Source organism: Streptomyces mayteni (genome assembly GCF_054783955.1).
Genome location: NZ_BAAGPR010000035.1, coordinates 1 through 56,473, shown reverse-complemented (window position 1 = coordinate 56,473; position 56,473 = coordinate 1). Strand labels below are relative to the sequence as shown.

48 protein-coding genes and 1 pseudogene are annotated in these 56,473 nt (G+C 73.2%); 25 read left to right on the top strand and 24 right to left on the bottom strand.

Features of this window, described 5'->3' with window-relative positions:
• Window positions 1-10: 10 nt before the first annotated feature.
• The gene (locus ACYVPE_RS17655; protein WP_461034572.1) at window positions 11-313 is read left to right on the top strand and encodes an SCO5918 family protein; all 303 of its coding nucleotides are present in this window, start codon (window positions 11-13) and stop codon (window positions 311-313) included.
• Window positions 314-379: 66 nt separating this feature from the next.
• On the opposite strand, the gene ACYVPE_RS17650 is transcribed toward ACYVPE_RS17655, so the two are convergent.
• From ACYVPE_RS17650 to ACYVPE_RS17640, 3 genes are read right to left on the bottom strand one after another with little or no spacing between them, the layout of a single operon-like run.
• Window positions 380-1,216, bottom strand: coding sequence for a carbohydrate ABC transporter permease (locus tag ACYVPE_RS17650; RefSeq protein WP_461034571.1), 837 nt, complete (start codon window positions 1,214-1,216; stop codon window positions 380-382).
• The gene (locus tag ACYVPE_RS17645) at window positions 1,213-2,178 is read right to left on the bottom strand and encodes a carbohydrate ABC transporter permease (protein ID WP_461034570.1); all 966 of its coding nucleotides are present in this window, start codon (window positions 2,176-2,178) and stop codon (window positions 1,213-1,215) included. The genes ACYVPE_RS17650 and ACYVPE_RS17645 overlap by 4 nt, the downstream gene beginning before the upstream one ends.
• Entirely contained in the window at window positions 2,175-3,512 is a 1,338-nt protein-coding gene (locus ACYVPE_RS17640) for an ABC transporter substrate-binding protein (protein WP_461034569.1), read from the bottom strand. The genes ACYVPE_RS17645 and ACYVPE_RS17640 overlap by 4 nt, the downstream gene beginning before the upstream one ends.
• A 152-nt stretch (window positions 3,513-3,664) precedes the next feature.
• On the opposite strand from ACYVPE_RS17640, the gene ACYVPE_RS17635 reads away from it, so the two are divergent.
• The 8 genes from ACYVPE_RS17635 to ACYVPE_RS17600 all read left to right on the top strand — a co-directional run bounded on the left by ACYVPE_RS17635 (window position 3,665) and on the right by ACYVPE_RS17600 (window position 9,442).
• The gene (locus ACYVPE_RS17635) at window positions 3,665-4,693 is read left to right on the top strand and encodes a LacI family DNA-binding transcriptional regulator (RefSeq protein WP_461034568.1); all 1,029 of its coding nucleotides are present in this window, start codon (window positions 3,665-3,667) and stop codon (window positions 4,691-4,693) included.
• 69 nt (window positions 4,694-4,762) lie between these two features.
• Window positions 4,763-5,011, top strand: a complete 249-nt coding sequence (locus tag ACYVPE_RS17630; protein ID WP_461034567.1) for a DUF6186 family protein — start codon at window positions 4,763-4,765, stop codon at window positions 5,009-5,011.
• A gap of 9 nt (window positions 5,012-5,020) precedes the next feature.
• Entirely contained in the window at window positions 5,021-5,419 is a 399-nt protein-coding gene (locus ACYVPE_RS17625) for a DUF6256 family protein (protein ID WP_461034566.1), read from the top strand.
• Between the two features lie 131 nt (window positions 5,420-5,550).
• The gene (locus ACYVPE_RS17620) at window positions 5,551-5,991 is read left to right on the top strand and encodes a hypothetical protein (protein ID WP_461034565.1); all 441 of its coding nucleotides are present in this window, start codon (window positions 5,551-5,553) and stop codon (window positions 5,989-5,991) included.
• A gap of 5 nt (window positions 5,992-5,996) precedes the next feature.
• Complete coding sequence (locus ACYVPE_RS17615) at window positions 5,997-6,266, top strand: DUF3817 domain-containing protein (protein WP_461034584.1); 270 nt, start codon at window positions 5,997-5,999, stop codon at window positions 6,264-6,266.
• A 136-nt stretch (window positions 6,267-6,402) separates the two neighbouring features.
• Window positions 6,403-7,158: a class I SAM-dependent methyltransferase gene (locus ACYVPE_RS17610; protein WP_461034564.1), complete on the top strand. Its 756-nt coding sequence runs from the start codon at window positions 6,403-6,405 to the stop codon at window positions 7,156-7,158.
• Window positions 7,155-8,222: a pyridoxal-phosphate dependent enzyme gene (locus ACYVPE_RS17605; RefSeq protein ID WP_461034563.1), complete on the top strand. Its 1,068-nt coding sequence runs from the start codon at window positions 7,155-7,157 to the stop codon at window positions 8,220-8,222. Before ACYVPE_RS17610 ends, ACYVPE_RS17605 begins: the two co-directional genes overlap by 4 nt.
• Window positions 8,219-9,442, top strand: a complete 1,224-nt coding sequence (locus ACYVPE_RS17600; protein ID WP_461034562.1) for an ATP-grasp domain-containing protein — start codon at window positions 8,219-8,221, stop codon at window positions 9,440-9,442. The genes ACYVPE_RS17605 and ACYVPE_RS17600 overlap by 4 nt, the downstream gene beginning before the upstream one ends.
• Here the strand turns inward: ACYVPE_RS17600 and ACYVPE_RS17595 are convergent.
• Together ACYVPE_RS17595 and ACYVPE_RS17590 are read right to left on the bottom strand one after the other, a co-directional pair.
• A complete protein-coding gene (locus ACYVPE_RS17595) occupies window positions 9,391-9,879 on the bottom strand; it encodes a sigma factor-like helix-turn-helix DNA-binding protein (protein WP_461034583.1) in 489 nt (162 codons plus the stop codon). The two genes, ACYVPE_RS17600 and ACYVPE_RS17595, sit on opposite strands and share 52 nt — an antisense overlap.
• A gap of 161 nt (window positions 9,880-10,040) precedes the next feature.
• Window positions 10,041-10,133, bottom strand: a pseudogene (locus ACYVPE_RS17590) (RNA polymerase subunit sigma-24); the annotation flags it as partial.
• Between the two features lie 314 nt (window positions 10,134-10,447).
• Here ACYVPE_RS17590 and ACYVPE_RS17585 point away from each other — a divergent pair.
• A complete protein-coding gene (locus tag ACYVPE_RS17585; protein WP_461034561.1) occupies window positions 10,448-12,061 on the top strand; it encodes a Na+/H+ antiporter in 1,614 nt (537 codons plus the stop codon).
• On the opposite strand, the gene ACYVPE_RS17580 is transcribed toward ACYVPE_RS17585, so the two are convergent.
• From ACYVPE_RS17580 to glgX, 4 genes are all read right to left on the bottom strand, one after another.
• A complete protein-coding gene (locus tag ACYVPE_RS17580; protein ID WP_461034560.1) occupies window positions 12,048-13,010 on the bottom strand; it encodes an NADP-dependent oxidoreductase in 963 nt (320 codons plus the stop codon). The genes ACYVPE_RS17585 and ACYVPE_RS17580 overlap by 14 nt on opposite strands.
• 73 nt (window positions 13,011-13,083) lie before the next feature.
• Window positions 13,084-14,928, bottom strand: a complete 1,845-nt coding sequence (locus ACYVPE_RS17575) for a TerD family protein (protein WP_461034559.1) — start codon at window positions 14,926-14,928, stop codon at window positions 13,084-13,086.
• Window positions 14,929-15,064: 136 nt separating this feature from the next.
• Window positions 15,065-15,643, bottom strand: coding sequence for a TerD family protein (locus ACYVPE_RS17570; protein WP_461034558.1), 579 nt, complete (start codon window positions 15,641-15,643; stop codon window positions 15,065-15,067).
• Window positions 15,644-15,809: 166 nt separating this feature from the next.
• The gene (gene glgX, locus ACYVPE_RS17565) at window positions 15,810-18,050 is read right to left on the bottom strand and encodes a glycogen debranching protein GlgX (RefSeq protein WP_461034557.1); all 2,241 of its coding nucleotides are present in this window, start codon (window positions 18,048-18,050) and stop codon (window positions 15,810-15,812) included.
• Between the two features lie 245 nt (window positions 18,051-18,295).
• Between glgX and ACYVPE_RS17560 the strand changes: the two genes are divergently transcribed.
• The 3 genes from ACYVPE_RS17560 to ACYVPE_RS17550 all read left to right on the top strand — a co-directional run bounded on the left by ACYVPE_RS17560 (window position 18,296) and on the right by ACYVPE_RS17550 (window position 20,806).
• A complete protein-coding gene (locus ACYVPE_RS17560; protein WP_461034582.1) occupies window positions 18,296-19,450 on the top strand; it encodes a L,D-transpeptidase in 1,155 nt (384 codons plus the stop codon).
• Window positions 19,451-19,477: 27 nt separating this feature from the next.
• Complete coding sequence (locus tag ACYVPE_RS17555) at window positions 19,478-20,254, top strand: enoyl-CoA hydratase/isomerase family protein (RefSeq protein ID WP_461034556.1); 777 nt, start codon at window positions 19,478-19,480, stop codon at window positions 20,252-20,254.
• Window positions 20,255-20,329: 75 nt separating this feature from the next.
• Entirely contained in the window at window positions 20,330-20,806 is a 477-nt protein-coding gene (locus tag ACYVPE_RS17550) for an ATP-binding protein (RefSeq protein ID WP_461034555.1), read from the top strand.
• Window positions 20,807-21,397: 591 nt separating this feature from the next.
• On the opposite strand, the gene ACYVPE_RS17545 is transcribed toward ACYVPE_RS17550, so the two are convergent.
• Window positions 21,398-21,712: a hypothetical protein gene (locus ACYVPE_RS17545; protein ID WP_461034554.1), complete on the bottom strand. Its 315-nt coding sequence runs from the start codon at window positions 21,710-21,712 to the stop codon at window positions 21,398-21,400.
• A gap of 125 nt (window positions 21,713-21,837) precedes the next feature.
• Between ACYVPE_RS17545 and ACYVPE_RS17540 the strand changes: the two genes are divergently transcribed.
• Entirely contained in the window at window positions 21,838-23,673 is a 1,836-nt protein-coding gene (locus ACYVPE_RS17540) for an ABC transporter ATP-binding protein (protein WP_461034553.1), read from the top strand.
• Window positions 23,670-25,529, top strand: a complete 1,860-nt coding sequence (locus ACYVPE_RS17535; RefSeq protein WP_461034552.1) for an ABC transporter ATP-binding protein — start codon at window positions 23,670-23,672, stop codon at window positions 25,527-25,529. The genes ACYVPE_RS17540 and ACYVPE_RS17535 overlap by 4 nt, the downstream gene beginning before the upstream one ends.
• A 673-nt stretch (window positions 25,530-26,202) precedes the next feature.
• On the opposite strand, the gene glgP is transcribed toward ACYVPE_RS17535, so the two are convergent.
• The 6 genes from glgP to ACYVPE_RS17505 form a co-directional block, all read right to left on the bottom strand.
• Window positions 26,203-28,818 carry an alpha-glucan family phosphorylase gene (gene glgP / locus ACYVPE_RS17530; RefSeq protein WP_461034551.1) on the bottom strand — a complete coding sequence of 872 codons (2,616 nt, stop codon included), beginning with the start codon at window positions 28,816-28,818 and terminating at the stop codon, window positions 26,203-26,205.
• A 112-nt stretch (window positions 28,819-28,930) separates the two neighbouring features.
• Window positions 28,931-30,025 carry an ABC transporter ATP-binding protein gene (locus tag ACYVPE_RS17525; protein WP_461034550.1) on the bottom strand — a complete coding sequence of 365 codons (1,095 nt, stop codon included), beginning with the start codon at window positions 30,023-30,025 and terminating at the stop codon, window positions 28,931-28,933.
• Window positions 30,022-31,050: an ABC transporter ATP-binding protein gene (locus tag ACYVPE_RS17520; protein ID WP_461034549.1), complete on the bottom strand. Its 1,029-nt coding sequence runs from the start codon at window positions 31,048-31,050 to the stop codon at window positions 30,022-30,024. Before ACYVPE_RS17520 ends, ACYVPE_RS17525 begins: the two co-directional genes overlap by 4 nt.
• A gap of 6 nt (window positions 31,051-31,056) precedes the next feature.
• Complete coding sequence (locus ACYVPE_RS17515; RefSeq protein WP_461034548.1) at window positions 31,057-32,040, bottom strand: ABC transporter permease; 984 nt, start codon at window positions 32,038-32,040, stop codon at window positions 31,057-31,059.
• Window positions 32,040-33,044: an ABC transporter permease gene (locus tag ACYVPE_RS17510; RefSeq protein WP_461034547.1), complete on the bottom strand. Its 1,005-nt coding sequence runs from the start codon at window positions 33,042-33,044 to the stop codon at window positions 32,040-32,042. Before ACYVPE_RS17510 ends, ACYVPE_RS17515 begins: the two co-directional genes overlap by 1 nt.
• A 105-nt stretch (window positions 33,045-33,149) precedes the next feature.
• Entirely contained in the window at window positions 33,150-34,823 is a 1,674-nt protein-coding gene (locus tag ACYVPE_RS17505) for an ABC transporter substrate-binding protein (RefSeq protein ID WP_461034546.1), read from the bottom strand.
• A 249-nt stretch (window positions 34,824-35,072) separates the two neighbouring features.
• Between ACYVPE_RS17505 and ACYVPE_RS17500 the strand changes: the two genes are divergently transcribed.
• A complete protein-coding gene (locus ACYVPE_RS17500) occupies window positions 35,073-35,891 on the top strand; it encodes a pectate lyase (protein ID WP_461034545.1) in 819 nt (272 codons plus the stop codon).
• Here the strand turns inward: ACYVPE_RS17500 and ACYVPE_RS17495 are convergent.
• The 3 genes from ACYVPE_RS17495 to ACYVPE_RS17485 form a co-directional block, all read right to left on the bottom strand.
• Window positions 35,878-36,762 (bottom strand): ABC transporter ATP-binding protein, encoded by an 885-nt coding sequence (locus tag ACYVPE_RS17495; protein WP_461034544.1) that lies wholly within the window; start codon window positions 36,760-36,762, stop codon window positions 35,878-35,880. The genes ACYVPE_RS17500 and ACYVPE_RS17495 overlap by 14 nt on opposite strands.
• Before the next feature lie 157 nt (window positions 36,763-36,919).
• Entirely contained in the window at window positions 36,920-37,993 is a 1,074-nt protein-coding gene (locus tag ACYVPE_RS17490; RefSeq protein WP_461034543.1) for a FecCD family ABC transporter permease, read from the bottom strand.
• Window positions 37,990-39,054 carry a FecCD family ABC transporter permease gene (locus tag ACYVPE_RS17485; RefSeq protein WP_461034542.1) on the bottom strand — a complete coding sequence of 355 codons (1,065 nt, stop codon included), beginning with the start codon at window positions 39,052-39,054 and terminating at the stop codon, window positions 37,990-37,992. Before ACYVPE_RS17485 ends, ACYVPE_RS17490 begins: the two co-directional genes overlap by 4 nt.
• 187 nt (window positions 39,055-39,241) lie before the next feature.
• Between ACYVPE_RS17485 and ACYVPE_RS17480 the strand changes: the two genes are divergently transcribed.
• From ACYVPE_RS17480 to glgB, 5 genes are all read left to right on the top strand, one after another.
• Complete coding sequence (locus ACYVPE_RS17480; protein WP_461034541.1) at window positions 39,242-40,249, top strand: ABC transporter substrate-binding protein; 1,008 nt, start codon at window positions 39,242-39,244, stop codon at window positions 40,247-40,249.
• Window positions 40,250-40,415: 166 nt separating this feature from the next.
• Window positions 40,416-42,461 carry an alpha-1,4-glucan--maltose-1-phosphate maltosyltransferase gene (locus tag ACYVPE_RS17475; protein ID WP_461034540.1) on the top strand — a complete coding sequence of 682 codons (2,046 nt, stop codon included), beginning with the start codon at window positions 40,416-40,418 and terminating at the stop codon, window positions 42,459-42,461.
• Complete coding sequence (gene treS, locus ACYVPE_RS17470) at window positions 42,448-44,175, top strand: maltose alpha-D-glucosyltransferase (protein ID WP_461034539.1); 1,728 nt, start codon at window positions 42,448-42,450, stop codon at window positions 44,173-44,175. Before ACYVPE_RS17475 ends, treS begins: the two co-directional genes overlap by 14 nt.
• A 196-nt stretch (window positions 44,176-44,371) precedes the next feature.
• Window positions 44,372-45,835: a maltokinase N-terminal cap-like domain-containing protein gene (locus ACYVPE_RS17465; protein ID WP_461034538.1), complete on the top strand. Its 1,464-nt coding sequence runs from the start codon at window positions 44,372-44,374 to the stop codon at window positions 45,833-45,835.
• Window positions 45,836-45,850: 15 nt separating this feature from the next.
• Complete coding sequence (gene glgB / locus ACYVPE_RS17460; RefSeq protein ID WP_461034537.1) at window positions 45,851-47,707, top strand: 1,4-alpha-glucan branching protein GlgB; 1,857 nt, start codon at window positions 45,851-45,853, stop codon at window positions 47,705-47,707.
• A 204-nt stretch (window positions 47,708-47,911) separates the two neighbouring features.
• Here glgB and ACYVPE_RS17455 read toward each other — a convergent pair whose 3' ends face one another.
• The 3 genes from ACYVPE_RS17455 to ACYVPE_RS17445 form a co-directional block, all read right to left on the bottom strand.
• The gene (locus tag ACYVPE_RS17455) at window positions 47,912-49,462 is read right to left on the bottom strand and encodes an FAD-dependent monooxygenase (protein WP_461034536.1); all 1,551 of its coding nucleotides are present in this window, start codon (window positions 49,460-49,462) and stop codon (window positions 47,912-47,914) included.
• A 103-nt stretch (window positions 49,463-49,565) separates the two neighbouring features.
• Entirely contained in the window at window positions 49,566-50,198 is a 633-nt protein-coding gene (locus ACYVPE_RS17450) for a TetR/AcrR family transcriptional regulator (RefSeq protein WP_461034535.1), read from the bottom strand.
• A 67-nt stretch (window positions 50,199-50,265) separates the two neighbouring features.
• Window positions 50,266-51,483, bottom strand: coding sequence for an amidohydrolase (locus ACYVPE_RS17445; protein ID WP_461034534.1), 1,218 nt, complete (start codon window positions 51,481-51,483; stop codon window positions 50,266-50,268).
• A 109-nt stretch (window positions 51,484-51,592) separates the two neighbouring features.
• Between ACYVPE_RS17445 and ACYVPE_RS17440 the strand changes: the two genes are divergently transcribed.
• Together ACYVPE_RS17440 and ACYVPE_RS17435 are read left to right on the top strand one after the other, a co-directional pair.
• Window positions 51,593-52,231, top strand: a complete 639-nt coding sequence (locus tag ACYVPE_RS17440; protein WP_461034533.1) for a Uma2 family endonuclease — start codon at window positions 51,593-51,595, stop codon at window positions 52,229-52,231.
• Between the two features lie 21 nt (window positions 52,232-52,252).
• Window positions 52,253-53,188 (top strand): serine/threonine dehydratase, encoded by a 936-nt coding sequence (locus ACYVPE_RS17435; protein WP_461034532.1) that lies wholly within the window; start codon window positions 52,253-52,255, stop codon window positions 53,186-53,188.
• Here the strand turns inward: ACYVPE_RS17435 and ACYVPE_RS17430 are convergent.
• Window positions 53,154-53,366: a DUF6191 domain-containing protein gene (locus ACYVPE_RS17430; protein ID WP_461034531.1), complete on the bottom strand. Its 213-nt coding sequence runs from the start codon at window positions 53,364-53,366 to the stop codon at window positions 53,154-53,156. The genes ACYVPE_RS17435 and ACYVPE_RS17430 overlap by 35 nt on opposite strands.
• A 300-nt stretch (window positions 53,367-53,666) precedes the next feature.
• Between ACYVPE_RS17430 and ACYVPE_RS17425 the strand changes: the two genes are divergently transcribed.
• The gene (locus ACYVPE_RS17425; RefSeq protein ID WP_461034530.1) at window positions 53,667-54,278 is read left to right on the top strand and encodes a TetR/AcrR family transcriptional regulator; all 612 of its coding nucleotides are present in this window, start codon (window positions 53,667-53,669) and stop codon (window positions 54,276-54,278) included.
• Between the two features lie 360 nt (window positions 54,279-54,638).
• Here the strand turns inward: ACYVPE_RS17425 and ACYVPE_RS17420 are convergent, their stop codons facing one another.
• Complete coding sequence (locus tag ACYVPE_RS17420; protein WP_461034529.1) at window positions 54,639-55,817, bottom strand: Cmx/CmrA family chloramphenicol efflux MFS transporter; 1,179 nt, start codon at window positions 55,815-55,817, stop codon at window positions 54,639-54,641.
• 267 nt (window positions 55,818-56,084) lie between these two features.
• On the opposite strand from ACYVPE_RS17420, the gene ACYVPE_RS17415 reads away from it, so the two are divergent.
• On the top strand, window positions 56,085-56,473 hold a 389-nt coding region (locus tag ACYVPE_RS17415), incomplete at its 3' end, for an AfsR/SARP family transcriptional regulator (RefSeq protein ID WP_461034528.1).

The window sequence follows — 56,473 nt, the reverse complement described above, 5'->3', positions numbered from 1 at the left end:
GCGAGGTCTCATGCGTTGTGTCATCGCCCGTTTCCCGTTCGACCTGACCAAGAACGGGGTGCTGGAATCGTTGAAGGGCGTCAAGCCCGAGCCGATCGCCGGCGAGTACGTGACCATCGGTCGCCGCGACTACCCCCTCAAGCAGGTGGGTCAGGTCGTCACCGGCCAGGACCGTCGCGACTTCAGCGTCGGCGAGGTCCGGCGGGCGATGGCCCTCCTCGGCTTCACCTGCCACCCCGGCGTCACCCCCGGGCCCGGCCCCAGCCCGGTTGAGCGCGCTTCCGCGATGCTCACCACGCCCGAGTCGGCCTGATTCCCGGCAGGGGCGGAGAGATCCCTGCGGCACGGTGCCGCAGGGCTCCGGGGCCACCAGGGGTGCTCAGGTCTTGAGTCCCGTGGTGGCCACCCCCTGCACGAGGTAGCGCTGGAAGACGAGGAAGAACAGCAGAATCGGCAGCACCGAGATGACCGACATGGCGAACATCGGGCCGTAGGCGGAGGTGCTCGACTGGTCGACGAAGCTGCGCAGGGCGAGCGTGATGGTGAACCGCTCGGGCGAGAACAGGTAGATCATCTGCGTGAAGAAGTCGTTCCACGTCCAGATGAAGGTGAAGATGGCCGTGGTGATCAGCGCCGGCCTGGTCAGCGGCAGGGTGATCGACCAGTAGACGCGGTACGGGCCGCAGCCGTCGATCCTGGCCGACTCCTCGAGTTCGCGCGGCAGCCCGCGCATGAACTGCACGATCAGGAAGACGAAGAACGCCTCGGTGGCCAGGAACTTCGGCAGGATCAGCGGCCAGAAGCTGTCCACCATGCCGGCCTGGTTGAAGATGATGTACTGCGGGATCAGCACCACGTGGTGGGGCAGCATCAGCGTGGACACCATGAAGCCGAACAGCACCCCGCGCATCCGGAACCGCAGCCGGGCGAAGGCGTAGGCGGCCAGCGAGCAGGAGATCACGTTGCCGACGACGGCGCCCACCGCCACCAGCAGGGAGTTGCCGAGCAGTCGCGCGACGGAGACGCCCGACACGCCGTCGAGGGCGGTCGTGTAGTTGGACCACTCGAGGCGGCTCGGCCACAGCGCGAGGCTGGTCAGCACCTCGTCCGCCGGCTTGAGCGAGGTGGCCAGCAGCCAGACCAGCGGGTAGAGCAGCACGAGCAGGCAAGCGATCGCGACCGTGTGCGGCAGCCACCGTTTCACGGCGATGTTCATCGGCCCTCCTCGTCCGCGTAGAAGACCCAGGACCTGGAGGTCCGGAACAGGATCAGGGTGAGCGCCCCGATGGCGAGCAGCAGCAGCCAGGCCATGGCGGCGGCGTAGCCCATGTGCGAGGCGACGAATCCGCGCTCGTAGAGGTAGAGCGTGTAGAACAGCGTCGAGTCGGCGGGGCCGCCGTTGCCGCCGCTGACCACGAAGGCCGGGGTGAAGACCTGGAAGGAGTTGATGATCTCCAGCACCAGGTTGAAGAAGACCACGGGCGACAGCATCGGCACGGTGATGGAGACGAACTGCCGCCAGCGGCCGGCGCCGTCGATGGCGGCCGCCTCGTAGAGGGTGGACGGGATCTGCTGGAGCCCGGCGAGGAAGATCACCATCGGCGCCCCGAACTGCCACACGGACAGCAGGACGACGGCGTACACGGCCAGGTCGGGGTCGCCGATCCAGCCGTCGGCGTTCAGCCCGACCGACTCCAGGACGGAGGTGACCGAGCCGCCGTCGTTGAACAGGGCGCGCCAGACCAGCGCGATCGACATGCTCGCCCCGAGCAGCGAGGGGGCGTAGAACGCGGAGCGGTAGAACGCCCGGCCCCTGACCAGGCTCCGCAGCAGCATCGCCACGCCGAGGGCCAGGCCGAGCTTCAGGGGGACGGCCACCACGACGTAGAGCACGGTGATGCCGACCGAGCGCCAGAAGCGGGGGTCCTCGGTGAGCATGTCGGTGTAGTTGCGCAGGCCCACCCAGCGCGGGGCGGTGAACAGGTCGTAGTCGGTGAACGAGAGGTAGAGCGAGACGGCCATCGGCACCAGGGTCAGTGCCACCACGCCGAGCAGCCACGGGGTGAGGAACACGGAGGCGGGCCCCCGCTGGTCGCGGTTCTGCCGGCGCTTCGGCGGCGGGTTCCGGCGTTTCGTCAGGTCGGCACGGGCGGGTGCCGTGCGTTGCGCGGTGCTCATGGCCTCAGCTCCCGGTTGGCCTCGGCGACGAGTTCACGCGCCGCCTCCCGTGGCGTGGCGCGTCCGAACAGGACGCGCTGGTAGGTGCGGTTGAAGGCGTCCTTGATCGCGATGTCGCCCTTGGGCGGGGCGGTCGGCGGGGCGGCCAGGCCGTAGCGCTCCATGGTCCGCGCGTACTCGTAGATCTCCCGCTCGGGTCCCGTGAGGGTCTCGGCGACCCGGGCGGCGATCGCGCGGTTGGGCGGGGTGGAGCGGGTGAAGCCGAGGATGTCGCCGGCGCGCGGGTCGTTGAGCAGGAAGTCGATCAGCGCGGCCGCCTCCGCGGGGTGCGCGGTGTGGGCCCCGATGCCGAGGAGCATGCTGGGTTTGAAGTAACAGCCCTGGCGGCCGTCGGTCGACGGGACGGGCGAGAAGTGGATCGCGTCGCCGAGGAGCCCCGGGTAGCCGGGGAACGGCGCGTCCCAGGTGAAGTCGGCGGCCGCGAGGCCGCGGCCCATGGGGCTGGTCTCGGTGCTGTCGGCCTGCACGGTGTCCCGGGCCGCGGCGATGGCGCCCGCCCTGCGCAGGTCGTCGCAGAAGGTCCAGAACTCGGTCAGGTCGTCCTCGGCGAACCCGAGTCGGCCCTGGTCGGTGTAGAGCTGGCCGCCGCGGCTGCGCAGCCAGGTCTCGTAGACGTCCTCGTTGCCGCCGCCGTCGTTGGCGCCCGTGACGGCGCGGCCGTCGGGGGACTCAAGACCCAGGGCGGCGATCTCCCGGTTGGCCGCCGCCCAGTCCTGCCAGGTCCAGGCCGGCTCCGGGGTGGGGATGCCGGCCCGCTCGTAGAGGGCGGAGTCGTAGGCGTAGCCGGTGATGCCCCGGCCCATCGGCACCGCGTACTGCTCGCCACCCGAGGTGCCGGTGCGCAGGAACTCGGCGTCCATCTCGGCGGTGTCGATGGTGCCGTCCCCGATGGCGGCGTCGAGCGGCCGCAGCGCGCCGCCGTCCGCGTACTGGGAGACCTGTCGGTAGTCGAGCTGGGCCACGTCGGGGATGCCGCCGCCGGCGGCCTGGGTGGCCAGCTTCTGCAGGTAGGAGCCGAAGTCCGAGTTCGAGGTGCGGACGGTGACGCCCGGGTGCTCGGACTCGAAGAGCCGGACCGCCTCCTCGGTGCGCGCGGCACGGTCGTCGTTGCCCCACCAGGAGAACCGGAGGGTGATCGAGTCGGACGCGCTTCCGCCGCCGGCGGAACACGCGGTGAGGGTGGGGGCCAGGGCGGTGCCGAGGCCGACGCCGGCCGCGGCCAGCACGGCTCGTCGGCTGATCGGCAGGCGCGGGCCGCTTCGAGGCTCGGGCATGAGAGGGCCTTCCACGAGATTTCCAACGTTGTAACCGCGCCCTGTTCCCGGGTCAACCCTCTTGCGGCAACGGAGATCCGGCTCTTCCCGGGAGGAGACATCGGGGGTGGATCCGTGCATAATCCGGGGGACGAGTCGATGGGGGTCGGTCGGTGGCAGCGGTGAAGCTCAAGGACGTGGCCGAGCGCGCCGGGGTGTCCATCAAGACCGTCTCCAACGTTGTACGTGGCGTCACCGGGGTGTCGGACGCCACCCGGGAGCGGGTGCTGCGGGCCGTGCGCGAGCTCGGCTACCGGCCGAACCCCTCGGCGCGCCGCCTGCGCACCGGGCACAGCGGCCTGATCGGCCTCGCCGTCCCCGAGCTGACCACGCCCTACTTCGCGGAGCTCGCCCACCATGTGCGGGCGGCGGCCGCCGGCCTGGGCTTCACCGTCCTCATCGAGGAGACCCTGGGGGACGCCACCGAGGAGCTACGCCTGGCCACCGGCGTGGGCGCGTCCCTGCTGGACGGCGTGATCCTCTCCCCGCTGCGGGTCTCCCCCGCCGAACTCGCCCCGGTCGCCAGCGAGTTCCCCCTGGTGCTGCTGGGCGAGCGCAGCTACGAGGGGGACCGGGTCGGCGCCGACCACGTGCTCATCGACAACGTCGCGGCGGCCCGCGACGCCACCGCGCACCTGATCGGTCTCGGCCGCACCAGGATCGCCGCCGTCGGCGTGGACCGGAAGGCGTCGGAGACCAGCCGCCAGCGCCTACAGGGCTACCACCTCGCGCTGCACGAGGCCGGGCTGCCGTTCGACCCCCGGCTGGCGCCGCTGCTCAGGGACTTCAGCCGCCGCAGCGGCCTGCTGGCGCTGCGCGCCCTCGCCGCCCTGCCGCCCGACGTGCGCCCCGACGCGGTCTTCTGCTTCACCGACATGCTGGCGCTCGGCGCGCGGAGGGCGCTGTACGATGCCGGCCTGCGCATCCCCGAGGACGTCGCCGTGGTGGGGGTCGACGGTTCCGAGGAGGCGCTCTACAGCACCCCGTCCCTCACCTCCGTGATCCCCGACAAGGCCGCCATCGCCTCGCTGGCCGTGAAGTGCCTGGCGAACCGCATCCGTTCGAAGGAGCCGCTGCCGTTCGAGGTGCACCTCGCGCCCTACCGGCTGGCCGCGCGGGAGTCCACGGTCGGGCCGGCCTGACCGGAGGCGCTCGGTGGCGCTCCCCCGGAGATCCCACGTTCCCGGCCCTCGGTGCGGAACCATGCCCCCATGCGTGACATGCCGTTTCGTGCCCGGATCGGCTACCTCGTCTGGGTCCTCCTGTTCACCTCACTCTTCACCTGGGAGGCCATCGGTCTGGTCAACCCCACCGACGCCTACCCGACGCTGAGTCAGGCCGTGCGCGCCCTCTCGGAGCACTGGGTGGGCCGCTGGGCGTTGTTCGTGGTCTGGCTCTGGCTGGGACTGCACTCGTTCGTCCGGCACTGGCGCTTCGTGCTCCGCGGCTCCGCCGGCTGACCGCCCGTCATGGCCGACAAGCTCGCCATCGCGACGGTGGTGGTCGTCTACGTCATCACGCTGGTCTTCCTCTGGGTCTCGCTGCGGCTCTGGCTTCGCGACCCGCACGGCCGGCCGAGACGCCGGCACCCGGAGCGCCGGGGCTGGCCCGAGCTGATCCGGCAGGTCGCCTCCACCTACCTCGGCGGCTGGGTGCTGCTGATGGTGGTGATCCTCTGCTACTACGGCGGCCTGGCCAGGCACCGGCCCGACTTCGCGGTGCACGCGGCCACCGGCACTCTGACCCTGATGGGGCTCACCTTCCCGTTCTTCCTCGCGGTGACCTGGCTGACCATCAGGCCGGCCTTCCGCCGGCTGGTGGCCAGGCTGCCGGGCGCGGGGCGGTTCAGACGCGACGCGGATAGCTGAACCCGGTGTCGGTCGCCCCGCGTTCAACGAGGGCGGGCAGGGGCGGGCGGCGCCGGACAGGCACCATTGGCGTACTATGCATTGGCAGCCAATACATAGACCCGCTACCCCACCTCGCAGGAGGAGCCCCCGTGGCCAAACTTCTGTTGTCCGTCCACGTGCTCGCCGCGATCCTGGCCATCGGCCCGGTCGCCGTCGCGGCCTCGATCTTTCCCCGCTACGCGCGGCAGCCGGAGCCGGGCGCCGGCGCCGCGCTGCTGCACCGGATATGCCGCGGCTACGCGGTCCTCGGCATCGCCGTCCCGGTGTTCGGCCTGGCCACCGGCGCCCAGCTCGGCGTCCTCACCGACGCCTGGCTGATCACCTCGATCGTCCTCACCGCCGTCGCCGCCGCCCTGCTGGCGATGGCCATCCTGCCCGGCCAGCGGCGGGTGCTCGCGGCGCCGGCTGGCGGCGCCGGCGATCCGGGCGCCGCGGCCAGGCTCGGGATGCTGACCGGCGTCTTCAACCTGCTCTGGGCGATCGTCGTGGTGCTGATGATCGTGCGCCCCGGCTCGACCACGGGGGCGTGAGCGCGATGCGGATCCTGCGCGCCGCGGCCGCCGTCGAGGCCGCCTCCCTCGTCCTGCTGTTCGCCAACCTGCTCACCGCGCACCTGCCGGCCGTCAGCTCGCTGGCCGGGCCCGTGCACGGCATGGCCTACCTCGTGACCATCGCGGTCACCTGGAACACGACCGACATCCCGGCCGCCCGCTGGTGCTCCCTGATCCCCGGGATCGGCGGCCTGCTCACCGTGCGTCGCGTCCTGGCCGGCCGGGAACCGACGGTCGGTTCCGACCGACTATAAGTCGGCCGAAATACCGCGCCGGTTCCCGCCTTTTCCATATCCCTTTCCTTCTTGTCAGCCCTCGGCCGATGAACTACCGTTCCGCGCGGCGAACAAAGCCCCCTCCCCGCTCTCTCCGGAACCGAGGTGCGCGCACATGCGGTGGTACGAGGACGAGACTTTATGGTCGGATTTCTCAGGCACGATGTTCTCGGCCCGCAGGGCCGACGAGGTAGCCCGCCTGGTGGCCGGCGCTCCGCTGCTCGAATTCCCGGAAGGCGCCCGGGTGTTGGATCTCTGCTGCGGACCGGGGCTCTTTCTGGTCCCCCTGGCGCGCTGCGGTTACCGGGTCACCGGAGTCGACCTGAGCCCGGCCATGCTGAACCGCGCGGAAATAGCCTGCACGCAGGCCGGGGTGCCCACTCCCCGGCTGTTGACCGCAGATATGCGAACGTTCCGCGAACCCGATTCCTTCGACGTGGTGCTCAACGTCTTCACCTCCTTCGGCTATTTCGACGACCCGGCCGAGAACGCCCGGGTGCTGCGCAACGCCCATGATTCGCTGGCCCCCGGCGGGCAGTTGATCGTCGACGTGCTCGGCAAGGAGGTGCTGGCCGGCTGGATCGGCCGCCCCCAGCTCGTCGAACTCGAGGACGGCGGCTACGTCGTCCAGCGCGACACCGTGCTCGACGGCTGGCGGCGGCTGCGCACCGACTGGACGCTGGTGCGGGAGGGCACGGCCAGGGAGGCGTCCCTCACCTGCTGGCTCTACAGCGGCGCGGAGCTGTGCGAGCTGTTCGAGGCGGCCGGGTTCACCGACGTCGCCTGCTACGGCGGCTTCGACGGCTCCCCCTACGACCAGCACGCCGGCCGGCTGATCGTCCGCGGCACCCGACCCGTCACCGCCCGGTGACCGCCGTGCGCGTCCCGATCCACGAGCACGTCTCCGACGCCATCAAGGCCCCCGACCTGGTCAGGCTCACGCCCAACACGCTGCTGGCCCGCTTCGAGACGCTCAAGGTGTACGCGGCGCTCGGCGCCGTCCGCACCCTGCTCGACCGCGGCACCATCCGCCCAGGACAGACCCTGATCGACAGCTCGAGCGGGATCTACGCGCTCGCCCTCGCGCTGGCCTGCCACCGCTACGGGCTGCGCTGCCACATCGTCGCCTCCACCACGGTGGACGTCACCATGCGGGTCCAACTGGAGATCCTGGGCGCCACCGTCGACCAGATGCCGCCCTCCAGGGACCTCCGCCTCGACCAGGAGCGGCGGGTCCGCCGGGTCCGCGAGCTCCTCGCCGAACGACCTGGCACCCACTGGATGCGGCAGTACCACGACCCCGTCCACTACGCCGGCTACCGCGAGTTCGCCGACCTGGTCGCCGCCACGCTGCCCGGGGCCGCGCTGACCGTCGTCGGCGCCGTCGGCACCGGCGCCTCGACCGCCGGGCTCGTGCTGCCGCTGCGCCGACGCGGCCTGGACGTGCGGCTCGTCGGCCTCCAGCCGTTCGGCAGCGTCACCTTCGGCAGCGACCACCTGAGCGACCCGGAGGCGATCATCGCCGGCATCGGCAGCGCCATCCCGTTCGAGAACGTGCGCCACCGGCTCTACGACACCCTGCACTGGATCGACTTCCGGCACGCCACGGCCGGCGCGGTCGCGCTCCTCCGCGACCACGCCGTCTTCGCCGGCCTCTCCACCGGCGCCGCCTATCTGGCCGCCGGCTGGGAGGCCGCGCACGCCCCGGACCGCACCCACCTCGTCATCGGCCCCGACACCGGACACCGCTACGTGGAGCGGGCCTTCGCCAGGCACCGCGAGGCGGCCGACCCGCGCGCCCTGCGGCCCCGCCGGATCGGCGACCTGGCGGACCTCGCGCCGCCCTGGTCCGTCATGGCCTGGGACGGGGCCGCCGCCCCCGAGCGTGCCCGCCCCGGGCGTCCCACCACGACCGTCCTGGAGGACGCGCCATGACCATCGCCGCGCTCGAACTGCTCTCCTTCGGGGTCGGCCGGCTGGTCGAGGCGGCGGCCGCCGCCGGGCACCGGCTCTGCCTGCTCACCTCGGACCGCGGCGTCTACCGCCACGAACTCGCCCAACTACCGGCCGACGCCCTCGACATCGTCGACGTCGACACCCTGGACGCCACCGCCTCGGCCGCCGCCCTGGCCGCGATCCCCGAGCTGGCCGGTCTGGTCAACTCCACCGACACCTTCGGCGTGCTGGCCGCCGACCTCGCCGCCGACCTCGGCCTGCCGGGACCCGACCCGGCGGCCGTCCGGCTGGTCCGCGACAAGGCCCTGGTCCGCGCCCTGCTCCACGACCGCGGCCTCAGCCGGCTGCCCGCCAGGCCGCTCGACGGTCTCGACCGCGACGCGGCGGCCGCCGCCGTACTCGACACGATCGGGCTGCCCGCGGTGCTGAAGGACACCGCGGGCACCTCGTCGCGCGGCGTCTGGCTGGTCCACGACGAGCCGGCGCTGCGCGCCGCGCTCGCCGCGGCCGCCGACGCCCCGCTGCGCGGGCGGCTGTTCGCCGAACCGCTGGTGGCCGGGCCGCTGTTCAGCGCCGAGACCCTGAGCTGGGCGGGCAGGACCCGGCTGCTCGGCGTCTGCGGCCGGCTGCTCTCGCCGCGGCCGGCGGCGCGCGAAGAGGCCGCGGCCCTCCCCGTCGCGCTGCCGGAGCCTGAGGCGGCGCGGATCGCCGACTGGGTGGGCCGGCTGCTGGCCGCTGTGGGGCACGACGCGGGCTTCGCGCACGTCGAGTTCGTGCTCACCGCGGACGGCCCGGAACTCGTCGAGATCAACCGGCGGATCGGCGGCGCCCTGGTCGGCGAGGCGCTGTGCCGGCGGCTCGGCGTCAACGTCTACGAGGCGCTGGTCGACACCACCCTCGGCCGCCGCCCCGCCCTCCTCGACGCCCCGCCGAAGGACCCGGGGCCGGCCACCGGCTTCGTCCTGGTCTACCCGGACCGCGCCGGCACCCTCACCGGCTGGACCGGCCTCGACGCCCTGCCCGACCACCCGGGCGACCCCGAGTGGTTCCCGACCCTCTCCCCCGGCGACCCCGTCCGGCACCTCGGCGACCAGCGCGGCTGCACCGGCATCCTCGCCGCCACCGCCCCGACCGCCGAACTCGCCCTCTACCGCGCCCTGGCCGCGGCCGGCGGCGTCCGCCCGGTCATGACGCCGTGACGCGCGACAGCTTGTCCGGGTTGGTGACCGAGTAGACGCCGGTCACCAGCCCGCCGTCCGGCGTCACGTCGAGGACCAGCACGGCGAACGGCGCGCGCCGCCGAACAGCAGCGCCGCCGGGTCGCCGTTGACCCGGCGGGGCCCTTGCCGCCGCCGTCCGTCCACAGGGTGACGTCCGGGGCCAGCACCCGCAGCGACTCCTTCACGTCCCCGCCGAGGGTGGCGGCCAGGAACCGCTCGGTGGCCTGCCGCCGCACCCGCGGGTCGACCCGGTAGCGGGGCCGCCTGGCCCGCACGTGCTGCCGGGCGCGCCTGGCGAGCTGCCGCACCGAGTCGGTGCGGCGGCCGAGCATCTCCGCGATGTCGGCGTGCGGATGGCCGAACACGTCGTGCAGCACGAACACCGCGCGCTCGGCCGGGCTGGGCGACTCCAGCACCACGAGGAGCGCGAGGACGCCGACTCCTCCCGAAGCACCGGGTCGCCCAGGTCGGTGACCAGCGGTTCGGGCAGCCACTGGCCGACGTAGCTCTCGCGGCGGCGGCTGAGCGCGGCCAGGCTGGCGAGCGCCTTGTTGAGCGCGATCCGCACCAGGTAGGCGCGCGGGTTCTCGACCCGCGCCCGGTCGGCCGACGCCCAGGCCAGCCAGCTCTCCTGGAGCACGTCCTCGGTGTCGGCGACGCTGCCGAGCATGGTGGAGAAACGAGGGAGAACAGCAGCTCGCGGTGGGCGAGGAAGCTCCGCGTGCCGAGGTCGTCGTCGTTCATGGCGGTCTCCTCCTCCGGCCTCCGTCCGTACCCACCATGGAGTGACCGGCCGCGCCGGACGTGACACCCGGCCGCCCGTCTGTGGCCCATGTCTCACCCCGTCGACGGCGATCACGCCAGGGGCGCCGCGGCGACCGCGGGCGGTCGTGAACGGGTGGCCAGGACCGAGCTGGGTTACCTTTTCGCCAGCGACCCCGCGCGGATCGGAGCGGCCCCATGAGACGCGACGCCTGACCGGCCATGCCCCACAACCTGCTCGGGCTCGAGCTCGTCGTGGTGCTCGGCGTCACGCTGCTGGTGTGCGAGCTGGCGGGCCGCCGGTTCGGGGTCGCCCCGCCGGTGCTGCTGCTCCTCGCGGGCGGGCTGCTCGGCTTCGTGCCGGCGCTGCGGGAGGCGCACCTGCCGCCGGAGGCGGTGCTGCTGCTCTTCCTGCCGGTGCTGCTCTACGGGGAGAGCCTGACCACCTCGCTGCGCGAGATCCGCAGCAACCTGCGGGTCATCGTGCTGCTGAGCACGCTGCTGGTGCTCGCCACGGCGGTGGTCGTCGCCGCGGTCGGGCACGCGCTCGGCCTCCCGTGGGGCGCGGCCTGGGTGCTCGGCGCCGCCCTGGCGCCGACCGACGCGACCGCGGTCGGGGTGCTGGCCAGGCGGCTACCGCGCCGCAACGTCACCGTGCTGCGCGCCGAGAGCCTGATCAACGACGGCACGGCGCTGGTGATCTACGGGATCGCGGTCGGCGTCACAGTCGGCGCCGAGCATCTGACGGTGCCGTACCTCGGCTGGCTGTTCCTGCTCGCCTATCTGGGCGGGGCGGCGGCCGGGGCGCTGACCGCCTGGCTCGGGGTGCTGGTGCGGCGGCGGATGGACGACCCGCTGCTGGAGAGCGTGGCCGTGGTCCTGCTGCCGTTCACCGCGTTCCTCGGCGCCGAGGCGATCGACGCCTCGGGGGTGCTCGCCGTCGTGGTGTGCGGGCTGATCATGAGTCAGAGCGGGCCGCGGGTGGGGCTGCCCGACACCCGCCAGCAGATCAGGGCGTCCTGGACGCTGGCGGCCTATCTGCTCAACGGCTCGCTCTTCGTCCTGGTCGGCCTGGAGGCGCAGGCGGCCATCCGCGGCCTGACCACCTTCGACATCACCCGCGCGCTGGTCATGGCGGGCATCGCGTCGGCCACCGTGATCGTGGTGCGCTTCGCGTTCCTGTTCCTCTTCACCTACCTGATCCGCGCCATCGACCGGCGGCCGCAGCAGCGGCGGCGCCGGGTCGGCCACCGGGCGCGGGTGATCAGCGGGGTGGCCGGCTTCCGGGGCGCGGTGTCGCTCGCCGCGGCGCTCGCCGTGCCGCACACGCTGGACTCCGGCGCGCCGTTCCCCGACCGGGACATCATCGTCTTCGTGACCTGCGGCGTCATCGTGGTGACGCTGGTCGGGCAGGGGCTGCTGCTGCCGGCGGTGGTGCGCTGGGCGCGGCTGCCGGCGGACACCTCGGTCGACGAGGAGCGGCAGCTCGCGCAGACCGCGGCCACCGAGGAGGCGCTGGCCGCGTTGGACGACGTCGCCGCCGAACTCGGCACCGACCCCGACGTCGTCCGGCGGCTGCGCGACGAGTACGAGACGCACCTGCTGGTGACCCGCGCCTACCAGGAGGGCACCGGCGAGGAGCCGGCGTTGCGGCACGCCGAGCACTACACGGCGCTCCGCCTCGCGCTGCTCGCCAGGAAGCGCGCCACGGTGCTGCGGCTCCGCGACGAGCAGCGCATCGACGACACCGTGCTGCGCCAGTTGCAGTCCGGGCTCGACATCGAGGAGGTGCGGCTCACCAGGCGGCAGAGCCCGCCTGGGCCTACGAGTTCCTGACGACGAGCACCAGCTTGCCCGTGGTGCGGCCGGTCTCGCCCCGGGCGTGCGCCTCGGCGGCCCTGGCCAGCGGGTAGGTGCCGGCGATGGTCGCGCGCAGCCGGCCGGCGCCGGCGAGCGCGGCGATCTCCGCCATCCCGGTGTGGTCGGCCTCCACCAGCATCTCGGCCGCCCGGACGCCGCGTTCGGCGGCGCGGCGGCCGAGCTCCTGGCCGCCGCTCGGGATGATGCTGACGACGATGCCGCCGGGGCGCAGCACGTCGAGGGAGCGGAACGCGTTGTCGCCGCCGAGGGTGTCGAGGACGACGTCGAGGCCGCTCAGCTCGGCGACGAAGTCGGTGGCGCGGTAGTCGATGACCTCGTCGGCGCCGAGCCGGCGCAGGAAGTCGTGCTTGGGGGCGCTGGCGGTGCCGACCACGTGGGCGCCGCGGGCCTTGGCGACCTGCACGGCGAGGTGGCCGACGCCGCCGGCCGCGGCGTGGATCAGCACCCGCTGCCCGGGGCCGAGGCCGGCCGTGTCGACCAGCGCCTGCCAGGCGGTGAGCGCGGCCAGCGGCAGGGCGCCGGCCTGGACGTGGTCGAGGACGGCCGGCTTGGCCACGAAGCAGCGGGTGGGCGCGGTGACGTACTCGGCGTGGGCGCCGACGCCGCGCGGGTAGGGAAGCATCCCGAAGACCTCGTCGCCCGGCCGGAAGAGGGTGACGCCGATGCCGACCGCGGCCACCACCCCCGAGACGTCCCAGCCGAGCACGAACGGCGGCCGGCCCGCGGTGATGCCGGACTGGCGGTTCTTCCAGTCGGTCGGGTTGAGGCCGGCGGCGTGCACCTCGACCAGGATCTCGCCGAAGCTCGGCGTGGGGCGCTCCAGCTCGACCTCGCGCAGCACCTCGGTGCCGCCCAGGGTCTCCTGCCGGATGGCGCGCATCGTGGGGGTGTCCATCTCCGTCATGCCCTCAGCCTGCGGCGGGACCAGGGGCCCGGCAAGCGGTGCCGGGGGCGCCGGCACCGCTGCCCGGGGATCGTCAGGGCGTGGAGCGCTGGCGGGCGACGGCCAGGTGTTCGAGCACCTGGGAGACGACCCGGCTGTTGCCGGGGGCCAGCGGCGGCTCGTAGGTCCAGGAGTGGCCCACCCACGGGTCGACGAGGTGGTCGTCGGGCACCGGGGTGACCCGGAGCAGGGAGCGCCACAGCGGGTCGAGCACCGGGCCGTAGCCGCGGGCGTCCTCGCGGTCGGCGACCATGATCAGGTGGACGCCGACCGAGGGCCCCTCGTCCGCGAGGTAGCGGAGCTGGGTGACGGCGCGGTCGTCGAAGCCGTGCGGGAAGTCGTGGACGACGAGCAGCTGTTCCGCCATGTCGAGGTCGGGCGGCAACGCGTCGACGGCCCCGCTGCGGATGGCCATCTGCACCAGGTCGACGCGCTGGGTGAGCCGGTCGAGGACGGTGGTCACGCCGGCGTGGCCGAGGCCGGGGTGCTCGCGCAGCGCGCCCGTCTCGAGCAGCGGCGCCAGGGCGCCGGCCGCGGTGCCAGCCGGGTCGATCACCTGGACGCTGAACGCGCCCACCGGGTGGACCGCGAGCAGCCTGGCCACCACGGCGGTGGCCGTCTCGGCGGCCAGCGCGCGCATCCCGTCCGCGTCGAGCGAGGCCGCCTCGGGCGAGACGGCGCCGCGCCGCCCGGCGTCGATCCACAGGCCGCGCTGCAGCGGCAGCCGCACCAGCATCGGGATCCGCAGGTCGACGCGCTCGGGCAGGCTCAGGTCGCCGAGCCGCAGCGCCATCGGCGCCTCGCCCGGCACCTGGTACGCCTGCCAGACCGGGTTGTCCCAGCGGGCGAAGGCCGGCGGCAGGGCCGGCTCGACGACCTCGGACTCGGCGACCAGCTGGGCGACGTCGCGTTCGAAGGCCGCGCGCGCCTGGTCGACCAGCTGGGTGTGCTTGGTGCGGGCTTCGGTGCGGGCCAGGTCGGCGGCCGGGCCGACCCGGGTGGCCGGATCGGAGAGCACGTGGTCGAGCTCCCGCTCCATCCGCGAGTCGGCGAAGTCGACCGCGCTGCGGTAGGCGGCCGCCGTTCTCGCCAGGTCCTCGAACATGCCCCAGACCTGGTTGTAGAGCCGCTCCTCCATGGTGTGCCCCGCGGCGTCTCCCGCGACGGGCTGGGCCGGCTGCCCGGGCGCCGGCGCGGCGGCCGGCGCCGGCTGGGCCGGCGGGGCGGGGCGGTTCGGGTGCTGGAGGTTGATCCGGCCGGTGCCGCCCGGCTGGCCGGCCTGGCTCGGCTGGCCGGTGGGCGGCGGAGGCGCGGCGACCGCGCGGGTCATGCCGCTGGCCACCGCCTCGTTGATGGTGCCGGCCAACTGCCGCGCCTGCGGCAGCCCCTGGTCCTCCAGCATGGCCGCGAGCCCGCCCGCGTACCCCTGGCCGAGGGCCCGCACCTTCCAGGCGCCGTTGCGCCGGTAGAGCTCGACCGCGACGATCGCGGACTCGGTGGCGAGATCGGTGACCGTGTACCGGACGATCTCGGTGCCGTCGAGCCCGGTGACCGCGATGGTGGGCGCCGTCACCGCGCCGAAGCTGGCCGGGCCGCCGACGCCGCTGGGCAGGGCGAGCAGCACGTTCGCCCGGTGCACGGCCGCCGGCAGCGCGTCGAGGTCGACGGCCAGCCGGTGGTCGGCGGCCGCCTGCCGCGACACCTCGATGCCCGGCAGCCGGGGCGAGGCCGGATGCGCTATCCAGGCCGCGTCCCGCATCCGCCCCTGGTCGTCGTTGAGCGTCACCCCGGCCACGACCGGCTGCCCGGCCGACACACGGATCTCGAGCCGGGTGTCGGAGAGTGGGTGGTTCTGCCCGCGGATCAGCTCGGCCGCCATCGCCGCGCCCCCTGTCGTTTCCTTGCTCGCGCTTTGTTCGGTGCGGTGGGAGGTGCCACGGCGGCTGGATGCGCCGCCGCGGTCATGGTGTGCCCGGCCAGCCGGCCGAAGCCAGGATGGTATCGGTGGCGCCGGCCTACAGGTGCGGGATCAGCGCGGGCATCAGGTCCTGGAAGGTACGGCCGTTGGCGGGCTCGCCGATGGCCGTCATCTGCCAACCGGCGCCCTGGCGGCTCACCTTGGCCATGACCTGCGCGGTGTAGGGGCCGCCGCCGGTGAGCGTGTAGCGGGCGAGCTCCTGCCCGGTGGTCTCGTCGACCAGGCGGCAGAACGCGTTCTCCACCTCCGCGAAGGACTGGCCGGTGAACGAGTTGACCGTGAACACGATGGTGTCGACGTGGACCGGGATCCGCGGCAGGTCGACGAGGATCGCCTCGTCGTCGCCGCCCTGGCCGGCGCCGCCCACCAGGTTGTCGCCGGTGTGCCGCACCGAGCCGTCGTCGCTCACCAGGTGCTGGAAGAACACCACGTCGACCGGCTGCTTGTCGGCGAACAGCACGGCCGAGGCGTCCAGGTCGATCTCCTGGGTGCGCGACCTGAAGAGCCCCCGCCGGGGCGCCGCCTGCCAGCCGAGGCCCATCCGCACGGCGCTGAGCGAGCCGCCGTCCTGCTTCTGCAGGCTGATCGCCTGCCCCTTCGACAAGTCGATACCCATGGCTGGCATTCCCCTTCGCGGTGTTACTCCAGTGCGCGCCGCCCACTTCGGCGACATGGATCACACTACGCACTGCCACTGACAGCGCACGCGCCAAGGCCCGCTTTGTATCGGTCCTGCAATACTCCGCGGCCGGGTCGCGGCCCGGCCGCGGTCGGCCGGCGGGTCAGGGGGCGTGCGGCGGGGCGGGTGGCAGGGCGCGCAGCAACAGCGCGGAGCGGGGCGCGAGTCGCAGCGGTTCGCCGGCGGAGTGCGCGGTGTCGGGCGCCCGTCGCTGGTCCTCGCGGGTGGTGTCGACCAACAGTCGGTAACCGGCGGCCCAGGGCGGCCCCGGCAGCGGGAAGTCCCGCGGCGCGGCGCCGGCGTGCAGCAGGAGCAGGAAGCTGTCGTCGACGATCCGCCGGCCCGTCGCGTCCCGACCCGGGATGTCGGTGCCGGAGAGGAACATGCCGAGCGTGGCGCTCGGCGCGTTCCAGTCGTCCTCCGTCATCTCCCGCCCGTCCGCGGTGAACCAGCCGAGGTCGCGCAGCCCCTTGGGGCCGTGCCGGCGGCCGGAGAAGAAGGCGCGGCGGCGCAGCACGGGGTGGTCGTGGCGGAGCGCGATCAGCCGCCTGGTGAGGTCGAGCAGCGGGCGCCACTCCGGGTCCTCGGCGGCCGACCAGTCGAGCCAACCGGTCTCGTTGTCCTGGCAGTAGGCGTTGTTGTTGCCGAGCTGGGTGCGACCCAGCTCGTCGCCGGCCACCAGCATCGGGACGCCGGTGGAGAGCAGCAGCGTGGTGAGCAGGTTGCGGAGCTGCCGGCGGCGCAGCGCGGTGACGTCCTGGTCGTCGGTCGGGCCCTCGACGCCGCAGTTCCAGGCGCGGTTGTCGTCGCTGCCGTCGCGGTTGCCCTCGCCGTTGGCCTCGTTCCGCTTCCGCTCGTAGGTGACCAGGTCGCGCAGGGTGAACCCGTCGTGCGCGGTCACGAAGTTGACGGAGGCGTAGGGGCGGCGGCCGCTGCCCGCGTACAGGTCGCTGGATCCGGAGAGCCGGTAGCCGAGGTCGCCGAGCTCGGGCAGCGCGCCGCGCCAGTAGTCGCGGACGGTGTCCCGGTAGCGGTCGTTCCACTCCGTCCACAGGGGTGGGAAGGCGCCCACCTGGTAGCCGCCGTCGCCGACGTCCCAGGGTTCGGCGATCAGCTTGACCCGGCGCAGCACCGGGTCCTGGGCGATCACGGCGAGGAACGGCGAGAGCATGTCGACGTCGTGCATGGCGCGGGCCAGCGCGGCGGCCAGGTCGAAGCGGAAGCCGTCGACGCCCATCTCCTCGACCCAGTAGCGCAGCGAGTCGGTGATCAGCCGGAGCACGTGCGGCCTGACGACGTGCGGGGTGTTGCCGCATCCGGTGTAGTCGGCGTAGTGCCGCGGGTCGTCGGCGAGCCGGTAGTAGCCGGCGTTGTCGATGCCGCGCAGCGAGAGGGTCGGGCCGCCCTCGCCGCCCTCCGCCGTGTGGTTGTAGACGACGTCGAGGACGACCTCCACGCCGGCCGCGTGCAGCGCGTCGACCATGGCGCGGAACTCGCCGATCTGCTGGCCGCGGGTTCCCGAGGCGCTGTAGCCGGCGTGCGGGGCGAAGTAGCCGATGGAGTCGTAGCCCCAGTAGTTGCGCAGGCCGCGGCGGGTCAGCCGCGGGTCGTGGGCGAACTGATGGACCGGCAGCAGCTCGACGGCCGTGACGCCGAGCCGGGTGAGGTGCTCGATCGCCGCGGGGTGGCCGAGCCCGGCGTAGGTGCCGCGGAGTTCGGGCGGCACACCCGGGTGGCGCTTCGTGAAGCCGCGCACGTGCAGCTCGTAGATGACGGAGTCGGCCCAGTCGGTCCGCGGCCGGCCGCCGGCGGCCGGCCGTGGCCCGTCGGCGACCACCACGCCCTTGGGCACGAACGGCGCCGAGTCGCGGTCGTCGCGCACGGTGTCGGCGCGTTCGGGGTTCCGGTGGTCGCGGTCGTGGCCGTACACCTCGGCCGGCGCGCCGTCGAACTCGCCGTCCACCGCCCGCGCGTAGGGGTCGAGCAGCAGCTTGGCCGGGTTCCAGCGGGCGCCGGTGGCGGGCTCCCAGGGGCCGTGCACCCGGTAGCCGTAGCGCTGCCCGGGGCGGACGCCCGGCAGGAAGCCGTGCCAGATCTCGTGGGTCGGCTCGGCGAGCGGGTACCGGGTCTCGCGGCCCGCGTCGTCGAAGAGGCAGAGCTCGACGGCCTCGGCGCCGCCGGCCCACAGCGCGAAGTTGGTGCCCTCGACCGAGCCGGACGCGGAGCCTGGCTCGGAGCCGGGGCCTACGCCGAACCGGGCGCCGAGCGGCTCGGGTTGACCTGGCCAGACCTCGACCGGCCCCACCGGCCCCACCGGCCCGACCTGCGTGGACGCGTGGCGCACGGCGGCCCTCCCATCGCTGCTTCACCCCGAACGCCCGGGAATAGGGCATTTTGCCACGACGCACGCGGCGAACGGCCGTAGCGACCGCGCCCAACTGCAGCGGAACGGTGACAGAAGACGCCGTTTCCCCAGTGCGACCGTGTGATTACCTGGTGATCCAAAGGGGCTGCGCGCGGTGCTGCGCGCGCGAGGGGAGAGAACGACACGTGAGTACACGGCGTGGGAAGAGACGTGCCTCGGGGGTCATGTCGGCGCTGTTGGGGGTGGTGCTGCTGACGCTCACCGCGTGCAGTGGGGGCGGCTCGGGCGACGCGGAGCCCGACGACCGGACGGCCGACACACCCGAAGTGACCATATCCGTCGCGCCCGATGACGGCGCGACAGGCGTGGCGACCGCGGGCGAACTGACGGTCGGCGCCGAGGACGGCACGCTGACCGAGGTCAGGGTAACCGACCCGGAGGGCACCGAGGTCACGGGCGAGCTGACGGAGGACGCGACCGGCTGGGCGCCGAGCGAGGCCCTCGCCAACGACACCGAGTACACGGTGGCCGTCGTCGGCGAGAACACCGAGGGCACGGAGGGCACCAGGACCACCTCCTTCACGACGCTGGCGGCGGACGCCACCTTCACCAGCAACTGGAACATCTCCGACGGCGCCGAGGTCGGCGTCGGCATGGAGCTCTCGCTCACCTTCGACACCCCGATCGAGAACACCGACGCGGTGCGCGACGCCATCCAGATCGTCACCGAGCCGCCCGTCGAGGTCAGGGGCCACTGGTTCGGGAACCAGCGGATCGACTTCCGGCCCGAGGAGTACTGGGCGCCGGGCACCCAGGTGGACATCCAGCTGCGGGTCCGCGGCGTGGAGGGCGCCCCGGGCGTCTACGGCACGGCCCGCGAGGACATCGGCTTCACCGTCGGCCGCAGCCAGGTCAGCACGGTGGACGTCGACACCCTCAGCATGGACGTGGTCAGGGACGGCGAGTCCATCCGCTCCATCCCGGTCACCACCGGCGCCCCCGGCTACGAGACCTGGAACGGCAGGATGGTGATCACCGAGAAGCTGGTCGAGACCCGGATGAACGGCGACACCGTCGGCTACGGCGGCGAGTACGACATCCCCGACGTGCCGCACGCCATGCGGCTGTCCACCTCGGGCACCTTCATCCACGGCAACTACTGGGGCGGCAACGCCTTCGGCAACTCCAACGCCAGCCACGGCTGCGTCGGCCTGCGCGACGTCCAGGGCGCCGGCGACCCGGGCACCGACGCCGCCTGGTTCTTCGCCAACTCGCTGATCGGCGACGTGGTCGAGGTCGTCAACTCCAACGACGACGTGATCGCCCCCGACAACGGCCTCAACGGCTGGAACCTGTCCTGGGAGGAGTGGGGCGTCTGAGCCCCCGCCTCACCTAACCTGGCGCGCATGACAGTTCATCTGGACGTGGCGGACGGCGTCGGCACCATCCGGCTCGACCGTCCGCCGCTCAACGCGCTGGACATCGCCACCCAGGACCGGCTGCGCGACCTCGCGGGCGAGGTCACCGGCCGCGACGACATCCGCGCCGTGCTGATCCACGGCAGCGAGAAGGCGTTCGCGGCCGGAGCCGACATCCGCGAGATGCGGGAGATGGACCACGAGGGCATGGTGGCCCGCGCCCGCGGCCTCCAGGCCGCCTTCACCGCCGTCGCCCGCGTCCCCAAGCCGGTGATCGCCGCGATCACCGGCTACGCGCTGGGCGGCGGCTGCGAGTTGGCGCTCTGCGCCGACGTCCGCTACGCCGCCGAGGACGCGAAGCTCGGCCAACCCGAGATCCTGCTCGGCCTCATCCCGGGCGCCGGCGGAACCCAGCGCCTGGCCCGACTCGTCGGCCCGTCCAGGGCCAAGGACCTGATCTTCACCGGCCGCCAGGTCACCGCGGCGGAGGCACTGCGGATCGGCCTCGTCGACCGGGTGCTCCCGGCCGACCAGGTGCTCGCCGAGGCCCACGCCTGGGCCGCCCGCCTGGCCACCGGCCCCGCCATGGCCCTGCGCGCCGCCAAGGAGTCCGTCGACGGCGGCCTCGAAACCGACATCGACACCGGCCTGACCATCGAACGCACCTGGTTCGCCGGCCTCTTCGCCACCCACGACCGCGAGTACGGCATGCGGAGCTTCGTCGAGGAAGGCCCCGGAAAGGCCCGGTTCTGGCCCCGCGACTGACCCGCCTCACCCCGGCGGGGTCACTTACCACGGAACCGCCCACGCTCCGGGCATATGCACGCCATGATGGGGGGCATGGCAGCAGCGGCGGACACTCCCATGCGGGACCTGATGCGCGAGGACCAACTGACCGAAGCGGCTCTGGAACCGGTCGGCGCCGACCCCTCCTTCCGTGAGGTGCGACTCCCCTCCCGCCCGGAGTCGGCCGGGCTCGCCAGGCGCCTCACCCGCGAGCAGTTCGGCACCCGCTGGCTGCTGCCGGCCGAACTCACCGAGAACGCCGTCCTGCTGGTCTCCGAACTCGTCGGCAACGCCGTCCAACACGCCGGCGCCCCCGCCTTCGGCCTCCGCATCCGCCGCCGCCGCGGCTGGATCCGCGTCGAGGTACGCGACCCCTCCAGGGCCCTCCCGTGCCTGCTCCCCGTCCGCGAGATGGACGTCGTCTCCGGCCGCGGCCTCTTCCTCGTCGACACGCTCGCCGACCGCTGGGGTGTCGACCTGCTGCCGCTCGGCAAATCCGTCTGGTTCGAGATGCGGACCGCTGCGCGTTAGCGCTACGCGGCGGGGGAGTTGGGCCCACCCACCCGCCCTTTCCCGGGCTGCCGCCCCGGCGGCTCGGCCGCGCGAAGCGCGCTACGGCGCGGGCCGCCCCGCGGCTTCGCCGCCGACGGGCGTCCTACGGCGCCGCAGGAACAGCGGTGTGCGGAGCACGGGCTGGCGCCCGGAGCCCCGCCGCGCAAGACGCGCTACGGCGCGAACCCGCCCATGCGGCGCAGCCGCCGGTGAGCACCCACGGTGCCGGCGCCACACGAAGCGCGGGAAGCGGCGCGGGCCGCCCCGGCGGGCGCCTGCGGCGATCTCCGCGCGGAGCGCGAGAACTAGCGGGGACACCCCACCGGGGCCGAAGGGCCGGCGGCACACCGCGCGCAGCGCGTCCGCCCTGGCGGCGGAGCCGCCGCCGGGCCGGCGGCGCGCCGCGCGAAGCGCGCTGCCGCCCGGGCCAGCCCCGCCGGGCCCCCACCGCGCGAAGCGCGAAAGGGCGGGTGGGTGGGGCAACCCCCGCCGGGCCCGAAGGGCCCGGGGGCCGCACCGCGCGAAGCGCGTAAAGGGCGGGTGGGTGGGGGAGAGAGGGATGCCTCCCGGTCACCCGCGCCGTGCCGCGCGCGTCGCGCGGCGGCGGCGGTCGTTGCACAGCAGGCAGCGGCCCCAACCCGCCGGCAGTGGGTCGTCCTTGTCGCCGTAGAGCGGATCCACCGCCCCCCGCGGATGCTCCCGGCAGCCCGTGTCGCCGGGGCCCTCGCCCAGCGACTGCGCCGCCGTCAGCGCCCGCCGCAGCGCGTCCACCAGGACGTCGGCCTGTTCGCCGGCCGGCGGCTCCTGGTCGAACGCGATGTCGGACGCCGTCCGCAGCGCCGCCTGGAGCTCCCGAAGGTCCCGCATCCGTGTCAGCTGACTCATGCCGCACACCCTAAGCAGCGGCACCGACAGTGCGCCCGCAGTGAGCCTTCTCGGCCGTCTCAGCCCTCCGGACTAGGGCGAAAACCCGTGGGAAGTGTCAGTGCCGAACCGTAGTCTCGGTAGTGATGTCTGCCTCAGCCGAAGCCCCCGCCGCCCCCGCCGCCGCCTCCCGAAAACGTTCCGTCGTCCGCTCGCTGCTTCGGCTCTGGCCGTATGTGCGCCCGGTCAGAGGGCGGGTCTTCACCGCCGCCGGCGTGGCCGTCGTGGCCGCCAGCATGGGCCTGGTGATGCCCCTGGTGCTGAAGTGGATCGTGGACGGTCCGGTCACCGAAGGCGACACCGCGGGTGTGTGGCTCGGCGGTCTCGTGCTGCTGGTGGTCGGCGTCACCGAGGCGGCGCTGTTCGGGCTGCGCCGCTGGCTGGTGGCCCGGCCGCTCACCCGCGTCGAGGCGGACATGCGGTCCGCCCTCTACCGGCACGTGCAGCGGCTCCCTGTCCAGTTCCACGACCGCTGGCCCACCGGCCAGCTGCTCTCGCGCGGCACCGGGGACCTCCAGCTGCTCCGGATGTTCCTCGCCTTCGGCCTCACCTTCCTCATCGTCAACAGCGCGACCATCCTGATCGGCTTCGGCGTGCTGCTCGCGCAGGACTGGCTGCTCGGCCTGGTGCTGATCGTCCCCGTCGTGCCGCTGATCTTCGTCTGCTGGATCTTCGAGCAGCGGTTCTCCGTGGTGGCCCGCCGCGCCCAGGACCAGATGGGCGATCTGACCACGGTCGTCGAGGAGTCCATCCTCGGCATCCGCATCATCAAGGGCTTCGGCCGGCACCGCAGCCAGGCCCGCGCGTTCGACGCGCTGACCCGCCGGCTGATGGACACCGAGCTGCACAAGGCACGGCTGCTCGCCGCCATCTGGCTGGTCATCCTCAGCCTCCCTGAGCTGTTCCTCGGCATCGCCCTGGTGATCGGCGTCGGCCAGGTCGCGGACGGCGCGCTCACCGCCGGCACCCTGGTGGCGTTCATGACCACCGCGATGACGCTGCGCTGGCCCGTGGAGTCCATCGGCTTCCTGCTGGCGCTGTGCAACGAGGCGGCCACCGCCACCGACCGCTTCTTCGAGGTGATGGACGTCGAGGTCCCCGCCGAGCCAGGCGCGGCCGCCCCCGCCGCGAAGGCCGACACCACGGTCCGGGACGGGCTCCGGTTCGAGAACGTCGTCTTCCGCTACCCCGACGCGGCCCCCGACAGCACGCCCGTGCTCGACGGCGTCGACCTGCACATCCGCCCGGGCGAGACGCTGGCCCTGGTCGGCGGCACCGGCAGCGGCAAGACCACGCTGATCGCGCTGGTGCCCCGGCTGTACGAGGTCACCGAGGGCCGCGTCACCCTCGACGGCGTCGACATCGCCGGCCTCCCCAGGGACGAGGTGCGCCGCCGGGTCGCCGTCGCCTTCGAGGAGCCGACGCTGTTCTCGGCCTCGGTCAGGGAGAACGTGCTGATGGGCGCCCCCGAATCGGGCCGCGAGGACCTGGATCGCGCGCTGGCCGTCAGCCAGGCGGACGGCTTCGTCGGCGCCCTGCCCGCCGGCAGCGAGACGGAGGTCGGCGAGCAGGGCCTCAGCCTCTCCGGCGGCCAGCGCCAGCGGCTCGCGCTGGCCCGCGCCGTGATCGGCCAGCCGGCGTTCCTGGTCCTCGACGACCCGCTCTCCGCCCTCGACGTGCACACCGAGGCCCGCGTCGAGGCCGCACTGCGCGAGGTCCTGGCCACCACCACCGCGCTGGTGGTCGCCCACCGGCCGTCCACCGTCCAGCTGGCCGACCGGGTCGCGCTGCTCTCCGGCGGCCGGATCGTCGCCGTCGGCACCCACACCGAACTGCTGCACGGCAACGCCGAGTACCGGCACCTGATGACCGGTGAGCACACCGAGGAGCACAACGCCTACAGCGAGGTCGCCGCGCGATGACCACCACCGTCGACACCCAGGACGACACCCAGGACGAGAGGCGGGAGGAACGCCCCGCCGTCGAGACCGACCCACTGGCCCAGGACACCCTCCCCTCCCCCAAGGGCGCGTCCCGCCAGCTGCTCGGCTCACTGCTGCGCCCCTACCGGAACCGGGTCGCCGTCGCCGCCGTGCTGCTGCTCACCCAGCAGGCGGCGGTGCAGGCCGTGCCACTGCTGGTCGCCTACGCGATCGACAGCGGCGTCCCGGCGGTCCGCGACGACGACAACGGCCCGCTGATCGCCGTCGCCGTGGCCTACCTGGTCTGCGCGCTGAGCGCCGGCGTGCTGCAGGCCACGTTCATCAGGATCTCGGCGCGGATCAACCAGAACGTGCTGCTCGAGCTGCGCCTCCGCATCTACCGGCACGCCCAGGCACTCAGCCTCGACTTCCACGACCGCTACACCTCGGGCCGGCTCATCTCCCGCTCCACCAGCGACGTGCAGTCGCTGCGCGAGCTGTTGAACGAGGGCCTCCAGGAGATGCTGAACATCCTGGTGTCCGTCGTCTACATCGGCGCCCTGCTGCTCTACCTGGACCTCGGCCTCGGCGCCGCGGCACTGCTCTCCTTCGTCCCCGTCTACCTGCTGGTGCGCAGCTTCCGGCGGCGCTCGGCCGAGCGGTTCCTGCGCCGCTCGACGGCGATCGCGGCGGTGATCGTCAAGTTCTCCGAGACGCTCAACGGCATCCGGCCGGTCAAGGCGTTCCGCCGCGAGCGGGCCAACGACGAGTCGTTCGAGAAGCTCAACCGGGCGCACGAGCGGGTCAACGGCGACACCATCCTGGAGATGGCCCGCTTCGTGGTGCTCTCCCGGCTCATCGCGGCGGTCGCCGTGGCGGGGCTCGTGCTCTGGGGCGCGCAGCGGGTGGCCTCGGGCGACCTGGAGCTGGGCGCGCTGGCCGCCGGCGCGCTCTACATCCGGCGGCTCTACGACCCGCTCGACCGCTTCGCGATGATCCTCAACAACTACCAGTCCGCGGTGGCCTCGCTGGAGAAGGTCGCGGGGCTGCTGTCCCAGCGGCCCGACGTGCCGGAGCCGGCACAGCCGACCGAACTGCCCGCGCGGGCGGCCGGTCGGCCGGGCCGCGAGGTGGTCTTCGACGACGTCAGGTTCGCCTACCGCACGGGCGGCGAGGTGCTGCCGCACTTCCACCTGACCCTGCCGGCCGGCCAGACCACCGCCCTGGTGGGCGCCACCGGCGCCGGCAAGTCGACGCTGGCCAAGCTGCTCGCCCGGTTCTACGACCCGACCGAGGGCCGGGTGCTGCTCGACGGCACCGACCTGCGGCAGCTGGCCATGCCGGAGCTGCGGCGCGGGGTGGTGATGGTGACCCAGGAGGCGTTCCTGTTCTCCGGCACCGTCGCCGAGAACATCGCGATCGGCAAGCCGGACGCCACGCGGGACGAGATCGAGCGGGCCGCGAAGGCGATCGGCGCGCACGACTTCATCAGCTCCCTGCCGGAGGGCTACGACACGGACGTCCGCAAGCGGGGCGGCCGGATCTCCGCCGGCCAGCGGCAACTGGTGGCCTTCGCGCGGGTGGTGCTCGCCGACCCGTCGGTGGTGATCCTCGACGAGGCGACGTCCTCGCTCGACATCCCAGGCGAGAAGGCGGTCCAGGACGCGATGGTGACGGTCCTCCAGGGCCGCACGGCCCTGGTGATCGCGCACCGGCTCTCCACGGTGGAAATCGCCGACCGGGTGCTGGTGATGGACGCGGGCCGGGTGGTGGAGGACGGCCCTCCGGCGGAACTCATCGCGGGCGACGGCCGCTTCTCGGCGTTGCATCGGGCGTGGCGCGACAGCCTGGCCTAGGCGCGGCGCGCTCCCCGACGGGCCGTGTTCCCTCCACCCACCCACCCTTCCGCTGCCGCGCTCCGGCGGTGGGGGGCGGGTGCCCCGCGCTCCGCGCGGTGGGGGCCATGGCCGGGGGCCGTGGCGGCTGCGCCGCCGGGCCCTCCGGGCCGGAGGTAGGTGCCCCGCGCTCCCTGGGGGTTTCCCCCACCCACCCGCCCCTTTCCGCGCTCCGCGCGGTGGGGGCGGCTGCGCCGCCCGGCCCGGCGGGGCTCCGCCCCGCCAGGGGCCGGCCCAGGACGGTTGCGCCCCGCCAGGGGCGCGGGCCCGGCCCACGGCGGCTACGCCGCCGGGCCGGCGGCCCGCTGCCGCGCAAGCCACCCGCCGGGGGCTCGTGGGGGCACCTCCCAGCCTCCCCCCAGACTCCGTCCGGGGGGACCCCCATGGCTGGGGGAGGGTGGGCGCGGCACGGCCGCAGGCCGACACGGCCGCAGGCCGACACGGCCGCAGGCCGACACGGCCGCAGGCCGACACGGCCGCAGGCCGACACGGCCGCAGGGGCCCAACGGCGGCGAAGCCGCCGCGTTGGGCCCCCGCGGGCCACCGCCCGCGCGCAGCGCGCACCACCCCGCGCGCAGCGCGCCCGCGACGCGGCAGCGCAGGAAAGGGCGGGTGGGTGGGGGAAAACCCCCGGTCAGCCGGCCGCCGGCAGCAGTTCCGGGGTCTCCCCGTCCGGGAGCCTCGTCAGCCCCAGCTCGGGCCGCGACGCCAGGAGCGGATGTGCCGGGAGCACCCGCACCGTGTAGCCGAAGGGTCCCGTCCGGTGCAGGGGGAGCTCGCCGGTGTAGGTCCAGCGGCCCGACAGGTCGGGGCCGCCCTCCGGTTTCAGTGAGACGTAGACGGGGTCGGCCAGCGTGTCGTCGCCGTTCACCCGGCCGGTGACGGCCTGGACCTCGACCTCGGAGGGTTCGAGGTCGCCGAGCGCGACCCGCACCCGCAGGGACACCGTGCCGCCGAGGGTCGGCGCCTCGGCGCCGGGTTCGACGTGGTCGACCGTGACGCGGGGCCATTCGCGTCGGACGCGGTCCGCGAAGCCGGCGAGTTCGCCGGCCGCGTCGGCGGTGAGGGCCCGGTGGGAGTGGGCCGCCGGGGCGTAGTAGTCGGCGATGTACTCGCGGAGCATCCGCTCGGCCGGCACCAGCGGCCCGAGCCGGTCGAGGGTGGCGCGGACCATCTCGATCCAGCGGCTCGGCACGCCGCCACCGCCCACTCCGCCCACGCCGCGGTCGTAGAAGCAGGGCGTGACCTGTTCGGCGAGCAGCCGGTAGAGCGCGGCGGCCTCCAACGCGTCGCGTCGCTCGGGTTCGGAGGCGGCGAGGCCGTCGGCCGTGGGGATCTCCCAGCCGAAGTCGGGGTCGAACCACTCGTCCCACCAGCCGTCCCTGACCGAGAGGTTGAGGCCGCCGTTGAGGGCGGACTTCATGCCTGAGGTGCCGCACGCCTCCAGCGGGCGCAGCGGGTTGTTGAGCCAGACGTCGCAGCCGGCGTAGAGCGAGCGGGCCATGGCCATGCCGTAGTCGGGGAGGAAGACGATCCGGTGCCGCACCTCGGGGTCGTCGGCGAACCGCACGAGTTCCTGGATGAGCCGCTTGCCGCCGTCGTCGGCGGGGTGTGCCTTGCCGGCGACCACGATCTGGACGGGGCGTTCCGGGTGCAGGAGGAGCGCGCGGAGCCGGTCACGGTCGTGCAGCATCAGGGTCAGCCGCTTGTAGGCGGGGACGCGGCGGGCGAAGCCGAGGGTGAGCACGTCGGGGTCGAGGACGCCGTCGACCCAGCCGAGTTCGGCCTGGCCGGCGCCGCGTTGCCGCCAGGCGGCGCGGACCCGGGCCCTGACCTCCTGGACGAGTTGTTCGCGCAGGGTGCGGCGGAGTTCCCACAGTTCGGCGTCGCCGAGCTTGGTGTGCTGGGCGCGTTGCATGGCGTCGGCGGTCCAGGTGGGCGCGTGTACCCCGTTGGTGACGGAGCCGATCGGCACCTCCTCGGGGTCGAAGCCGGGCCAGAGGCCGGAGAACATGCCGCGGCTGACGCTGCCGTGCAGTCGGGAGACGCCGTTGGCGCGCTGCGCGGTGCGCAGGCCGAGCACGGCCATGTTGAACTGGGGCGGGGCCGCCTGGTCCCCTCCAGCGGTGTCGGTGCCGGCGACGTCGGTGCCGGCGATGGCGGCCGGTTCGCGGCCGAGGCCGAGGAGTGCCTGCTGGTCCACGGTGGCGAGTTCGGCGCCCTCGCCGAGGTGGCGGGCGACGAGTTCCTCGGGGAAGCGGTCGATGCCGGCCGGTACCGGGGTGTGGGTGGTGAAGACGGTGCCGGCCCTGACCGCGTGCAGGGCGGCGTCGAAGTCGACGTCGTAGTCGCCGAGTTCGCGGATCCGCTCGGGGCCGAGGAAGCCGGCGTGGCCCTCGTTCATGTGGAAGACCTCGGGCTCGGCGTGGCCGGTGAGCCGGCAGAAGGCGCGGACGGCGCGGACGCCGCCGATGCCGAGCAGCATCTCCTGGAGCAGCCGGTGTTCGCTGCCGCCGCCGTAGAGCCGGTCGGTGACGTCGCGTTCCGCCGGGCCGTTCTCGGCGAGGGCGGAGTCGAGGAGCAGTAGCGGGACGCGGCCGACGAGGACCCGCCAGATCCGGGCGGTGAGGGTGCGGCCGCCGGGGAGGGCGAGCCGGACGAGGGCGGGGGTGCCGTCGGGTTCGGTGAGCGGGGTGAGGGGCAGCTCGTGCGGGTCGATGACGGGGTAGTGCTCCTGCTGCCAGCCGTCGGGCGAGAGGCTCTGGCGGAAGTAGCCGTGCCGGTAGAGGAGGCCGACGCCGATGAGGGGGGCGCCGAGGTCGCTGGCGGCCTTGAGGTGGTCGCCGGCGAGGATGCCGAGGCCGCCCGAGTACTGGGGCAGGGCCGCGGTGATGCCGAACTCGGGGGAGAAGTAGGCGATGGCTCTGGGGAGTTCGCCGCCGCCCTGGGCATCGGCTGCCTGGTACCAGCGAGGTTCGGTGAGGTAGTCGCTGAGGTCGCCGGCGGCGAGGCCGAGGCGGCGGAGGAAGCCGCGGTCGGTGGCGAGCTCGGCGAGCCGGTCGGCGTCGACTGCGCCGAGCATGCGGACCGGGTCCTCGCGGGCGGCCTGCCAGCCGGCGGGGTCGACGGAGCGCAGGAGTTCGCGGGTCTCGGGGTGCCAGGACCAGCGGAGGTTGAACGCGAGTTCGTGCAGGGATCGGAGGGTTTCGGGAAGGACGGGACGCACGGAGAAACGACGGATGGCCTTCACAGCGCACGACCGTAGCGGGACAAAGGGGGTGGTTACGGGGGATTCCGGCCGGGTGGGCCGGAATCGCGCCCGTAAACCACCCCCGGGGACCACGCCGGGGGCCGACGGCCGGTCAGGAGGTGGCGGGCACGGGTTCCTCTCCCCCGCCGCCCTGGGCCGGGACGCCCGGCACCTCGCGCAGCACCGGGGGCGCCAGGTCCCTGGTGGGCTGGATGGTGCCGTCGGCGATCTCGGCCGCGTAGTGGCAGGCCACCCGGTGCCCGTCGCCGAGGTCGGTGAGCGCGGGGCGTTCGGTGTCGCAGCGCTCCGGCTGCCGCCAGGGGCAGCGGGTGTGGAAGCGGCAGCCGGCCGGCGGGTTGGCCGGGGACGGCAGGTCGCCGCGGAGCAGGATCCGCTCCCGGTTGTCCTCGACGTCCGGGTCGGGCACCGGCACGGCGGACATCAGGGCCCGGGTGTAGGGGTGGCGGGGTTCGGCGTAGAGCGCGTCGCTCGGCGCCTCCTCGACCAGCGACCCCAGGTACATCACGCCGATCCGGTCGGAGATGTGCCGGACGACGGCCAGGTCGTGGGCGATGACCAGGTAGGTCAGGCCGAGCGCGTCCTGGAGTTCCTCCAGCAGGTTGAGCACCTGCGCCTGGATGGAGACGTCGAGCGCCGAGACCGGTTCGTCGCAGATGATCAGGTCGGGTTCCAGGACGAGGGCCCTGGCGATGCCGATCCGCTGCCGCTGGCCGCCGGAGAACTCGTGCGGGTAGCGGGAGAGCGCGCCGGCGGGCAGCCCGACCCGGCGCAGGATCTCGACGATCCGTTCCCGGCGTTCCTCGCGGTTGGCGCCGATGCCGTGCGCGGCCATGCCCTCGGCGAGGATCGACTCGATGTTCTGCCGGGGGTTGAGGCTGCCGAGCGGGTCCTGGAAGACCATCTGGAGCCGGTGCCTGGTGCGCCGCATCTCCTCGTCGGGCAGCGCGGCCAGGTCGGTGCCGTCGAAGACGACGCGGCCCGAGGTGATGTCGGTGAGCCGCAGCACGGCGCGGCCCAACGTCGTCTTGCCGCAGCCCGACTCGCCGACCAGGCCGTAGGTCTGGCCGGCCTCGACGGTCAGCGAGACGCCGTCGACGGCGTAGACGTGGCCGACCGTGCGGTCGAAGAGCACGCCCCGCTTCACGGGGAAGTGCACCTTGACGTCGTCCAGTTCGAGCAGGCTCATACCGCCGCCTCCGTCGCCTCACTCGTGGTGGTCACCGGGTTGACGCAACGCACCCGGTGTCCGGCGTCCGCCTCGTCGTCCGCGCCGGCCGGCCCGGCGCGCCCCGTCAGCTCGGGGGTGCCCTGGAGGCAGTCGAGCGTGTAGAAGTCGCAGCGCGGCGCGAAGGCGCAGCCGTCCGCCCAGTCGATCCGGTCGTTGATGGAGCCGCGGATCGGGTTGAGCGGGTCGCCGCGCGGCGCGTCGAGGCGCGGGATGGAGCCGAGCAGCCCGTGCGCGTACGGGTGGGCGGGGTCGGCGAACAGCGGCCGGCGATCCGCGGCCTCCACCACCTTGCCGGCGTAGAGCACGTTGACCCGGTCGCACAGGCCGGCGACCACGCCGAGGTCGTGGGTGATCATCAGCAGCGCGGTGCCCTGCTGGTCGACCAGTTCCTTCAGCAGCTCCAGGATCTGCGCCTGGATGGTGACGTCGAGCGCGGTGGTCGGCTCGTCCGCGATCAGCAGCCGGGGGGCGCAGGCCACCGCCATGGCGATCAGCGCGCGTTGCCGCATGCCGCCGGAGAGCTGGTGCGGGTACTCCTTGAGCCGCCGCGTCGGGTCGGGGATGCCGACCCGGTCGAGGAGGGTGGCGGCCTCCTTGCGTGCGGCGGCGCCCCGCAGCCCGCGGTGCCTGGTGAGGATCTCGGTGACCTGGACGCCGATCGGCACCACCGGGTTGAGCGAGGAGAGCGGGTCCTGGAAGATCATCGCCAGCTGGCTGCCGCGCAGGTCGCGCAGGGCCGAGGGCCGCAGCGACAGCAGGTCGGTGCCGTCGAAGACGGCCCGGCCGCCGACGGTGACGCCGCGGCTGGGCAGCAGGCCCATCAGGGCGAGCGAGGTGACGCTCTTCCCGCATCCCGACTCGCCGACCAGGCCGACCACCTCGCCCTGGTCGACGGCGAAGGACACCCCGGCCACGGCTCGGGTGTCGGATCCGTCGCGGCCGGCGAAGGTCACCGTCAGTTCGTCCACGTCAAGCAGGGACATGACGCATCAGCTCCGCAGTCTGGGGTCGAGTGCCTCGCGCATGGCCTCGCCGAGCAGGGTGAAGCCGAGGGCGGTGATGATGATGCCCAGCGCGGGATAGACGGCCATCATCGGTTCCTGGTCGAAGAACCGCTGTGCCTGGGCGAGCATCACGCCCCACTCCGGCTGGGAGGCGTCGGGGTTGCCGAGGCCCAGGTAGGAGAGGGCGGCGGCCTCGATGATGGCGGTGGCCAGGGCCAGCGTCGACTGGACGATCAGCGGGCCGAGCGAGTTGGGCAGCACGTGCGCCAGCACGATCCGCCGCCGGCGCACGCCGAGCGACCTGGCGGCCAGCACGTAGTCGGCGCCGGCCTGGGCGAGCATGGAGCCGCGCAACAGGCGGGCGAAGATCGGGATCTGTGCCACGCCGACGGCGATCATCACCGTGGTCAACGACTGCCCGAGGACGGCGGCGATCGAGACGGCGAGCAGCAGCGAGGGCAGCGCGAGCATCATGTCGATCAGCCGCATGAGCACGGTGTCGATCCGCCGCCCGACCCGGCCGCCGAAGGCGAGCGCCGCGCCCGAGACGCCGCCGATGACGGCGCCGACGACGAAGGCGAGCAGCGTGGAGACGACGCCGACCAGCAGGGTCTGCCGGGTGCCGACCAGCAGGCGGGAGAACAGGTCGCGGCCGAGGTGGTCGAGGCCGAGCCAGTTGTCGCCGCGCGGCCCGACGAACTCGCCGCGGTTGACGAAGACCTCGTCCCGCCAGGTCTGGGCCGTGGGGCTGTAGGGGGCGATCCAGGGGCCGACGATCGCCAGCACGACGAACACGGCCATGATGGCGGCGCCGATCAGCGCCATCTTGCTGCGCCGCAGCCGGCGGAACGCCTCCACCCAGAGGCTGGCGCCGCTGGCGGTCTCGTTGCGGGCCGTGAGTTCGGCGAGCCGGTCGATCTTGGCAGACTTGGACGGGTTGGGGGACGGGTTGGGGGTCGTGGTGCTCATCAGTTCACCCGCACTCTCGGGTCGATCAGGCTGTAGGCCAGGTCGACAAGCAGGTTGATGGCCACGTACAGCAGCGCGATGAAGAGGATGAAGCCCATCAGCACGGGGTAGTCGCGGGCGTCGATGGCCTCTCTGATGAAGGAGCCGATGCCGCCGAACGCGAAGACCGACTCGGTGAGCACGGCGCCGGACAACAGCGAGCCGGTGAGCAGGCCGACCGTGGTGACGACGGGCAGCAGCGCGTTCCGCAGCACGTGCCGGCCGCGCACCACGCGGCGCGCGATGCCCTTGGACTCGGCGGTGCGGACGTAGTCCTCGCCGAGCACCTCGAGCACGCTGGCCCGGGTGATGCGGACGATGACGGCGAGCGGGATGGAGGAGAGCGCGAGCGCCGGGAGCGCCAGGTGTTCGATCGCGTCCCAGGAGGCGTCGAACTCGCCGGTCAGCAGGCCGTCGAGCACGTAGAAGCCGGTGACCTCGGTGGCGTCGATGCCGGTGGACTGGCGGCCGAAGCTGGGCAGCCAGCCGAGGTTGACGGCGAAGACGGCGCGCAGGATGAAGCCGAGGAAGAAGACGGGGATGCAGATGCCGATCAGCGATCCGGAGACGGCGCTGACGTCGAGCCAGGTGCCGCGCCTGCGGGCGGCGAAGTAGCCGAGCGGTATCCCGACGACGACGGCGATCAGCATGGCGCCCAGGGCGAGTTCGACGGTGGCCGGGAAGCGCTGGGTGAACTCCTCCCAGACGGGCCGGCCGGTGCGCACCGAGGAGCCGAGGTCGAGTTGGATGAGGCGTTCCATCCAGCGGCCGTACTGCACCCAGACGGGGTCGTTGAGGCCGAGGGCCTCCTCGATCTGCCGCCGGTCGGCCTCGGTGGCGCGCTCGCCGAGGAGCGCGGAGGCCGGCCCGCCCGGCAGCCGGTGCAGCCAGAGAAAGAGCAGAACCGACAGGCCGAGCAGCGTGGGTACCAGCTGGAGGAGCCTGCGGACGATGAGACGGAGCACCGAAGGGCTCCCCCTTCCCTCACATGGGAGCCGCCCGGCCGCGGGGTGCCGCGGCCGGGCGGACTGGTCCTCGGGGACCCGGGCCGCGGCCCGGGTCCCCACTGCCTACTTGAACGTGACCTCCGCGAAGTTCTCCTGCGTCAGCGGGGAGACGGTGGGCGGGTTCACGTCGGGAGAGAAGGCTATGGACGGGGGCGAGCTGGAGATCGGCACGCCGGGCAGGTAGTCCATGATGTAGTCGTTGAGGCCCTCGTAGAGGCCGACGCGGGTGGCCACGTCGGGCTCGGTGGACGCCTCGGACATCAGGTCGAACAGTTCCTGGTTCTCGAAGCCCCACTCCCGCGAGTAGTCGGCGAACCAGGTCCCGAGGAAGTTGTAGGCGTCGTTGAAGTCGCCGGTCCAGCCGAGCAGGTAGACGCCGCAACCGCCGTCGCGGGTGGTCTCGGTGTAGTCCGGGTTCCACTTGAGCGCCACCGGGTTGACGGTGATGCCCACGGCCTCCAGGTCGGCCCGCAGCAGTTCGTAGATGTCGGCGGGGGCCGGCATGTACGGGCGGGTGACCTCGGTCGGGTAGCAGAAGTCGATCGTCAGGTCCTCGGCGCCGGCGTCGGCCAGCAACTGCTGGGCCAGCTCCGGGTCGTGCTCGTAGGTCGTGACGTTGTCCGAGTAGCCGTCGATGGTGTCGGGCACGAACTGGGTGGCCACCACGCCGCCTTCGGGCAGCTGGGTGTTCACGATGTTCTCTCGGTCCATGGCGTGGGCGATGGCCTGCCGCACCTCGAGCTGTTCCAGGGCCGGGTTGTTCTCCTGGGTGATGCCGAGGTAGAGGAGGTTGAAGACACCGCGGACCGGGACCTGGAAGCCGTCTGCCTCCAGCGTCTCGACGTCGGCGGGGGCGACGAGGTCGTAGCCGTCGATGTCGCCGGCCTGGAGGGCCTGGCGCCTGGCGTCCTCCTCGGGGATGGTCCGGAAGACGAGTTCCTCGACGCCCGCGGTGTCACCCCAGTAGTCGTCGAACCGCTCCAGGGTGATCTCGCCGTTGCTCTTGTTCCACTCGGAGATCCGGAACGGGCCGGTGCCGGAGACGATGCCGGCTTCCTGGCTGTAGTTCGGGAAGGTGATGTTCTCGCCCTCGCCGCTTGGCGGGTCCGCGGCCATCGCCTCGATGGCGGTCGGCGACTGGATGGCGAACGACTGGAGCGAGAACCCGCCCGGGTAGTTCGCCGACGGCTCGTTGACCTCGATGACGGCGGTCAGCTCGTCGGGGGCGGTGCACCCTGCGTAGTTGGACGGCGGGAGTTCGTCGCTCTCGTTCTCGGCGAACCCACCGAACACCACATTCCAGTAATACGACAGGGTGGTGTTCTGATAGGTGCCGGTCCAGTTGTACCAGCGGTCGAAGTTCTGGCAGACGACCTCACCGGTCAGCTCGTCGCCGTCGTGGAACGTCACCCCGTCCCGCAGGTTGAACGTCCACTCGGTGCCCGCCTCGTTGCTCGACCACTCCTCGGCGAGGCCGGGAACCATCTCGGTGCCGCCCGGCTCGTGCTCGATCAGGGTCTCGAAGACCTGGCGGGTGACCCGGAAGGTCTCGCCATCGCTGCCCAACGAGGGGTCGAGGGCCGCGGGATCGCCCGCGGCGCCGAAGACGAAGGTGCCCGAGCCGTCTCCCGACCCTTCCTCGTCATCGCGGTCGCTGGCGCAACCGGCCGCTATCAGGCCGATCGCGATCACGGCCGCGAACGCCCTGGCGGCGGCCTTGGGTCTTGCTGTGCGCATCGTCCACCTCGAGGTGTTGGCGGTGGTAAGCCGTTCCGGTGGAGGGCACATTACTGCGCTAGTACATACCTGAGAACCGCGCGTAGATCAGCGATACCGAGCTGAGATCTTGGCAACCAAAAGGTGACAAGTACCTTTCTTTCACCTTCGGTTCGCGTCTTCGCGGCCTTTTCTCCCGCCCCGGCAACCTCGTGACCATCCGGCGGCAACACCCCGGTGACAATTCCCCCCACGGAACTCTGGAGAGTCATGGTGCGATCCCTGCGCTCCCCCCTGCTGGCCGCCGGCCTGGCCGCGGCCTTCGCGGTCGGCGGTCTGACGACGATGGCCGACCCGGCCGGCGCCGCGGCCGCGGCGCCCGCCCCCGTCGCCCCCGTCGCCGCCGACTTCCCCACCCCCACCGACGAGGTGGTGGTGCACGAGACGATCCTGGTGGACGAGCCGTTCGACGGCGGGAACGTCCGCTACGTGCCGGGGCCCGAGTTGGGCGCCGGCGACCAGGACGAGGACCAGCTGCCCGTCTTCCGCGTCGAGGAGGGCGGCTCGCTGGCCAACGTGATCATCGGCTCGCCGGGCGTGGACGGCGTGCACTGCTACGGCAGTTGCACGCTCACCAACGTCTGGTGGGAGGACATCGGCGAGGACGCCGCCACCTTCCGCGGCGGCGACGGCGCGCGGTTCACCGTGGTCGGCGGCGCGGCCGTCGACGGCGACGACAAGGTGTTCCAGCACAACGGCGGCGGCGAGCTGACGGTGCGGAACTTCGTGGCCGAGGACTTCGCCACCCTCGTCCGCTCGTGCGGCAACTGCTCGACGCAGTACCAGCGTGACATCGTGCTGGACGGCGTCGAGGTGACGGTGCCCGCCGACCGGCTGGTCGGCATCAACGAGAACTACGGGGACACCGCCACGCTGCGGAACATCACCCTCGTCGGCGACTCCGGCCGGGACGTCGTGCCCTGCCAGAAGTACGTCGGCAACGACGAGGGCGACGAGCCCGACGAGTCGGGCAGCGACCCGGACGGCACCAACTGCCGCTACTCCGCGTCCGATCTCACCTACCGGTAGCCCCGGCGTCGCGGCGGCCCCCCTCGGGGATCACCAGGGGGGTCCCCGCGACCGGGCACTCGATCACCGTGGCGCGCAGCCCGAAGACGTCCTCGACCAGTTCGGGGGTGACCACCTCGCCCGGCGGGCCGGCCGCCACCACGGTGCCGTCCCGCATCGCGACCAGGTGGTCGGCGTAGCGGCAGGCCAGGTTGAGCTCGTGCAGCACCATCACCACGGTGGTGCCCCGGTCGCGGTTGCGGCCGACGACGAGTTCGAGCACGTCGACCTGGTGGGCCAGGTCGAGGTAGGTGGTCGGCTCGTCGAGCAGCAGTACGTCGGTGTCCTGGGCCAGCGCCATGGCGATCCAGACGCGCTGCCGCTGGCCGCCGGAGAGTTCGTCGATGGACCGCTCGGCGAGTTCGGCAGAGCCGGTGGCGGCCAGCGCCGCGTCCACCACCAGCTCGTCCTCCCGCGACCACTGCCGCCACCAGCGCTGGTGCGGCGTGCGGCCCCTGGCCACCAGGTCACGCACGGTTATCCCGTCGGGCGCGGTCGGCGTCTGCGGCAGCAGCGCGAGCCGCTGGGCGAGGGCGCGGGCGGGCAGCTCCTGGATGTCGGCGCCGTCCAGGTGCACGACGCCGGCGGTCGGCTTCAGCAGCCGGGCCAGCGCGCGCAACGCGGTCGACTTCCCGCAGGCGTTGGGCCCGACAAGCGCGGTCACCCGGCCTCCGGCGAGCGCCAGGTCGAGCGCCTCGGCCACCACCCGGGGGCCGTAGCCGAGCCGCAGCCCGCTTCCGGTGAGCGCGGCGCCGAGCGGCGGCGACCCGGAGCTGCCGGCCGGCAGTTCGGTCTGCGGCTTCGTCGCGTGGGTGTCTGGTCGGGATCCCATCGGTCTCCTAGCGGGGGCGCCACCGGGTGCGGCCGGTGGGGGAGTTGCTTCACCGGACCGTGATACTTCGCTCACGCCCCGCAAGGGGCTGGTTCGGGCTGGACCACCACCTCCGGGTGGAAAGCTCTCCTCCTTCGGGCAGGGGGGCGGAGTCACGTCAGCCTCCCCTTCCGACCCGATTGGTTCGGGCGAGAAGCAACAGGAGGTAAGGAGCGCCCACGGCGCCGGTAACGATGCCGACCGGCAGTTCGATCGGGTCGAGAACCAATCGCGCTGCCAGGTCGGCGAGCACCAGCAGGGCGGCGCCGACCAGGCCGCTGGTGATCAGCGGGATGCCGGCGGTGCCGGCCAGCCGGCGCGCGATGTGCGGGGCGCCGAGCGCGACGAACGCGACGGGGCCGGCCGCCGAGGTGGCGAGCGCGGCCAGGCAGGTGGCCAGCAGGAGCAGCGCGATCCGCGCCCTGGTCAGCGGCATGCCGAGGCTGCGGGCGGTGTCGTCGTCGAACTGGAGCAGCTGGTAGGGCCGGATCAGGGCCAGGGTGAGCGGCACGAGCAGCAGCAGCGCGAGGCCGACCCAGCGGACGTGGTCGTAGCCGCGGCCGTTGAGGCTGCCGGTGAGCCAGGTCATGGCGCGGGCGGCCTGGTCGATGTCGGCGCGGGCCAGCATCCAGCGGGTCAGCGCGGCCAGCGCGCCGTTGACGGCGATGCCGACGAGCACGAACCGGTAGCCGGTGATGGTGCCGCCGCGGTAGGCGAGCAGGTAGATCAGGACGGCGCTGACCAGGGCGCCGGCGAGCGCGCCGAACGGCACGGCGCCGAAGGTGGCCGCGCCGGCCGCCGTGACGCCGCCGAACATGATGGTGGCGACGGCGCCGGCGCCCGCGCCGGCCGAGATGCCGATCAGGTCGGGGCTGGCCAGCGGGTTGCGGGTGACGGCCTGGAAGACGGCGCCGGCCAGGCCGAAGGCGAGCCCCGCGAGCACGGCGGTCAACGCCCGCGGCAGCCGCAGGTCGTGGACGATCAGCCGGGCGTCGGCCGGGCCGCCGCCGAACAGCGCGCCGAGCACGTCGCCGACCGGGATGGCGAAGGTGCCGAGCGAGACGGAGGCGACCAGCCCGGCGAAGGCCAGCAGCGCCAGCGCGGCGACGGCCAGCACCGCCCGGGTCCTGACGCGGGCGGCGGCGGGGCCGAGGGTGAGGGCGAGCTCTCGGGGCAGGCGGTTCCGGCTCATCGGGTGTGCTCCCGGAGCTTGCCGCGCTTGACGAGCAGCGCCAGGAAGGGTGCGCCGATCAGCGCGGTGACCACGCCGGCCTCCACCTCGCCGGGGCGGGCCACGACGCGGCCGACGACGTCGGCGCCGATCAGCAGCACCGCGCCGCCGAGCGCCGAGCAGGGCACCAGCCAGCGGGCGTCGGGCCCGGTGAGGGAGCGGACGACGTGCGGCACGACGAGGCCGACGAAGGTGACGGGGCCGCAGGCGGCCACGGCGGCGCCGGTCAGCACGATCACGGCGAGCGCGCCGAGCGCCCTGGTGGTCCTGACCCGGGTGCCGAGCGTGGTGGCCAGGTCGTCGCCGAGGGCCAGGGCGTTGAGCCGGCCGCTGAGCGCGACGGCGAGTGCCAGGCCGGCGACCACGAACCAGGAGAGCTGCGGGACGAGTTCGGCGTCCCGGCCGGCGAGCGAGCCGATCGCCCAGTTGCGGTACTGCTCCAGGGTGCGGATGTCGAGCAGCACCAGGGCGTTGGTGAACGCGTCGAGCAGCGCGGTGACGGCGGCGCCGGCCAGCGCGAGCTTGGCCGGGGTGGCGCCGCCGTAGCCGCTGCCGCCGACGGCGTAGGCGACCAGGCCGGCGAGCGCGCCGCCCAGGAAGGCGAACCAGATGTACTGGTGGGAGTGGGTGAGGCCGAACAGCCCGATGCCGGCGGCGACGGCGAACGAGGCGCCGGCGCCGACGCCGATCAGCCCGGGGTCGCCGAGCGGGTTGCGGGTGACGTCCTGGGCGACGGCGCCCGCGGCGCCCAGCGCGAGGCCGGCGAGCAGCCCGAGCAGGGTGCGGGGCACGCGGAGTTCGCGGACCACCACCGCGTCGCCCTCCTCGCTCCCGGTGACGGCGGCCAGCACGTCGGAGAGCGGCACCGACTTGGCGCCGATGGCCAGCGAGGCGCAGCAGACGAGGAACAGCGCGAGGAGCAGGGTGGTGAGCGCCAGCGCGCGCCGGGCGCGGGGCGGTCCCGGGGGCGGGGCGGGTGGCGGTTCGGCGGCCACCGGGACGGGGACGGGCTTCAGGTGCACCCGCACACGGTAAGGGACACCTAACCTGGGCCGCCTCCCACCCCCAATATGGCGCGGAACGGGATCAACGGCTATTCTCACACGGATTTTGCCAAGGTTAGGCTTGCCTTAGGAAGTGCCGGCCTAAGAGGCTGTGCTGGCCCTGAGAGGCTGTGCTGGCCCTGAGAGAAGTGCGGGAGAGAGCTCTGTGATCCGCATCCCCAACCGAGTCGGCCGCCGGCGCGGCCGATTCGCCACCCTGCTGCTGTCGCTGGTGATGGCCGGCGCCCTGACCGCCTGCGGCGGCGGCTCCGACGGCGACTCGTCGGACGACGCGGCACCCTCGGGCGGCTCGTCCGACGGCGCGTACCCGCGCACCATCGCGCACGACCAGGGCGAGACCGTCCTGGACGCCGCGCCCCAGCGGATCGTCGCCCTGGACAACAGCCTGGTCGAGGCCGTGGTCGCGCTGGACGGCAACCTGGTCGGCGGCATCTCCTCCTACCGCGACCTGGGCGGCTTCCCCGAGTACCTGGGCGACGCCGTCGCCGAGACCCAGGAGGTCGGCCCGCTGGAGAGCCCGAACCTGGAGCTGATCGCCACCCTCGAGCCCGACCTGATCATCTCGGCGACCATCCGCCACGAGGACCTCTACGACCAGCTCTCGGCGATCGCGCCCACCGTCTTCGTCGCGACCACCGGGCCGACCTGGAAGGACAACATCGGCCTGATCGCCGAGGCGCTCGGCGAGGAGGACAGCGCCGCCGAGCAGCTGGCCGCCTACGAGGCCAGGGCCACCGCGATCGGCACCGCGGTCAACGAGGAGTTGGGCGACCCGACGGTCTCCGTCGTCCGGTTCCTCGACGGCCCCACCCGCATCTACCTGCCCGCGACCTTCAGCGGGATCATCCTCTCCGACATGGGCCTGGCGCGGCCTGAGAACCAGCGGGATCCCGAGGAGTTCAACATCGAGATCAGCGAGGAGCAGATCGAACAGGCCGACGCGGACGTGCTGTTCTACACCTCCTACTCGGGCGGCGAGGAGCGGCGGGAGAGATTCCTCGCCAATCCCCTCTGGGAGCGCCTTACCGCCGTCCAGAACGGGCACGCGTACGAGGTCCGGGACGAGATCTGGATGACCTCCGTGTCGCTCCAGGGCGCCAACCAGGTGCTCGACGACATGGCGGAGATCTTCGGCGTGGACGACGCGCGGTAGCCCGCGCGCACGCGCGCCACGCGAAGGGGCCCGGACCGACCTCGGTCCGGGCCCCTTCGCGTGGACACGCCACCCCGCGAATCCGCCCACTCACCGACACTCAGGGACGAAACCGATACAAAGGACGAAGCCCATCAAACTCCAAGCCGGTTCAGGTGATTCTCAGATGATCGGTCGCATCCCCGTCCTCGACGTCCAGCCGCGCATCGACTGCGGGCGGCGCCCGGCGAAGGCCGTGCCCGGCGAGACGTTCCAGGTGACCGCCACCGTCTTCCGGGAGGGGGCGGACGCGGTGGGCGCCAACGTGGTGCTCCGCGACCCCAACGGCCGCGGCGGGCCCTGGACTCCGATGCGGGAGCTGGCCCCTGGCACCGACCGCTGGGGCGCCGAGGTCACGCCGAACAGCGAGGGCCGCTGGACCTACGCCGTGGAGGCGTGGGGCGATCCGGTGACCAGCTGGCGGGAGCGGGCGCTGATCAAGGTCCCGGCCGGCACCGACGTCGAACTCACCTTCGCCGAGGGCGCGGAGGTGCTGCGCCAGGCCGCCGCCGGGATCCCCAGGAACGCCGGCCGGGACGCCGTGCTGGCCGCCGCCGCCGCGCTGCTCGACACCGGCCTCCCGGACGACGAGCGGCTGGCCGCCGCCGCGGACCCGGCGGTGCTGGAGCCGCTGACCCGCCACCCGCTGCGCGAACTGCTCACCACCTCGCGCCCGATGCCGCTGGTGGTGGAGCGGGAGCGCGCGCTGTTCGGCTCCTGGTACGAGCTGTTCCCGCGCTCCGAGGGCGCGGTGGTGCGCCGGGGGGTGCCGCCGATCTCCGGCACGCTCCGCACCGCCGCCGAACGGCTGCCGGCAGTCGCCGCGATGGGCTTCGACGTCGTCTACCTGCCGCCGGTGCACCCCGTCGGCACGTCCTTCAGGAAGGGCCAGGGCGGCGCCCTGGCGGCCGACGCGGACGACGTCGGCTCACCCTGGGCCATCGGCTCGCCGGCCGGCGGCCACGACGCCGTCCACCCGGACCTGGGCACCGTCGAGGACTTCGACCACTTCGTCGCCGCGGCGGCCGGCGCCGGCCTGGAGGTGGCCCTGGACCTGGCCCTCCAGTGCAGCCCCGACCACCCCTGGCTCAAGGAACATCCCGAGTGGTTCCGCAGACGCGCCGACGGCACCGTGGCGCACGCCGAGAACCCGCCGAAGAAGTACCAGGACATCGTGCCGATCTCCTTCGACCAGGACTTCAGGGGGCTGGTCGACGAGACGCTGCGGCTGCTGCGTTTCTGGATGGCGCGCGGGGTGCGGATCTTCCGGGTCGACAACCCGCACACCAAGCCGGTGGTGTTCTGGGAGAAGGTGATCGCCGAGATCAACCGCACCGACCCGGACGTGATCTTCCTCGCCGAGGCGTTCACCAGGCCGGCGATGATGCACACGCTGGCCCAGATCGGCTTCCAGCAGTCCTACACCTACTTCACCTGGCGCAACACCAAGCAGGAGCTCACCGAGTACCTCACCGAGCTCAGCGGCCCCGCCAGCGCCTACATGCGCCCCAACTTCTTCGTCAACACCCCCGACATCCTGCACGCCTACCTCCAGCGCGGGGGGCGCGCGGCCTTCGAGACCCGCGCCGTGCTCGCCGCCACGCTCTCCCCGAGCTGGGGCATGTATGCCGGTTACGAGCTGTGCGAGGCCACCCCGGCGGGGCCGGACAGCGAGGAGTACGCGGACAGCGAGAAATACCAGCTCCGCCCCCGTGACTGGGACAAGGCGGACGCCCAGGGGCGCTCCCTCACCCCGCTGATCACCGCACTCAACACCCTGCGCCGTCGTCACCCGGCGCTGCGTCGCCTACGCGACCTGCACTTCCACCGGACCAACAACGAGCACATCCTGGCCTACTCCAAGCGCACCCGGACACCGCACGCCGACTGCGTACTGATCGTGGTCAACCTCGATCCCCACCACACCCACGAAGCGACGATCTCGTTGGACCTTGCGCAACTCGAAGGGTGCGGCCTCACGCCCGCGCAAGAGGGTGGCGCCGAGCCCTTCCCGGTGTGCGACGAGCTCACCGGAGCGACCTACCACTGGGGCAGGGACAACTATGTGCGGCTTGAGCCGGGCCGTGCGGATGCGTACGCCTCCTCGGCCCACATTCTGGCCCTGCGACCGTCCTCACAGACCGGAGGGTCACCCAACCATGAGCGTCAATGAGCCGGTCCTCGACATGTTCGAGGACACGCCAGCCCGCGAGCGAGACCCCGAGTGGTTCAAGCGAGCGGTCTTCTACGAGGTCCTCGTCCGCTCCTTCCAGGACAGCAACGGTGACGGCGTCGGTGATCTGAAGGGAATCACCGCCAGACTCGACTACCTCCAGTGGCTCGGCGTCGACTGCCTCTGGCTGCCGCCGTTCTTCAAGTCGCCGCTGCGCGACGGCGGCTACGACGTCGCGGACTACAACGACGTGCTCCCGGAGTTCGGCGACCTGGCCGACTTCGTCGAGTTCGTGGACGCCGCGCACCAGCGCGGCATGCGGGTCATCATCGACTTCGTCATGAACCACACGAGCGACCAGCACCGGTGGTTCCAGGAGTCCCGCCGCGACCCGGACGGGCCCTACGGCGACTACTACATGTGGGCCGACGACGACAAGCAGTACGGGGACGCCCGGATCATCTTCGTCGACACCGAGACGTCCAACTGGGCGTTCGACCCGGTCCGCAAGCAGTACTACTTCCACCGCTTCTTCTCCCACCAGCCGGACCTCAACTACGAGAACCCGGCGGTCCAGGAGGAGATCCTCTCCGCCCTCCGCTTCTGGCTCGACCTCGGCATCGACGGCTTCCGCCTCGACGCGGTGCCCTACCTGTTCGCGCAGGAGGGCACCAACTGCGAAAACCTTCCTGCCACCCACGACCTGCTGAAGCGGGTCCGCGCCGAGATCGACGAGCACTACCCCGACACCGTGCTGCTGGCCGAGGCCAACCAGTGGCCTGAGGACGTCGTCGACTACTTCGGCGACTACGACCGGGGGGGCGACGAGTGCCACATGGCGTTCCACTTCCCCGTGATGCCGCGGATCTTCATGGCGGTGCGGCGCGAGTCCCGCTACCCGGTCTCCGAGATCCTGGCCAAGACCCCGCAGATCCCGTCCCACTGCCAGTGGGGGATCTTCCTGCGCAACCACGACGAGCTGACCCTGGAGATGGTCACCGACGAGGAGCGCGACTACATGTACTCGGAGTACGCCAAGGACCCGAGGATGCGGGCCAACATCGGCATCCGCCGCCGGCTCGCCCCGCTGCTCGACAACGACCGCAACCAGATCGAGCTCTTCACCGCGCTGCTGCTCTCGCTGCCGGGCTCGCCGATCCTCTACTACGGGGACGAGATCGGCATGGGCGACAACATCTGGCTCGGCGACCGGGACGCGGTGCGCACCCCCATGCAGTGGACGCCGGACCGCAACGCCGGCTTCTCCTCCTGCGACCCCGGCCGGCTCTCCCTGCCGACCATCATGGACCCGATCTACGGCTACCAGGTCACCAACGTCGAGGCGGCGATGAGCTCGCCGGCCTCGCTGCTGCACTGGACCCGCCGGATGATCGAGATCCGCAAGCAGAACCCGGCGTTCGGGCTCGGCTCCTACTGCGAGCTGCCGTCGTCCAACCCGTCCGTGCTCGCCTTCCTCCGCGAGCACGGGGACGACCTGGTGATGTGCGTGCACAACTTCTCGCGCTTCTCCCAGCCCACCGAACTCGACCTGCGCACCTGGTCGGGCCGTGTTCCGGTGGAGCTGATCGGCGGCGTCCGCTTCCCGCCCGTCGGCGAACTCCCCTACCTGCTGACGCTGGCCGGCCACGGCTTCTACTGGTTCCGGCTCCGGCAGCCTCCCGAGGTGGGCCCCACGCCCACCGCCGTCCCCTGAGCGCACCAACGACCGTGGGCCGCAGCCATCCAGGCCGCGGCCCAGGGCCCCGTACCGGTGCGTCCCACCGCCATCCGGGCGCCTTTCGCCTCACCCCAACGGCCGTTCCTTCACGACACGTCCCGCACCGCCGGGCAACACCGGCCCCCATCCGGGACACTTCGGGACATATTTTGCCGCCCGGGGAAAGGACGCCATGCCGGAGAGTTCCTCGCCCCGAACGGTGCACGCCCGTCTCCCCCAGCTCTCCGCGCCGCACGGCAGCGCCCTGTTGCGCTCGCTGACCGGCCCGCTCGCCCGCTGGCTGCCACGGCAGCGCTGGTTCGCCGGCAAGGGCCGCCCGCTCAGCTCGCTCTCGCTGGTGGCCGCCACCGAGTTGCTGTCCTGCTCCGGCTCGGGTCCCGGGCCGGGGCTGCTGCACCTGCTGGTCCGCGCCCGACACGGCGCCGCCCGCGACGGCACCCCGGACGACTGCTACCAACTGCTGCTCGGCGTCCGCCCGGTGCTGCCGCCCGCCCTCTCCCCCGCGCTCGTCGGCCGCCCCACCGAGGGCCCGCTGCGCGGCCGGGCCGTCTACGAGGCGCTGCACGACACCCGGCTCGCCGCCCTGATGCTGGAGCGGCTGCGCGCCCCGGGGCGGCACGGCACCCTGAGCTTCGGCCGGGCGCCGGGCACCGCCATCCCCTCCGGGCTCACCGCCAGGATGCTCACCGGCGAGCAGTCCAACTCCTCGGTGGTCTACGGCGAGGAGCACATCCTCAAGCTGTTCCGCCGGGTCTCCCCCGGCGTCAACCCCGACCTCGAACTCCCGCTCGCGCTGGCCGAGGCCGGCTGCGCCCGAGTGCCGGCGCCCGCCGCCTGGTTCGAGGCGTCCTTCCCTGGCGCGGCGGCCCCCGAGCCGGACGCCGAGCCGCTGACCCTGGGCGTCCTCGTCCCCTACCTGGCCGGCTCGGCCGACGGCTGGCAGCTGGCGCTCGCCTCGCTCACCCAGCGCACCGACTTCTCAGGCGCCGCCCGCGCCCTGGGCCGGGCCACCGCCGAGGTGCACACCGCGCTGGCCGCCGCGCTGCCCACCGACCGGCTCGGCCGGCCGGAGTTGGAGGAGGCGGCGGCCGGCATGACCGAGCGGCTGACCGAGGCGGCCGCCGCCGTGCCGGCGCTGCGCCCCTACCAGTCGGGGCTGCGCCGCACCTACCGGGCCCTGGCCGACTACGCGGCACGCGGCGGCGAGTGCCAGGTGCAGCGGCTGCACGGCGATCTGCACCTGGGCCAGGTGCTGCGCACCGCGGAGGGCGAGGGCTGGTCGCTGATCGACTTCGAGGGCGAGCCGGCCCGCCCGCTCACCGACCGCCGCCGACCGGGGCCACCGGTGCGCGACATCGCCGGGATACTGCGGTCGTTCGACTACGCGGCCTGCCAGCACGGCACCGGCGGCTCCTGGGCCGAGTCCTGGTCGCGCGCCAACCGGGCCGCCTACTGCCGGGGTTACGCCGAGACCTCGGGCCGGGACCCGCTCGACCAGCTCGAGCTGCTGCGTGCCTACGAGACCGACAAGGCGGTCTACGAGGTGCTGTACGAGGCCAGGCACCGCCCGCACTGGCTGCACGTCCCGATGACGGCGATCCGCCGCCTCGCGGCCGCCACCGTCACCGTCGACTGACCTGGAGACTCCGCCGTGCCCCTGACCCCGTCGGACCTCAGGCTCCTCGCCCGGGGCCGCCACCCCAGGCTCTGGGACGTCCTCGGCGCCCACCCCACCCGCCACCGCGGGGTGCGCGGCACCCACTTCGCCGTCTGGGCGCCGAACGCCCGCCGGGTCGGCCTCGCCGCCGAGCGCAACGGCTGGGACGGCGCCGACACCCCGCTCGGCCGGCTCGGCGACTCGGGCGTCTGGGAGACGTTCGTGCCGGGCGTGGGCGCCGGCACGCGCTACAAGTTCGACGTGCTGGGCGCCGACGGCGGCCGTTCGCTGCGCGCCGACCCGATGGCCCGCCGCACCGAGAGGTCGCCAGGCACCGCCTCGGTGGTGCACGTGTCCCAGCACCGCTGGCGCGACGCGGCCTGGCTGGCCCGCCGCGCCGAGCGCGCCCCGCACGCCGGGCCGCTCTCCGTCTACGAGTTGCACGCCGGCTCGTGGCGGCCCGGCCTCGGCTACCGCGAGCTCGCCGCCGAACTCCCGCCCTATCTGCGGGACCTGGGCTTCACCCACGTCGAGCTGATGCCGATCGCCGAGCACCCCTACGGCGGCTCCTGGGGCTACCAGGTCACCGGCTACTACGCGCCGACCGCCCGTCTCGGCTCCCCCGACGACCTGAAGTTCCTGGTCGACGCGCTGCACCGGGCCGGCATCGGCGTCATCGTGGACTGGGTGCCGGCGCACTTCCCCAAGGACGACTGGGCGCTGGCCAGGTTCGACGGCACCCCCTGCTACGAGCACCCGGACCCGCGGCGGGCCGAGCACCCCGACTGGGGCACGCTGGAGTTCGACTACGGCCGCCCCGAGGTGCGCAACTTCCTGATCTCCAACGCCGTCCACTGGTGCGAGGAGTACCACCTGGACGGCCTGCGGGTGGACGCCGTCGCCTCGATGCTCTACCTCGACTACTCGCGCGGCGAGGGCGAGTGGACGCCCAACGCGGACGGCGGCCGGGAGAACCAGGACGCGGTGTCGTTCCTCCGCGACCTCAACGCCACCCTGCGCGCCCGCTGTCCAGGGGTGCTCACGATGGCCGAGGAGTCGACCGCCTGGGAGGGCGTCACCCGGCCGGTGACCGCCGGCGGCCTCGGCTTCGACCTCAAGTGGAACATGGGCTGGATGCACGACTCGCTCGGCTACCTCGCCCGCGACCCGGTGCACCGCCGCTTCCACCACGGCGAGATCACCCGCTCCCTCTCCTACGCCTGGTCGGAGCGGTACGTGCTGCCCGTCTCGCACGACGAGGTGGTGCACGGCAAGCGCCCGCTGGCGGCGAAGCCGCCTGGCGACTGGTGGCAGCGTCGCGCCACTCACCGCGCCTACCTGGCCTTCATGTGGGCCCATCCGGGCAAGCAACTGCTGTTCATGGGGCAGGAGTTCGCCCAGGGCACCGAGTGGTCGGACGTCGCGGGGCCGCAGTGGTGGGTGCTGGAGGACGACTGGCCGGCCGCCGAGGACCACCGGGGCGTCAGGCGGCTGGTCGGCGACCTGAACCACCACTACCGGGCCACCCCGGCGCTCTGGGAGCTCGACCACACCCCGGCCGGCTTCTCCTGGCTGGCCGCCGACCGCGCCGACGACAACGTGCTGGCCTTCCTCCGCCACCCGGCCGCCGGCCCGCCGCTGCTGGCCATCAGCAACTTCTGCCCGGTCGTCCGCGAGGAGTACCCGATCCCGGCCCCGCCGGTCATCCCGGCCTGGGCCGAACTCCTCACCACGGACGCGGAACGCTACGGCGGCAGCGGCCTCACCAACCCCGAACCGATCAAGCACCACGACGACGGCATCACCCTGACCCTCCCGCCGCTCACCACGGTGTGGCTGCGGCCCGCCTGACGAAACCCCTGACGAGGTGCCGAAAGCACCGGCCCGCAATCGGCTGGTGGCCAGCGGCCCAGGCGTCGAGGAGCGCCTCGGGCCACGGCTTCTCCAACGGCGTGCCCGCCCAGGGCTGCCGGGTGCGTCCCGGCGACATCCTGCGACCTGACCGGCGGCGTCGGCTCGCCCGCCAACGCGATCGCGCTGCGCTGCGCTGACGGGCTACGGCGCGCCGAACCAGCGGCGGGCGGTCTCGGTGAGCGAGGCCAGTTCGGCGGGGTCCGGGTGGCCGGCGTCCGTCGCCCAGGTCACATAGCAGTCGGGGCGCAGCAGCAGGGCGGTGATCCCGGGCTCTGGCGTCGTGGGGCGCGCGGTGACGACGTCCACCCGATCCTTCCACTCTGCCAACGCCGCACCGACGGCGCCGTGCTCGGTCAGGTCGAGCAGCAACGGGCGTGCGCTGTGGGTGAGTTCGGCGAGGCGCACGGCGCCGTTCCGGGTGTCGAGCCCGATCTCGGGCACGAACCGGCCGACCGCCGGGTGCGGCTCGGCCACCCCCATGTCGTAGCGGACGTCGGCGCCGGCGACGAGGTCGGCGAGGTGCTGGACGACGTCGCGCTGGCCGAGCAGTTCGGTGAACAGCTCGCGCAGCGCGGTGACGTCGCTGCCCGGCGCGGACAGCGCGGACTGTGCCTGCGCGTTGGTGACCATCCGGTCGGCGGCCCGCCGGCGCTCGGTCTGGTAGCTGTCGAGCAGCCCGGCGGGGGCGTCGCCGCGCAGTTCGGCGGCGAGCTTCCAGCCGAGGTTGACCGCGTCCTGGAGGCCGAGGTTGAGTCCCGGGCCGCCGCCGTCGGCGTAAACGTGGGCGGCGTCGCCGACCAGGAACACCCTGCGGTCCCGGTAGCGTTCGGCGACCCGGGTGTGGCCGGTGGTCAACCGGCGCAGCACCGGGTGCTCCTCGCCGACGGGCGGATCGAGCGGCAGGTCGGCGCCGAGCACGCGGCGTACGGAGGCGCGGAGTTCGTCGAGGCTCATGGGCGCGTCGGTCGCCGGCTGGTCCCATTCGGCGGTGCTGACCAGCGGCGGGTGGCCGGGGAACGGGGCGTAGGTGAGGGCGCCGCGCTCGGTGCGCAGCGGCAGGAACGGCGTGACGGGGCCGTGGCCCGGCACGTCGAGGGCGCCGGTCGTCGGGTCGACCCACTCCGCGGGGACGGTGACGTGCGCGGTTCGGCTGGTCCTCCGGTCGTAGCTGACGCCGGGGAAGCCGATCCCGGAGAGCTTGCGGGTGGCGCTGTGCGCGCCGTCGGCGCCGACGAGGTGGCGGGCCCGCAGCCGGTAGTCGCCGTCCGGCGCCGTGACGTCGACGGTGACGGCGTCGTCGTCCTGCGTCAGTCCGACGAGTCGGTGTCCGCGCCGGATCTCGACGCCGAGTTCGGCGGCGCGTTCCTCGAGGACCTGGACGATCCGCCGCTGGGGCACCGGCAGCGTGTACACCGGGCTGTCGGCCAGCAGGCCCAGGTCGAGGCCGAGCGCGGCGAACATGAAGTACCGCGAGTTGGGCTCCGGTGGCGTCGGGCCGCCGCCGAGCCGTTCGTGCAGCCCACGGTGGTCGACGAGGCGCACCACCTGTCCGACCAGGCCGTTGGCCTTCGGCTCCTCGCTCGGCTCCGGCAGCCGCTCCAGGACGACGGGGCGGACGCCGGCCAGGCTGAGTTCGCAGGCGAGCATCAGCCCGTTGGGGCCGCCGCCGGCTATGACGACATCGACGATCATCGGTACGCGCTCCTCTGGTGGGATGGGTAGGGCTGGAGAAGGGCAGGGGGAACCGCCGGGTGAACACCCGGGGGTGCGGATCGATCGGTGGGAGCGCTGGCGGCTACGGTGCGCGGAGGCCCACGGCCAGCCGCTCCAACGCCTCGGCCAGGACCGGGCCGACGGCGGTCGGCGGCTCGGCCGTCAGGCTGTGCGCGATGGCCACCGAACTGGCCGCGCTGACGACGGCGGCCACCAGCTTCGGATGGACGTCGTGGGCCGCTTCGGTGCCGGTGCGCTCGGCGACGGCCTCGGCCAACTCGCCCTGGGCGGCCGCGTTGGCCTTGACGATCTCGCCCTGGAGGGCGGGTTCGGCGAGCATCAGCCTGACCCCGTCCCGCCAGCGCCGCGCCTGCGGCGGCTCGGCGCCCCCCTGGGCGCCCTCGGCGCCGAACTCGGCCAGGACGACGGCGGTGACCGCGTCCCAGAGCGGCTCGGCCGCGGGGCGGGCGCGCAGCTCGTCGGCGACGCGCAGCATGCGCTCCACGTGGCTGGCGGCGACCGCCTCGGCCTTGCTGGCGAAGTAGTTGCGGAAGGTGCGCACCGAGACGTTCGCGGCGGCGGCGATGTCCTCGACCGTCACGTTCGCCCAGCCGCGCTCGACGCACAGCCGGATGGTGGCGCGGCTCAGCGCGACCCGGGTCTCTCGCTTCTTGCGCTCCCGCAGGCCGAGGGGAGCGTCGCCTTCCGGTGTCATGGGGACCACCGTAGCAAAACTTGCCGTGGCGGCAAAGTTTCCGCCACGGCAAGCTTTTCGTCGCGGATCAGACGGTCTCGCGGTAGTAGGGGTCGAGCACCTGGCCGACCCGCTTCTCCTCGTCGTAGGTGTAGACCTCGCGGCCCTCGACGAAGACCCGCAGCGCGCGGCTCATCACGTCGAGCGGGTCGCCCGACCAGATCACCACGTCGCCGTCGAGGCCCGGCTTCAGCGAGCCGACGCGGTCGTCGAGGCCCATGATCTCGGCCGGGTTGGCGGTGATGGTGCGGATCGCCTCGCCCCGGTCGAGGCCCTCCTTGACGCTCAGCGTGACCTGGTGCACCAGGAAGTTGATCGGCACCACGGGGTGGTCGGTGGTGATGGCCACCTTCACGCCGGCGCGGGCCAGGATGCCGGGGTTGGCCAGGGTGCGCTGCCGCAGCTCCACCTTGCTGCGGGTGGTGAAGAGCGGGCCGCTGATCACCGGGATCTCCCGGCGGGCGATCTCGTCGGCCATCAGGTGCGCCTCGGTGGCGTGGTTGATGACCACCCGGTAGCCGAACTCGTCGGCCAGCCGCAGCGCGGTGGCGATGTCGTCGGCGCGGTGGGTGTGCTGGCACCACGGCAGTTCGCCGTCGAGCACCCTGACCAGCACCTCCAGGCTGGGGTCGCGCTCGAACGGCTTGCCCTCGGTGGCCGCGTGGTCCCGCTTGGCCTGGTAGTCCTGGGCCCTGGTGAAGGCGTCCCTGAGCACCGCGGCCACGCCCTGCCGGGTGGATGGCAGTTGCTTCTTCTCGCCGTAGACCCGCTTGGGGTTCTCGCCGAGCGCGCTCTTCACGCTGACCGGCTGCCTGACCAGCATGTCGTCGACGGTGCGGCCCCAGCACTTCACGGCGACGGTCTGGCCGCCTATCGGGTTCCCGGACCCCGGCTTGATGACCGCGCTGGTGACGCCGCCGGCGAGGGCGTCGGCGAAGCCGGTGTCGGCCGGGTTGATGGCGTCCAGCGCCCGCATCCGGGCGCCGTTGGGGTCGGTCATCTCGTTGGTGTCCTGGCCGGCCCAGCCCTCGGCCTCCTCGTGGACGCCGATGTGCCCGTGCGCCTCGACGAACCCGGGCAGCACCCACTTCCCGGCCGCGTCGACGGTGGGCACCCCCTCCGGCACGGTGACCTCGGCGTCCGGCCCCACGGCGGCGATCTTCCCGCCGAGAACGAGCACGGTCCCACCCTCGACGGGCTCCCCGTCCACCGGCACGACATGACCTGATCTGATCGCGATATCCATGGCCGATGAACCTATCCCACGGCCTGGATCATCCTTTCTTCACCCCACTTGACCTGGCAGAATCGATTCTGGTGACCATTGTCCGGTTCTAGGATCAGAGGTGAGGTCCATGCCCCGCGAGGGAGACAGGAACACCGACATGACCATCGCCCCTGAGCGCCCCGTCACGCCCTTCGAGCCGGGTGCCGTCGATGTCACTCACACCCTCCTGGATCTCGCGGAAACCGTGTACCAGCACATGCCCGGCTACCGGCCGGAGATCATCGGAGGACAACTCACCGTGAACCCACCGGCAGACGGCGACCACGCCGTCTCGCTCACCGGCCTGACCCTGGCGTTGGCCGCCCTCCATGGCAAGGACTCCCGGGTCACCCAGGCCGTTGGGCTGTGGTTGCCCAACGGGGAGGACTTCGTGGTGCCGGACCTCGCGGTGGTCGACGAAGACTTCAGGGACCATCTGATCGCGTACAACTGCTACTCGCCCGGCATCTTCCGCATGGTGGTCGACATCACTTCGACGAACTACGCCAGCGACACCGTGGACAAGCCGCTCGCCTATGCGGGCGCCAAGGTTCCGGTGTACCTCATCGGCGACCGGAAGAACCGCGAGGCCGTACTGCTCACCGAACCCCGGCAGGGCACCTACCGGAGGCGAGCCGTCTACCGGCCAGGAGAGTCGTTCGCGCTGCCGGAGTCCGTCGGCGCCAAGATCGAGATCGAGGTCGACGCCCTGATTGGTCGGTCATAGGGGCCGAACTACGCTGAAGCCGTGATCAGCTATGACGACGTGAAGGCGGCGGGCGGTCGGATCGCGGGGCGGGTGCGGCCGGTGGCGGTGGCCCCGGTGGGTCCTGGGCGCTCGTTCGCGCTCGAACACCTCCAGCACACCGGCACGTTCAAGGCGCGCGGCGCGTTGAACTTCACCACGGCCCAGCTGGAGCGTGGTGAGATGCCGGCGGCCGGCATCACCATCGCCTCCGGCGGGAACGCGGGTCTTGCCTGCGCCTGGGCGGCCGGGCAGCGGGGGATCAGGGCGACCGTGTTCGTGCCGGAGACGGTGCCGGCGGTGAAGCTGGCCAGGCTGCGGGAGTTGGGCGCCGAGGTGCGGCGGGTCGGGCGGGAGTACGCCGAGGCGGCGGCCGCCTGCGCCGAGTTCGCGGCCGAGAGCGGGGCGCTGGCCTCGCACGCCTACGACCATCCGCTGATCGCCGCCGGCGCCGGCACGCTGCTCGACGAGATCGTCGCGGCCCGGCCGGCGGTCTCCACGGTGGTGGTCGCGGTGGGCGGCGGCGGCCTGTTCTCCGGGGTGGCGGCGGCCGCGGCGGCGCACGGGATCCGGGTGGTCGCCGTCGAGCCCGAGCACTGCCGCTGCCTGAACGCGGCGCTGGCGGCCGGCGAGCCGGTGGACGTGCCGGTCGACTCGGTCGCGGCCGACTCGCTCGGCGCCCGCCGGGTCTCGGCGGAGGCGCTGCGCTGGGCCGGGGAGCCGCACGTCGACTCGGTGCTGGTCCCGGACGAGGCCATCGTGGAAACCAGGCGCCGGCTGTGGCGCGACCACCGGCTCGCCGTCGAGCACGCCGCCGCGGCGGCCGTGGCCGGGGCACCGGAACCGGCGCCCGGCGAGGAGGTGTGCGTGGTGCTGTGCGGCGCCAACACCGACCCGGGTTCGCTCAGCGGCGAGGCCGCGACACCGCGGGAAGGGTGATGAGGACGCGCCCCGAGTCGAGGTCTATCGGGCCACGGCCGGGCTCGGCGTCGCCCTCCTCGTCCCTGGTGAGCTCCTGCCGCCGCCGCTCGTCGTGGGTGTGGCGGCTGCCAGGCAGGAACAGCGCCTCGATGACGTTCAGGACGTACATGCCGCCTCCCACCGCGACGACCGGCACGGCGGCCGCCTTTCCTCACGATAACCGCGGCCGGCCCGCGATCAACCGCCCAGCAGCCGCCGATCCCGCGCCGGCCTGGCGGCCGGCGCCCCGGGGGTCCCGGTGGCCTCCCGAGTGGTCGGGCCAAGCGGCCGGCCGTGCCGGATGGCGTTCCCCGCGTGGATCCCGAAGCCGACATCGCGCACGAATCGGGCCAGTGGTCGCAGCACCTGCTCCATCGAAGCCTCCCGACTATACTGATCTGTGAAGTTCCGATCTCGACCTTAGGTATACCGACCTGTGAAGTCAAGGGGGAATCCGATGTCTCAGGCCACGAGCGGCGCCGCCCGCGCCGACCGACTGACCCCGGGCGCCAGGCGCATCCTGGCCGTCGCCTCCGAGCTGTTCTACCGGCGCGGGATCCACGCGGTCGGGGTCGACACCATCGCGGCCGAGTCCGGCGTCACCAAGCGCACCCTCTACGACCGGTTCGGCTCCAAGGACGGCCTGCTGGTCGCCTACCTGGAGACCCGCGACCAGCGCTGGCGCGACCTGCTCGCCGAGCGCCTGGCGGCCGTCGGCGACGCCCCGGCGCGCCGGGTCCTGGTGCCGTTCGCGGTGCTGCCCGAGTGGCTCGGCGAGTCCGACCGGGGATGCAGCTTCATCAACGCCTTCGCCGAGCTGCCGGAGCCCGAGCACCCGGGGCGGCAGGTGATCGTCGCCGAGAAGAAGTGGCTGCGGGACCTGTTCCACCACGAGCTGACGGCGGCCGGCGCCGCCGACCCCGACCGGCTGGCCGTACAGCTGCTGAGCCTGCACGAGGGCGCGGTCGTCAGCTTCGCCATCGCCGACGAACCCCACGCCGCCGAAGCCGCCCACGCGGCGGCCGAGTCCCTCCTCGCCGCGGCACTCGCCGGAAAACCGGTGGCCTAGCCGGCCCGACCGGCGGGAGCGGGTACGACCGGTGGGTGACCCGGCCGCCGGACGGGCGGCGGGAGCGCACCGCCGCCGCGCAGGAACGCGAGGGTTCGCGTGCCGGACGAGCTGCCCGCGGCCGCCGGCACCCGCCGGCACGCGCCGGTGCCGGCGGGCCGGCCGCCGGACGGGCGGCCACACCGGCCGGTCGGCGGTCGGTGTGCGGTCGGTGTGCGGTCGACCACGAGTCCTTGCCCAACCGCGGCAAGATCCGCGCTCCGGGCGCGACCGGTGGGTGGCCGAGACCCTGGCGGGTCCCGAGCCACCGTTCACCGAACACGTCTGGTCACGGCCGACCGCGCCGTGACCCGGCCGCCGTCAGGCGGTGGGGGCCACCGCCGTGGCGGTCCGGCGGCGGAGGTGGGCCGCGCCGGCCGTCAGGGCCAGGGCGAGCGCCCCTGCGGTGAGGGCCGCGCTCACCCAGGGCGCTGAGTCGTAGCCGTGGCCGGCGTCGATGGCCAGGCCGCCGGCCCAGGGGCCGAGCGCCGCGCCGACGTTGAGCGCCGCGGTGGCGAAGCCGCCGCCGAGGCGCGGGGCCTCGGCGGCCTCGTAGAGGGCCCGCGCGATCAGCGTGGAGCCCACCGCGAACGACAGCGTGCCCTGGATCAGGATCAGCGGCACCACCGCCGCCGGCACGCCGGCCGTCAGGCCAAGCACCGCCCAGCCGGCGAGCAGGGCCACGCCGCCGCCCGCCAGCAGCGGCAGCGGCCGGGTGTCGGCGAACCGGCCGCCCAGCGTGACGCCGAGGAACGAGCCGATGCCGAAGAGCGCGAGCAGCGCCGGCACCCAGCCGTCGGCCAGGCCGGTCACCTCGGTGGCCAGCGGCGCGAGATAGGTGAAGGTGCAGAACGTCGCGCCGTTCACCAGCGCGCCGAGCAGCAGCACGACCAGCAGCCGGGGCCGCCGCAGCGCCCGCAGCTCACCGCGTGCGCCCCCCGTCACCGGGTCGGCGGCATCGCCTGGCACGGACCGCACGATGGCCACCACCGCCGGCACCGAGATCAGCGCCACCGCCCAGAACGCCGAGCGCCAGCCCCAGAGTTGGCCGAGCAGCGCGCCGCCCGGCACGCCGGCGACGCAGGCCAGCGTGACGCCGCCGAGCAGCACCGAGGTGGCCCGGCCCTTGGCGTCGGGCGCCGCCAGCGCGGCGGCGGTGGCCATGGCCACCGCCAGGAAGCCGGCGTTGGCCAGCGCCGCCACCACCCGGGTGGCGAGCAGCAGCGGATAGCTGGTGGTCACCGCGCCGACGACGTGCACGGCGAGGAAGGTGACCAGGAAGGCCAGCAGCGCGCGGCGGCGCGGCCAGCGCATCGACGCGACCGCCATCAGCGGCGCGCCGACGATCATCCCGACCGCGAAGGCCGAGGTCAGCGCCCCGGCGGCCGGCACCGAGACGCCGAGGTCCCCGGCGATGTCCGGCACCAGGCCGGCGAGCATGAACTCACTGGTGCCCTGGGCGAGTACCGCCAGGGCAAGGACATAGAGAAAGAACGGCACAGCGAAACCCCACAACCACGAAGCGGTGGATCGACAGGAGACGGCTACGCCGGCCATCCGGTGGTGGCAGAGGTGATCAACGGACGGATCACGGCCCGGGACGCCCCGCGACGGGGGCGGTGATGAGAACGCGGGCGGCCACCGGAGGACCGGTGGCTAGGGTCTGTCGGCTTCTGGGGTGAACACGATCGCCGACCCTACGAACTCGGGCGTGGCCTGTCCAATCGTTTACCCACCGGAGTCGGGGCCGGTGAGAGACTGATCGATGTGCAGGTCGGCATCCTCGGGCCACTCCAGGTCACCTCCTCCCAGGGCGACGCCGTCGCCCTGGGTGGCGCGCGGTTGCGGGCCCTGCTGATCCGGCTCGCCCTGGACGCCGGGTCGCCGGTGCGCGGCGAGACGCTGGCCGAGGCGCTGTGGGGCGAAGGGGACGCGGCGCCCGGCGACCAGGTCAACGCGCTCCAGTCCCTCGTCTCCCGGCTGCGCCGTGCCCTGCCGGAGCCCGGCCTGATCGTCTCCGAGCCGGGCGGCTACCGGCTGGCCGTGGCGCGGGACGCGGTGGACGCGGCCAGGTTCGAGCGGCTGGCCTTCGAGGGCCGGCGGGCGCTCGGCCGCGCCCGGCCGCCCCCGGCCGCCGGGCCGCTGCGCGGGGCGTG

Excerpts from the sequence above, each read along its gene's own strand:
- ACYVPE_RS17655 (WP_461034572.1), top strand. The coding sequence starts at position 11 with ATGCGTTGTGTCATCGCCCGTTTCCCGTTCGACCTGACCAAGAACGGG.
- ACYVPE_RS17650 (WP_461034571.1), bottom strand. The coding sequence starts at position 1,216 with ATGAACATCGCCGTGAAACGGTGGCTGCCGCACACGGTCGCGATCGCT.
- ACYVPE_RS17645 (WP_461034570.1), bottom strand. The coding sequence starts at position 2,178 with ATGAGCACCGCGCAACGCACGGCACCCGCCCGTGCCGACCTGACGAAA.
- ACYVPE_RS17640 (WP_461034569.1), bottom strand. The coding sequence starts at position 3,512 with ATGCCCGAGCCTCGAAGCGGCCCGCGCCTGCCGATCAGCCGACGAGCC.
- ACYVPE_RS17630 (WP_461034567.1), top strand. The coding sequence starts at position 4,763 with ATGCGTGACATGCCGTTTCGTGCCCGGATCGGCTACCTCGTCTGGGTC.
- ACYVPE_RS17625 (WP_461034566.1), top strand. The coding sequence starts at position 5,021 with ATGGCCGACAAGCTCGCCATCGCGACGGTGGTGGTCGTCTACGTCATC.
- ACYVPE_RS17615 (WP_461034584.1), top strand. The coding sequence starts at position 5,997 with ATGCGGATCCTGCGCGCCGCGGCCGCCGTCGAGGCCGCCTCCCTCGTC.
- ACYVPE_RS17610 (WP_461034564.1), top strand. The coding sequence starts at position 6,403 with ATGCGGTGGTACGAGGACGAGACTTTATGGTCGGATTTCTCAGGCACG.
- ACYVPE_RS17600 (WP_461034562.1), top strand. The coding sequence starts at position 8,219 with ATGACCATCGCCGCGCTCGAACTGCTCTCCTTCGGGGTCGGCCGGCTG.
- ACYVPE_RS17585 (WP_461034561.1), top strand. The coding sequence starts at position 10,448 with ATGCCCCACAACCTGCTCGGGCTCGAGCTCGTCGTGGTGCTCGGCGTC.
- ACYVPE_RS17580 (WP_461034560.1), bottom strand. The coding sequence starts at position 13,010 with ATGACGGAGATGGACACCCCCACGATGCGCGCCATCCGGCAGGAGACC.
- ACYVPE_RS17575 (WP_461034559.1), bottom strand. The coding sequence starts at position 14,928 with ATGGCGGCCGAGCTGATCCGCGGGCAGAACCACCCACTCTCCGACACC.
- ACYVPE_RS17570 (WP_461034558.1), bottom strand. The coding sequence starts at position 15,643 with ATGGGTATCGACTTGTCGAAGGGGCAGGCGATCAGCCTGCAGAAGCAG.
- ACYVPE_RS17560 (WP_461034582.1), top strand. The coding sequence starts at position 18,296 with ATGTCGGCGCTGTTGGGGGTGGTGCTGCTGACGCTCACCGCGTGCAGT.
- ACYVPE_RS17555 (WP_461034556.1), top strand. The coding sequence starts at position 19,478 with ATGACAGTTCATCTGGACGTGGCGGACGGCGTCGGCACCATCCGGCTC.
- ACYVPE_RS17550 (WP_461034555.1), top strand. The coding sequence starts at position 20,330 with ATGGCAGCAGCGGCGGACACTCCCATGCGGGACCTGATGCGCGAGGAC.
- ACYVPE_RS17545 (WP_461034554.1), bottom strand. The coding sequence starts at position 21,712 with ATGAGTCAGCTGACACGGATGCGGGACCTTCGGGAGCTCCAGGCGGCG.
- ACYVPE_RS17540 (WP_461034553.1), top strand. The coding sequence starts at position 21,838 with ATGTCTGCCTCAGCCGAAGCCCCCGCCGCCCCCGCCGCCGCCTCCCGA.
- ACYVPE_RS17535 (WP_461034552.1), top strand. The coding sequence starts at position 23,670 with ATGACCACCACCGTCGACACCCAGGACGACACCCAGGACGAGAGGCGG.
- ACYVPE_RS17525 (WP_461034550.1), bottom strand. The coding sequence starts at position 30,025 with ATGAGCCTGCTCGAACTGGACGACGTCAAGGTGCACTTCCCCGTGAAG.
- ACYVPE_RS17520 (WP_461034549.1), bottom strand. The coding sequence starts at position 31,050 with ATGTCCCTGCTTGACGTGGACGAACTGACGGTGACCTTCGCCGGCCGC.
- ACYVPE_RS17515 (WP_461034548.1), bottom strand. The coding sequence starts at position 32,040 with ATGAGCACCACGACCCCCAACCCGTCCCCCAACCCGTCCAAGTCTGCC.
- ACYVPE_RS17505 (WP_461034546.1), bottom strand. The coding sequence starts at position 34,823 with ATGCGCACAGCAAGACCCAAGGCCGCCGCCAGGGCGTTCGCGGCCGTG.
- ACYVPE_RS17500 (WP_461034545.1), top strand. The coding sequence starts at position 35,073 with ATGGTGCGATCCCTGCGCTCCCCCCTGCTGGCCGCCGGCCTGGCCGCG.
- ACYVPE_RS17495 (WP_461034544.1), bottom strand. The coding sequence starts at position 36,762 with ATGGGATCCCGACCAGACACCCACGCGACGAAGCCGCAGACCGAACTG.
- ACYVPE_RS17490 (WP_461034543.1), bottom strand. The coding sequence starts at position 37,993 with ATGAGCCGGAACCGCCTGCCCCGAGAGCTCGCCCTCACCCTCGGCCCC.
- ACYVPE_RS17475 (WP_461034540.1), top strand. The coding sequence starts at position 40,416 with ATGATCGGTCGCATCCCCGTCCTCGACGTCCAGCCGCGCATCGACTGC.
- treS (WP_461034539.1), top strand. The coding sequence starts at position 42,448 with ATGAGCGTCAATGAGCCGGTCCTCGACATGTTCGAGGACACGCCAGCC.
- ACYVPE_RS17465 (WP_461034538.1), top strand. The coding sequence starts at position 44,372 with ATGCCGGAGAGTTCCTCGCCCCGAACGGTGCACGCCCGTCTCCCCCAG.
- ACYVPE_RS17455 (WP_461034536.1), bottom strand. The coding sequence starts at position 49,462 with ATGATCGTCGATGTCGTCATAGCCGGCGGCGGCCCCAACGGGCTGATG.
- ACYVPE_RS17450 (WP_461034535.1), bottom strand. The coding sequence starts at position 50,198 with ATGACACCGGAAGGCGACGCTCCCCTCGGCCTGCGGGAGCGCAAGAAG.
- ACYVPE_RS17445 (WP_461034534.1), bottom strand. The coding sequence starts at position 51,483 with ATGGATATCGCGATCAGATCAGGTCATGTCGTGCCGGTGGACGGGGAG.
- ACYVPE_RS17440 (WP_461034533.1), top strand. The coding sequence starts at position 51,593 with ATGCCCCGCGAGGGAGACAGGAACACCGACATGACCATCGCCCCTGAG.
- ACYVPE_RS17425 (WP_461034530.1), top strand. The coding sequence starts at position 53,667 with ATGTCTCAGGCCACGAGCGGCGCCGCCCGCGCCGACCGACTGACCCCG.